At 71.9% G+C, this 54,905-nt stretch carries 54 protein-coding genes, 1 tRNA gene and 4 pseudogenes (1 of these 59 running past the window's edge); 26 read left to right on the top strand and 33 right to left on the bottom strand.

Annotated elements, in window-relative coordinates:
* On the top strand, positions 1 to 1,017 hold the final stretch of the coding sequence (locus ACFWMZ_RS12590; protein ID WP_383201283.1) for a bifunctional FO biosynthesis protein CofGH. It extends 1,563 nt beyond the left edge of the window; the window shows 1,017 of its 2,580 coding nt (coding positions 1,564-2,580); its start codon lies beyond the left edge, outside the window; its stop codon occupies positions 1,015 to 1,017.
* A 72-nt stretch (positions 1,018 to 1,089) separates the two neighbouring features.
* Here ACFWMZ_RS12590 and ACFWMZ_RS12585 read toward each other — a convergent pair whose 3' ends face one another.
* A complete protein-coding gene (locus ACFWMZ_RS12585; protein WP_383201280.1) occupies positions 1,090 to 1,431 on the bottom strand; it encodes a hypothetical protein in 342 nt (113 codons plus the stop codon).
* Between the two features lie 212 nt (positions 1,432 to 1,643).
* Between ACFWMZ_RS12585 and ACFWMZ_RS12580 the strand changes: the two genes are divergently transcribed.
* Entirely contained in the window at positions 1,644 to 2,687 is a 1,044-nt protein-coding gene (locus ACFWMZ_RS12580; RefSeq protein ID WP_383174500.1) for a sodium:calcium antiporter, read from the top strand.
* An 88-nt stretch (positions 2,688 to 2,775) separates the two neighbouring features.
* On the opposite strand, the gene ACFWMZ_RS12575 is transcribed toward ACFWMZ_RS12580, so the two are convergent.
* From ACFWMZ_RS12575 to ACFWMZ_RS12565, 3 genes are read right to left on the bottom strand one after another with little or no spacing between them, the layout of a single operon-like run.
* Entirely contained in the window at positions 2,776 to 2,958 is a 183-nt protein-coding gene (locus ACFWMZ_RS12575) for a hypothetical protein (RefSeq protein ID WP_383174435.1), read from the bottom strand.
* A gap of 26 nt (positions 2,959 to 2,984) precedes the next feature.
* A complete protein-coding gene (locus ACFWMZ_RS12570; protein ID WP_383201277.1) occupies positions 2,985 to 3,191 on the bottom strand; it encodes a hypothetical protein in 207 nt (68 codons plus the stop codon).
* The gene (locus ACFWMZ_RS12565) at positions 3,188 to 3,796 is read right to left on the bottom strand and encodes a Scr1 family TA system antitoxin-like transcriptional regulator (RefSeq protein WP_383201275.1); all 609 of its coding nucleotides are present in this window, start codon (positions 3,794 to 3,796) and stop codon (positions 3,188 to 3,190) included. Before ACFWMZ_RS12565 ends, ACFWMZ_RS12570 begins: the two co-directional genes overlap by 4 nt.
* A gap of 423 nt (positions 3,797 to 4,219) precedes the next feature.
* Between ACFWMZ_RS12565 and ACFWMZ_RS12560 the strand changes: the two genes are divergently transcribed.
* Complete coding sequence (locus ACFWMZ_RS12560; protein WP_383201273.1) at positions 4,220 to 5,191, top strand: helix-turn-helix domain-containing protein; 972 nt, start codon at positions 4,220 to 4,222, stop codon at positions 5,189 to 5,191.
* Entirely contained in the window at positions 5,148 to 5,279 is a 132-nt protein-coding gene (locus ACFWMZ_RS12555) for a DUF397 domain-containing protein (protein ID WP_383174503.1), read from the top strand. The genes ACFWMZ_RS12560 and ACFWMZ_RS12555 overlap by 44 nt, the downstream gene beginning before the upstream one ends.
* A gap of 23 nt (positions 5,280 to 5,302) precedes the next feature.
* Here the strand turns inward: ACFWMZ_RS12555 and ACFWMZ_RS12550 are convergent, their stop codons facing one another.
* Entirely contained in the window at positions 5,303 to 6,049 is a 747-nt protein-coding gene (locus ACFWMZ_RS12550) for an N-acetyltransferase (RefSeq protein ID WP_383174446.1), read from the bottom strand.
* Positions 6,050 to 6,267: 218 nt separating this feature from the next.
* Between ACFWMZ_RS12550 and ACFWMZ_RS12545 the strand changes: the two genes are divergently transcribed.
* The 3 genes from ACFWMZ_RS12545 to ACFWMZ_RS12535 are packed head-to-tail and all read left to right on the top strand — an operon-like array spanning position 6,268 to position 8,783.
* Positions 6,268 to 6,549, top strand: coding sequence for a polyprenyl synthetase (locus ACFWMZ_RS12545; protein WP_383174506.1), 282 nt, complete (start codon positions 6,268 to 6,270; stop codon positions 6,547 to 6,549).
* On the top strand, positions 6,542 to 7,594 hold the full coding sequence (locus ACFWMZ_RS12540; RefSeq protein WP_383201270.1) for a polyprenyl synthetase family protein: 1,053 nt from the start codon (positions 6,542 to 6,544) through the stop codon (positions 7,592 to 7,594). The genes ACFWMZ_RS12545 and ACFWMZ_RS12540 overlap by 8 nt, the downstream gene beginning before the upstream one ends.
* Positions 7,595 to 7,616: 22 nt before the next feature.
* Positions 7,617 to 8,783, top strand: a complete 1,167-nt coding sequence (locus ACFWMZ_RS12535; protein ID WP_383201267.1) for an oxygenase MpaB family protein — start codon at positions 7,617 to 7,619, stop codon at positions 8,781 to 8,783.
* A 17-nt stretch (positions 8,784 to 8,800) separates the two neighbouring features.
* Here the strand turns inward: ACFWMZ_RS12535 and ACFWMZ_RS12530 are convergent, their stop codons facing one another.
* Both ACFWMZ_RS12530 and ACFWMZ_RS12525 read right to left on the bottom strand, forming a co-directional pair.
* The gene (locus tag ACFWMZ_RS12530) at positions 8,801 to 10,135 is read right to left on the bottom strand and encodes a PP2C family protein-serine/threonine phosphatase (protein WP_383174455.1); all 1,335 of its coding nucleotides are present in this window, start codon (positions 10,133 to 10,135) and stop codon (positions 8,801 to 8,803) included.
* Between the two features lie 197 nt (positions 10,136 to 10,332).
* Positions 10,333 to 10,572: a hypothetical protein gene (locus ACFWMZ_RS12525; protein ID WP_383201264.1), complete on the bottom strand. Its 240-nt coding sequence runs from the start codon at positions 10,570 to 10,572 to the stop codon at positions 10,333 to 10,335.
* A 366-nt stretch (positions 10,573 to 10,938) separates the two neighbouring features.
* On the opposite strand from ACFWMZ_RS12525, the gene ACFWMZ_RS12520 reads away from it, so the two are divergent.
* Positions 10,939 to 12,054 carry an ADP-ribosylglycohydrolase family protein gene (locus tag ACFWMZ_RS12520; protein ID WP_383201263.1) on the top strand — a complete coding sequence of 372 codons (1,116 nt, stop codon included), beginning with the start codon at positions 10,939 to 10,941 and terminating at the stop codon, positions 12,052 to 12,054.
* A gap of 148 nt (positions 12,055 to 12,202) precedes the next feature.
* Here the strand turns inward: ACFWMZ_RS12520 and ACFWMZ_RS12515 are convergent, their stop codons facing one another.
* The 3 genes from ACFWMZ_RS12515 to ACFWMZ_RS12505 form a co-directional block, all read right to left on the bottom strand.
* On the bottom strand, positions 12,203 to 12,412 hold the full coding sequence (locus tag ACFWMZ_RS12515; protein ID WP_383174464.1) for a DUF397 domain-containing protein: 210 nt from the start codon (positions 12,410 to 12,412) through the stop codon (positions 12,203 to 12,205).
* A 567-nt stretch (positions 12,413 to 12,979) separates the two neighbouring features.
* A complete protein-coding gene (locus ACFWMZ_RS12510; protein WP_383174467.1) occupies positions 12,980 to 13,837 on the bottom strand; it encodes a helix-turn-helix domain-containing protein in 858 nt (285 codons plus the stop codon).
* Between the two features lie 448 nt (positions 13,838 to 14,285).
* On the bottom strand, positions 14,286 to 15,047 hold the full coding sequence (locus ACFWMZ_RS12505; protein WP_383201260.1) for a GPP34 family phosphoprotein: 762 nt from the start codon (positions 15,045 to 15,047) through the stop codon (positions 14,286 to 14,288).
* Positions 15,048 to 15,246: 199 nt separating this feature from the next.
* Between ACFWMZ_RS12505 and ACFWMZ_RS12500 the strand changes: the two genes are divergently transcribed.
* Positions 15,247 to 17,895, top strand: a complete 2,649-nt coding sequence (locus tag ACFWMZ_RS12500; protein ID WP_383201257.1) for a serine hydrolase — start codon at positions 15,247 to 15,249, stop codon at positions 17,893 to 17,895.
* Between the two features lie 151 nt (positions 17,896 to 18,046).
* The gene (locus tag ACFWMZ_RS12495; RefSeq protein WP_383201254.1) at positions 18,047 to 19,894 is read left to right on the top strand and encodes an MFS transporter; all 1,848 of its coding nucleotides are present in this window, start codon (positions 18,047 to 18,049) and stop codon (positions 19,892 to 19,894) included.
* 44 nt (positions 19,895 to 19,938) lie between these two features.
* Here the strand turns inward: ACFWMZ_RS12495 and map are convergent, their stop codons facing one another.
* Positions 19,939 to 20,706: a type I methionyl aminopeptidase gene (gene map / locus ACFWMZ_RS12490; RefSeq protein ID WP_383174478.1), complete on the bottom strand. Its 768-nt coding sequence runs from the start codon at positions 20,704 to 20,706 to the stop codon at positions 19,939 to 19,941.
* Between the two features lie 103 nt (positions 20,707 to 20,809).
* On the opposite strand from map, the gene ACFWMZ_RS12485 reads away from it, so the two are divergent.
* Positions 20,810 to 21,091: a helix-turn-helix domain-containing protein gene (locus ACFWMZ_RS12485; RefSeq protein WP_383174481.1), complete on the top strand. Its 282-nt coding sequence runs from the start codon at positions 20,810 to 20,812 to the stop codon at positions 21,089 to 21,091.
* Positions 21,092 to 21,171: 80 nt separating this feature from the next.
* Here ACFWMZ_RS12485 and ACFWMZ_RS12480 read toward each other — a convergent pair whose 3' ends face one another.
* Both ACFWMZ_RS12480 and ACFWMZ_RS12475 read right to left on the bottom strand, forming a co-directional pair.
* Complete coding sequence (locus tag ACFWMZ_RS12480) at positions 21,172 to 21,801, bottom strand: hypothetical protein (RefSeq protein WP_383174483.1); 630 nt, start codon at positions 21,799 to 21,801, stop codon at positions 21,172 to 21,174.
* A gap of 74 nt (positions 21,802 to 21,875) precedes the next feature.
* Positions 21,876 to 22,745 carry a hypothetical protein gene (locus tag ACFWMZ_RS12475; protein ID WP_383174509.1) on the bottom strand — a complete coding sequence of 290 codons (870 nt, stop codon included), beginning with the start codon at positions 22,743 to 22,745 and terminating at the stop codon, positions 21,876 to 21,878.
* Between the two features lie 268 nt (positions 22,746 to 23,013).
* Between ACFWMZ_RS12475 and ACFWMZ_RS12470 the strand changes: the two genes are divergently transcribed.
* Complete coding sequence (locus ACFWMZ_RS12470) at positions 23,014 to 23,499, top strand: cold-shock protein (RefSeq protein WP_383174486.1); 486 nt, start codon at positions 23,014 to 23,016, stop codon at positions 23,497 to 23,499.
* 104 nt (positions 23,500 to 23,603) lie between these two features.
* Here ACFWMZ_RS12470 and ACFWMZ_RS12465 read toward each other — a convergent pair whose 3' ends face one another.
* Positions 23,604 to 23,732: a hypothetical protein gene (locus ACFWMZ_RS12465; protein WP_383201252.1), complete on the bottom strand. Its 129-nt coding sequence runs from the start codon at positions 23,730 to 23,732 to the stop codon at positions 23,604 to 23,606.
* 577 nt (positions 23,733 to 24,309) lie between these two features.
* Here ACFWMZ_RS12465 and ACFWMZ_RS12460 point away from each other — a divergent pair.
* Both ACFWMZ_RS12460 and ACFWMZ_RS12455 read left to right on the top strand, forming a co-directional pair.
* A complete protein-coding gene (locus tag ACFWMZ_RS12460; RefSeq protein WP_383201249.1) occupies positions 24,310 to 24,984 on the top strand; it encodes a DUF6338 family protein in 675 nt (224 codons plus the stop codon).
* A complete protein-coding gene (locus tag ACFWMZ_RS12455; protein WP_383201246.1) occupies positions 24,968 to 25,156 on the top strand; it encodes a hypothetical protein in 189 nt (62 codons plus the stop codon). The genes ACFWMZ_RS12460 and ACFWMZ_RS12455 overlap by 17 nt, the downstream gene beginning before the upstream one ends.
* Before the next feature lie 7 nt (positions 25,157 to 25,163).
* On the opposite strand, the gene ACFWMZ_RS12450 is transcribed toward ACFWMZ_RS12455, so the two are convergent.
* Complete coding sequence (locus tag ACFWMZ_RS12450; protein ID WP_383201243.1) at positions 25,164 to 25,721, bottom strand: hypothetical protein; 558 nt, start codon at positions 25,719 to 25,721, stop codon at positions 25,164 to 25,166.
* A gap of 106 nt (positions 25,722 to 25,827) precedes the next feature.
* Between ACFWMZ_RS12450 and ACFWMZ_RS12445 the strand changes: the two genes are divergently transcribed.
* The gene (locus ACFWMZ_RS12445) at positions 25,828 to 29,103 is read left to right on the top strand and encodes a CHAT domain-containing protein (RefSeq protein ID WP_383201241.1); all 3,276 of its coding nucleotides are present in this window, start codon (positions 25,828 to 25,830) and stop codon (positions 29,101 to 29,103) included.
* A gap of 134 nt (positions 29,104 to 29,237) precedes the next feature.
* On the top strand, positions 29,238 to 32,057 hold the full coding sequence (locus ACFWMZ_RS12440; protein WP_383201238.1) for a P-loop NTPase fold protein: 2,820 nt from the start codon (positions 29,238 to 29,240) through the stop codon (positions 32,055 to 32,057).
* A gap of 263 nt (positions 32,058 to 32,320) precedes the next feature.
* Here the strand turns inward: ACFWMZ_RS12440 and ACFWMZ_RS12435 are convergent.
* A pseudogene (locus tag ACFWMZ_RS12435) lies at positions 32,321 to 32,862 on the bottom strand (GNAT family N-acetyltransferase).
* Positions 32,859 to 33,466: pseudogene (locus ACFWMZ_RS12430) on the bottom strand (XRE family transcriptional regulator); the annotation flags it as partial. The pseudogenes ACFWMZ_RS12430 and ACFWMZ_RS12435, both read right to left, overlap by 4 nt.
* Here ACFWMZ_RS12430 and ACFWMZ_RS12425 point away from each other — a divergent pair.
* The 3 genes and pseudogenes from ACFWMZ_RS12425 to ACFWMZ_RS12415 form a co-directional block, all read left to right on the top strand.
* Positions 33,450 to 33,732 (top strand): annotated as a pseudogene (locus tag ACFWMZ_RS12425) (transcriptional regulator); the annotation flags it as partial. The pseudogenes ACFWMZ_RS12430 and ACFWMZ_RS12425 overlap by 17 nt on opposite strands.
* A 260-nt stretch (positions 33,733 to 33,992) precedes the next feature.
* Positions 33,993 to 34,331, top strand: a pseudogene (locus tag ACFWMZ_RS12420) (IS110 family transposase); the annotation flags it as partial.
* 17 nt (positions 34,332 to 34,348) lie between these two features.
* The gene (locus ACFWMZ_RS12415) at positions 34,349 to 34,858 is read left to right on the top strand and encodes a tyrosine-type recombinase/integrase (RefSeq protein WP_383201375.1); all 510 of its coding nucleotides are present in this window, start codon (positions 34,349 to 34,351) and stop codon (positions 34,856 to 34,858) included.
* On the opposite strand, the gene ACFWMZ_RS12410 is transcribed toward ACFWMZ_RS12415, so the two are convergent.
* A tRNA-Arg gene (locus tag ACFWMZ_RS12410) sits at positions 34,820 to 34,892 on the bottom strand. The genes ACFWMZ_RS12415 and ACFWMZ_RS12410 overlap by 39 nt on opposite strands.
* A gap of 488 nt (positions 34,893 to 35,380) precedes the next feature.
* On the opposite strand from ACFWMZ_RS12410, the gene ACFWMZ_RS12405 reads away from it, so the two are divergent.
* The 4 genes from ACFWMZ_RS12405 to ACFWMZ_RS12390 all read left to right on the top strand — a co-directional run bounded on the left by ACFWMZ_RS12405 (position 35,381) and on the right by ACFWMZ_RS12390 (position 38,555).
* Entirely contained in the window at positions 35,381 to 35,845 is a 465-nt protein-coding gene (locus ACFWMZ_RS12405; RefSeq protein ID WP_383201235.1) for a hypothetical protein, read from the top strand.
* A gap of 7 nt (positions 35,846 to 35,852) precedes the next feature.
* On the top strand, positions 35,853 to 36,086 hold the full coding sequence (locus tag ACFWMZ_RS12400; RefSeq protein ID WP_383201233.1) for a hypothetical protein: 234 nt from the start codon (positions 35,853 to 35,855) through the stop codon (positions 36,084 to 36,086).
* 533 nt (positions 36,087 to 36,619) lie between these two features.
* The gene (locus ACFWMZ_RS12395; RefSeq protein ID WP_383201230.1) at positions 36,620 to 37,945 is read left to right on the top strand and encodes an SLC13 family permease; all 1,326 of its coding nucleotides are present in this window, start codon (positions 36,620 to 36,622) and stop codon (positions 37,943 to 37,945) included.
* Between the two features lie 109 nt (positions 37,946 to 38,054).
* Entirely contained in the window at positions 38,055 to 38,555 is a 501-nt protein-coding gene (locus ACFWMZ_RS12390; protein ID WP_383181822.1) for a DUF5949 family protein, read from the top strand.
* Positions 38,556 to 39,023: 468 nt separating this feature from the next.
* Here ACFWMZ_RS12390 and ACFWMZ_RS12385 read toward each other — a convergent pair whose 3' ends face one another.
* Entirely contained in the window at positions 39,024 to 39,434 is a 411-nt protein-coding gene (locus ACFWMZ_RS12385; RefSeq protein ID WP_383181820.1) for a rodlin, read from the bottom strand.
* Positions 39,435 to 39,717: 283 nt separating this feature from the next.
* Here ACFWMZ_RS12385 and ACFWMZ_RS12380 point away from each other — a divergent pair, with 283 nt between their 5' ends.
* Complete coding sequence (locus ACFWMZ_RS12380; protein ID WP_383181819.1) at positions 39,718 to 40,128, top strand: rodlin; 411 nt, start codon at positions 39,718 to 39,720, stop codon at positions 40,126 to 40,128.
* Between the two features lie 191 nt (positions 40,129 to 40,319).
* Here the strand turns inward: ACFWMZ_RS12380 and paaE are convergent, their stop codons facing one another.
* The 9 genes from paaE to paaN all read right to left on the bottom strand — a co-directional run bounded on the left by paaE (position 40,320) and on the right by paaN (position 49,039).
* The gene (gene paaE, locus ACFWMZ_RS12375; RefSeq protein WP_383201227.1) at positions 40,320 to 41,441 is read right to left on the bottom strand and encodes a 1,2-phenylacetyl-CoA epoxidase subunit PaaE; all 1,122 of its coding nucleotides are present in this window, start codon (positions 41,439 to 41,441) and stop codon (positions 40,320 to 40,322) included.
* Positions 41,441 to 42,100: a 1,2-phenylacetyl-CoA epoxidase subunit PaaD gene (paaD, locus tag ACFWMZ_RS12370; RefSeq protein WP_383201372.1), complete on the bottom strand. Its 660-nt coding sequence runs from the start codon at positions 42,098 to 42,100 to the stop codon at positions 41,441 to 41,443. The genes paaE and paaD overlap by 1 nt, the downstream gene beginning before the upstream one ends.
* Positions 42,097 to 42,957: a 1,2-phenylacetyl-CoA epoxidase subunit PaaC gene (gene paaC / locus ACFWMZ_RS12365; RefSeq protein WP_383201224.1), complete on the bottom strand. Its 861-nt coding sequence runs from the start codon at positions 42,955 to 42,957 to the stop codon at positions 42,097 to 42,099. Before paaC ends, paaD begins: the two co-directional genes overlap by 4 nt.
* A gap of 59 nt (positions 42,958 to 43,016) precedes the next feature.
* Positions 43,017 to 43,337: a 1,2-phenylacetyl-CoA epoxidase subunit PaaB gene (gene paaB / locus ACFWMZ_RS12360; protein ID WP_383181812.1), complete on the bottom strand. Its 321-nt coding sequence runs from the start codon at positions 43,335 to 43,337 to the stop codon at positions 43,017 to 43,019.
* Positions 43,334 to 44,314, bottom strand: a complete 981-nt coding sequence (paaA, locus tag ACFWMZ_RS12355) for a 1,2-phenylacetyl-CoA epoxidase subunit PaaA (RefSeq protein ID WP_383181809.1) — start codon at positions 44,312 to 44,314, stop codon at positions 43,334 to 43,336. Before paaA ends, paaB begins: the two co-directional genes overlap by 4 nt.
* 67 nt (positions 44,315 to 44,381) lie before the next feature.
* Positions 44,382 to 45,263, bottom strand: a complete 882-nt coding sequence (locus ACFWMZ_RS12350) for a 3-hydroxyacyl-CoA dehydrogenase family protein (protein WP_383181806.1) — start codon at positions 45,261 to 45,263, stop codon at positions 44,382 to 44,384.
* Complete coding sequence (locus tag ACFWMZ_RS12345) at positions 45,260 to 46,066, bottom strand: enoyl-CoA hydratase/isomerase family protein (RefSeq protein ID WP_383201369.1); 807 nt, start codon at positions 46,064 to 46,066, stop codon at positions 45,260 to 45,262. Before ACFWMZ_RS12345 ends, ACFWMZ_RS12350 begins: the two co-directional genes overlap by 4 nt.
* 41 nt (positions 46,067 to 46,107) lie before the next feature.
* Entirely contained in the window at positions 46,108 to 47,319 is a 1,212-nt protein-coding gene (locus tag ACFWMZ_RS12340; protein WP_383181803.1) for a thiolase family protein, read from the bottom strand.
* 1 nt (position 47,320) lies between these two features.
* Positions 47,321 to 49,039 (bottom strand): phenylacetic acid degradation protein PaaN, encoded by a 1,719-nt coding sequence (gene paaN, locus ACFWMZ_RS12335; RefSeq protein ID WP_383201221.1) that lies wholly within the window; start codon positions 49,037 to 49,039, stop codon positions 47,321 to 47,323.
* A 456-nt stretch (positions 49,040 to 49,495) separates the two neighbouring features.
* On the opposite strand from paaN, the gene paaI reads away from it, so the two are divergent.
* On the top strand, positions 49,496 to 49,873 hold the full coding sequence (paaI, locus tag ACFWMZ_RS12330; RefSeq protein WP_383181869.1) for a hydroxyphenylacetyl-CoA thioesterase PaaI: 378 nt from the start codon (positions 49,496 to 49,498) through the stop codon (positions 49,871 to 49,873).
* Positions 49,870 to 51,225, top strand: a complete 1,356-nt coding sequence (gene paaK / locus ACFWMZ_RS12325; RefSeq protein ID WP_383201219.1) for a phenylacetate--CoA ligase PaaK — start codon at positions 49,870 to 49,872, stop codon at positions 51,223 to 51,225. The genes paaI and paaK overlap by 4 nt, the downstream gene beginning before the upstream one ends.
* A gap of 212 nt (positions 51,226 to 51,437) precedes the next feature.
* On the opposite strand, the gene ACFWMZ_RS12320 is transcribed toward paaK, so the two are convergent.
* The 5 genes from ACFWMZ_RS12320 to ACFWMZ_RS12300 all read right to left on the bottom strand — a co-directional run bounded on the left by ACFWMZ_RS12320 (position 51,438) and on the right by ACFWMZ_RS12300 (position 54,793).
* A complete protein-coding gene (locus ACFWMZ_RS12320) occupies positions 51,438 to 51,662 on the bottom strand; it encodes a hypothetical protein (protein ID WP_383181794.1) in 225 nt (74 codons plus the stop codon).
* 176 nt (positions 51,663 to 51,838) lie between these two features.
* Positions 51,839 to 52,165, bottom strand: coding sequence for a hypothetical protein (locus tag ACFWMZ_RS12315; protein ID WP_383181791.1), 327 nt, complete (start codon positions 52,163 to 52,165; stop codon positions 51,839 to 51,841).
* Positions 52,166 to 52,688: 523 nt separating this feature from the next.
* Entirely contained in the window at positions 52,689 to 53,444 is a 756-nt protein-coding gene (locus tag ACFWMZ_RS12310) for a chaplin (protein WP_383181867.1), read from the bottom strand.
* A gap of 160 nt (positions 53,445 to 53,604) precedes the next feature.
* Positions 53,605 to 53,838 carry a chaplin gene (locus tag ACFWMZ_RS12305; RefSeq protein WP_383181776.1) on the bottom strand — a complete coding sequence of 78 codons (234 nt, stop codon included), beginning with the start codon at positions 53,836 to 53,838 and terminating at the stop codon, positions 53,605 to 53,607.
* Positions 53,839 to 54,256: 418 nt separating this feature from the next.
* Complete coding sequence (locus ACFWMZ_RS12300; protein WP_383201216.1) at positions 54,257 to 54,793, bottom strand: helix-turn-helix domain-containing protein; 537 nt, start codon at positions 54,791 to 54,793, stop codon at positions 54,257 to 54,259.
* Positions 54,794 to 54,905 lie beyond the last annotated feature (112 nt).

Below are 54,905 nucleotides of genomic sequence, written 5' to 3'. Positions count from 1 at the left end.
GTCGGCGACGACGTCACGTACATCGTCACGCGGAACATCAACTTCACCAACGTCTGCTACACCGGCTGCCGCTTCTGCGCCTTCGCCCAGCGCCGCACCGACGCCGACGCCTACACGCTCTCCCTCGACCAGGTCGCCGACCGCGCCGCCCAGGCGTGGGAGGTCGGCGCCACCGAGGTCTGCATGCAGGGCGGCATCCACCCCGACCTGCCCGGCACGGCCTACTTCGACATCGCGCGGGCGGTCAAGGAACGCGTCCCCGGCATGCACGTGCACGCCTTCTCGCCGATGGAGGTCGTCAACGGCGCCAGCCGCACCGGCCTGTCGATCCGCGACTGGCTCGCCGCCGCCAAGGAGGCCGGGCTCGACTCCATCCCCGGCACCGCCGCCGAGATCCTCGACGACGAGGTCCGCTGGATCCTCACCAAGGGCAAGCTGCCCGCGGCCGACTGGATCGAGGTCGTCAAGACCGCCCACGAGCTGGGCCTGCGCTCCTCCTCCACGATGATGTACGGCCACGTGGACCAGCCCCGCCACTGGCTCGGCCACTTCCGCACGCTGGCCGCCATCCAGCAGGAGACGGGCGGCTTCACGGAGTTCGTCACGCTCCCCTTCATCCACACCAACGCCCCGGTCTACCTCGCGGGCATCGCCCGCCCCGGCCCCACCACCCGCGACAACCGGGCCGTCACCGCGATGGCCCGCGTCCTGCTCCACCCGCACATCACCAACATCCAGACCAGCTGGGTCAAGCTCGGCGCGGAGGGCGCCGCCGAGATGCTCCGCTCCGGCGCCAACGACCTCGGCGGCACCCTGATGGAGGAGACCATCTCCCGCATGGCGGGCTCGCGTTACGGCTCGTACCGCTCCATCGAGGACCTGCGCGCCATCGCCACCCTCGCGGGCCGCCCGTCCAAGCCGCGCACGACGCTCTACGGCGAGGTCCCGGCCGAGCGGGTCGCGGCGGCCGAGGCGTCCGACGGGCACCTGCCGGAGCTGCTGCCGCTGGCGGAGTGAAAAAGGCGGGGGGCGCCGCGACGCCCCCCGCCCCCTCCGGGGCACCAGGGCGGTGCCGGCGCCGCGGCGGACTCACTGGGTGACGGGTGCCCCGTCGGCCGGCTCGGCCTCGGTGGTCTCGGTGAACTCCGGGTCGAGCGCGCACTCCGCCGGGATCTCGGCGGCGGAGGTCGCGCACCCCTCCGGGCTGGTCACGACCTCCTGTCCGTCCATCTCGGGAGCGCCCGCTTCGCGCTTGCCCGTCTCGGCGCGCTCCGGCGCGTCCTCGGCCGGAGTGGGCGCCGCCGGGGAGGCGGGAGCGGCGGGCCGGGAGGCGTCCCCGGCCCCGGCCTCCGGCGCGGACGAGCAGGCCGCCGCGGACACCGTGGCGCACAGGACGAGGGCGGCGGAGGCCGCGACGGTACGGATACGCATGACGTTCCCCCAGGCTCAGGGGCTCGGACATCCGAGCCGCTCAGGCGGCCCACCCTGCCACGCCGCGCACGGCACCAGGGCGGGAAGGGCGTGAAGAACGCCGCCCCGCCCGCCCGGCCTACGGCCGCCCCACGGGGGCAGACGGCTTCCCATGACACCGGCAGAGACACCGTCGAGGGAATGGGGGCCAGGTGGCTGAGTGGGCGGGAGCGGTGCTCTCAGGGGAGTGGTCGCTCGGGTGGAGCGTCGCCGTACTGATCCTCGCGGGGGCCGTGACGGTCGTGTGCAGCGTGCGGCTGGCCGGGGTGGGCGACACCCTGGCCGACCGGACCGGCTGGGGCGAGGCGCTCTTCGGGGCCGTCCTCTTCGGCCTGGTCACCTCGCTCTCCGGGATCGTGATGACCACCGTCGCCGCCGTCGACGGCGAACCCCGGCTCGCCTACGGCAACGCGGTCGGCGGCATCGCCGCGCAGACCCTCGCCGTGGTCGCCGCCGACGCCTTCCACCGCCGCGTCAACCTCGAACACGCCGCCGCTTCCCTCCAGAACCTCCTCTTCGGCGTCCTGCTCGCCGGGCTCCTCGGCCTCTCCCTCATGGCCACCTTCAGTCCCGAGGTGACGGTGGCCGGGGTCCACCCCGCCTCGATCGTCCTCGTCCTCTTCTACATCGGCGGCCTGCACCTGGTCCGCCGCACCGACGACCCCCTGTGGCAGGCGTGGGAGGCGGTCCAGACACGCGAGACCGTCGAGGACGTGCCCGATCCCGAACCCGACGGCGCGTACGCGAAGCGCCGCACCGGCGCCCTCTGGGCGGAGTTCGCCGCCATCGCGGGCATCGTGATCGTCGCGGGCTGGGCCGTCACCCAGGCCGCACAGGTCGTCCTCTCCTCCACCGGCCTGCGCGCGGGCCTGGTCGGCGCCGGGATCATGGGCATCATCAACGCCCTCCCGGAAGCCGTCACCTCCATCGCCGCCGTCCGCCGCGGCGCCCTCACCCTCGCCTTCGCCGCCATCATCGGCGGCAACTGCCTCGACGTCCTCAACCTCGCCATCGGCGACCTCGCCTACTCCGGCGGCTCCCTCTTCCACGCCGCCGGCCGCGACGAACTCTTCCTGACCGGCGCGGCCCTGCTCATGACCACGGTGGTCCTGGCCGGCCTCCTGGTCCGCCAGAAGAGCGGCTGGTTCCGGCTGGGCTTCGACGGCTGGCTGCTCGTGGTGGTGTACGCGGGGACGATGGTGACGCTGGCCGTGTGAGGGCGCCCGCCCCGGGCCCGCGCCCGCGCGACGCCGTCCGCTACGCGTTCTCACACACGAGCCCGGCGCCCCGCCGGGTGCGCCCGTTCTACCCGCCCCAGACGGGCTGATCCGCCGTCTCCCCCTGCCCCTGCCGCAGCCGGGCCGCGCGTTCGTCCGGGCACTCCCGGTGGAACTCCACGGTCCGGCCGGCGGCGGAGGCCGAGTCGATGACGTACAGGACGGTGTCCTCGTCGGCGGTGAAGGGGAGGGAGCAGCGGGCACAGAGCATGGCGGGTTCCTGGGGAGAGAGGCCGGTCAGCCCGTAGGGCGGGGCGACCGTGGAGGCGGGTGGGCGGAGGGAGGCAGGTGCGGGCAGGCGGGCGGTGGCTCGGGGTCGCCGAGGTCCGCCTTGGCGGGGAGGAGGCGGTTGAGGAGGACGGCGAACAGGGCCGTACCGCCGGTGGACAGGGCGGCCGCCGCGAGCAGGGCGGCCGGGACGTGGCGCAGGGGACGCCGCTTCACGGGCGGGGCAGGCGCGTACGCCGGTCGGCGAGGAGGCGGGCGGCGACCAGGGGTTCGTACGCGTGGTGCCGGGCGCGTTCCAGGCGGGCGCGCGCCGTCTCCAGCGACGAGGCCGCGACCACCCCGACGCTGCCGCCCCGGTCCACCGTGAAGAGCGCCTCGGCGGGCGCGGGCCGGTGGTACAGGGTGAGCCCCAGCGCGTCGACCGGCAGCGGACCCGCCTCCGGCCGCAGCAGCCGGATCCGGAGCGTGCCCTCGGTCAGGCAGTGGAGGCAGTGGTCGAGCTGGTCGCGCACCGCCTGCCGCTCTCCGGCCGACGCGACCCGGCCGGGGAAGGCCTCCAGCAGAGCGGAGACCGGCGCGTACCAGGTGAGGGACGTACGCCGTCGCTGGCGGCGGTCGGGACCGGCGCACTGGGGTGAGAGGCGCCGGGCCACGTACGCGGCGTACGCCGGGAGGCGCAGGGTCGGCGGCACGGCACCTCGGTACAGGGTCTCGATCGCCGTCGCGGAGCCGTCCAACTCCCTTACGGAGGCCCAGATCAACGGGCGGGCGACGGTTATGGCGCGGGGCGCGCCGGTGGTGGCGGGGGGTGAGGGCGGCACGGGGTTCCTCTGGCTGCGGGTCCGGTCGGCGGGCGCGGGCTCAGCGGTCGGCGCGGGGGCGCCGTACCGGCGGTTCCTCCGCGCCGGTCGCGAGAGCCCGTGTGATCTCCCGAACGAGCGAACGCGCCTCGGGTACCGAAAGCCACAGTCCGGCGTCCCCGCCGACGACCCGCCCCCGCAGGTACACGGTCATCGGCAGGTGCATCCGGTCGTGCCCGTCCGCACACCGGAACCTCCGGATACGCCGCGTCACGGCACGGTCGATCCGCCAGCCGGAGGCGGGGTGGAACGTGGGGGTTTGGGATGACATGGGTCTGCCTCTCGTGACGGAACTCGCGGTATCCGATCACAGCGTGCATCGGCAGGCCCTAGAGTCGCCAGGGCAGAGCTGTCTCCTGGTGGATAGGCGACGAGGGAGGGGACGTGGCCGAACGGACGTCCAAGAAGAACGGTGGCGCGCCCGCGGGCGACGGGCGCTATGTTTTCGGCGAACGGCAGGGTATGGCCCGGCTCGTGGAGGAGTTGGAGCGGCGCCGCAAGGAGGCCAAGTACACGTTCGATCAGCTTGCCGAGATGACCCGCTTCCACAGGGGCTACCTGCACCGAGTCCACAGGGGGCAGTCCATGGGCTCGTACGAGGTCATGGCGGCCCTGGACAAGGTCTACGGGACGACGCACTTGGCGAGGGTCTGGGAGCTTTCGTCGCAAGGCCGATTCGAGCATTACTTTCAGCGCTTCTCGGAGCTTGAGGTGGAGGCCATCTTTCGCATCGACTACAACGCGTCAGTGATCCCAGGGCTGTACCAAGTGGAGGGATATACGCGAGAACTGATGCAGACAGCGGAGTGGAGGAGTGACGAAGAAGTCGATGAGCTGGTGAGCCACCGCATGCGTCGTGCGCGACTCTTCGATCGAGAGCCGCCAGTCCTCTGCCGCGTAATCCTCGATGAAGTCGCTCTGCTCCGGGCGCAAGGAGATCAGCCCTCCTGGGGTGAGCAGTTGGATCACCTCGTCGAGTGCGCTGAGCGTCCTAACGTGACGATGCAGATTCTGCCGCTGAGGAGCAGGTTCAACTTCTTCGTCGGCGGTGGGTTCGCACTGCTCGAACTGCCGGGTGGTGAGGCTGTCGTCAACAAGGAGGGAGCTGGACTGGGCAATTTGATCGAGGAGCCGGAGGAGGTGGCAAAGGAGCGAGTGGCCTACGATTACCTGCGCGATACGGCCTTGAGCCCTGTCGAATCCCTCGAATTGCTGCGAAAGTTGAAGAAGGAGTACAGCGATGGCCTCACTGCGGACGGGCTCGTACGTGTGGCGAAAGTCAAGCCGCTCCGACACCGCGTCAGCCAATTGCCTGGAAGTCTCCGACGGGCACGCGGACGTCGTCCCCGTACGTGACTCCAAGCTCGCGAGCTCCAGCCCCGTCCTCCACATCGCTCGCCCCGCCTGGGCCGCGTTCGTCGGGATGGCCAAGGCCGGGGCGTAGAGGAGGCGGGTCCGCCGCGTGGATCAGAGCTTGTGGCGGACCCAGACGTTCGGTTCGGCATAGACCGCGTAGCCGTGGGCGGCCGAGCAGTGGACGGGGACCAGCGCGCCCGGGACCTCGACGGGGCCCTCGGTGTCGAAGGGGAGGCCGGTCCAGGCGCGCCACTGCTCCAGAGTGCCGCTGACCGTCATCGACACCGGCGCGACCGAGTCGATGACGCCCCCGGCGCGGACGTGGACGCGTAGCCACGGGTCCTCGGGGAGGCCGTCCTCGGCGCGGGTCAGCCGGGCGTACTCCTCCATGGGGAGGGCCGGCTGCCGGTGCTTGGCGCTGGGGCGTACGGGGGCGACGAGTTCGCCGTGGCCGAGGGCGCGGGCGTTGGCGCGCATCGCCTCGACCATGCGGCCCGAGATCCCCTTGCCCAGGTGTCCGCTGGCCACGGTGATCTCGACGGCGCCGACCGTGTCGGGCGTACGGCCGTGCCGCAGGTCCGAGAAGGCCCACAGCAGCTCCTGGTCCCAGCCGCCCGCCGGGAGCTTTCCGCGGCCGGGGGCGTGCAGGGTGAAGGGCACGCTGTAGCCGCGGGCGACCACCGCGCCCTCGGCGTCCGTCGCGGCGAGGACGTACTCGGGGAACTCCACGGCTATCCGCGGGAAGTTGGCCCAGCCGACCAGGTCCTCCAGGACGAACTCGGGCCAGGTGTCGGGCATCTGGTCCAGCGCGTCGGCCAGCTCGGGGCGGGCGGCGAGGGTGGTGATCTCAAGATCCATGCGCGCGAGCCTACGTAGGCCCTCACCTGCCGTTCCACCGGTTTCCGGAGCCGGGGCGGGCGGCCGTCCGTAGCACCGTCGGTGCGGTGGCCGGGGCCCGCGTCCGGTAATTCGCCCGATCGTGGATTCCGGCCTTGGTGGTGGCCGGCCGGGGGCACTCTCTGATCACGGTCGCCGCTGTGTGCGGCGCCGATGAACTCACCCGGGGGGTGGTCGCGTTGGTGCGGGAAGCGGCGGACAAAGGGACTCTGGAGCAGCGGGCCGTGCTGGTCGCGGCGGGGCTGGCGGACGTGGCGGTGAGCGGGGTCGGGGCGCTGTTCGGTGCCGCGCGGGGGCTGCTGGGCCGGTCGGACCTCGCCGAGCTGGCCGGGGAGGCGGAGGCCGACCTGGCGGCCCGGGGAAAGCTGGCGCTGGACCGGCGTACGGGTGCGGCCCCCGCCCATCTCGAAGTGCTCGCCCGGCGCGTGGTGGCGCGACAAGCGGCGGCCGGGGATGACTGAACCGCACGTGGATGAGGCGCTGAAGGCGCGCGTGGACCGGGAGCTGGGACGGTTCGTCGCGGACGAGGCCGACCGGTTCGCCGACCTCGACGCCGAGCTGGAGCCGGTCGCGGCGCAGCTGCGGGCAGCCGTGGCGCACGGCAAGCGGCTGCGCGCCGCCTTCTGCTACTGGGGGTGGCGGGCGGCCGGGCAGCCCGACAGTGACGCGCTGGTGCGGGCGTCCGCCGCGATGGAACTGGTGCACGCGGCGGCCGTCGTCCACGACGACCTGATCGACGACAGCCCGCTCCGGCACGGCCGCCCCACCGCCCACCTCGCCCTGCGCGCCGTCCCGCACGGCCGGCCGCGCCCGAAGGCGGCCGGGCGGTCGCTGGCGATGCTCGTGGGCGACCTGCTGATGTCGATGGCCGGGCAGCTCTTCACCGGCAGCGGCCTGCCCGCCGCCTACCTCTCCCGGGCCCGGCCGCTCTGGGGCGAGCTGGCCCGCGACCTGATCGCGGGCGAGTGCCTGGAGATCCTGCGCACCGGCGCCGCCCCGGACACCACGGACTCCCTCCAGGTCGTCCGGTACAAGACCGCCAAGTACACGGTCGAGCAGCCGCTGCTCATCGGGGCGGCGCTCGCGGGCGGCGGTCCCCGGCTGCGGGAGGCGTTCCGCGCGTACGGGGTGCCGCTCGGCGAGGCGTTCCAGCTCCGGGACGACCTGCTCGGCCTCTTCGGCGACCCGGCCCGCACGGGCAAGGCCAGCCTGGACGACCTGCGGGGCCGCCGACCGACCGTCCTCCTCGCCGAGACCTGGCGGGCGGCGGACGGCGCCGAGCGCGCCGCACTCCGCCGGGCGCTCGCGGCCAGGAACCCGGGCCATGCCGAACTGAACGCCGTACGGGGGCTGATGACCCGGCTGGGGGCGCCCGAGCGCGTCGAGCGGATGATCGCCGCCCGCGTCGAGGAGGCCGCCAGGTCACTCGAAGAGGTGGAGCTTCCGGGCGAGGCGGCCCGGGCACTGACCGGCCTCGCCCATGCCGTGACCGCACGCGGGCACTGACCCGCCACCCCGAGGAGCACCCATGACCTACACCCCGGCCTCCCTGGACGCCCTGCGCCTGGCCGGCGACGAGCTGGCGGACGCGACCGTGGCGACCCTCTTCGAGCGCGGGGAGGTCGGCAAGTTCAACACCCTGATGCGGCACGTCTCCACCGCCGGGTCGCCGCTGCCGGACGGGCTGCCCGAGGTCGCCCGCGAGTACCTGCACCTGACCAGCACCCCGCCCGACTGGGTCGACTGGGGCGAGATGGAGAAGGCCCGGCTCTTCTTCATCGACAACAACGTGCACATCTCCACCGCCCTCTCCTTCGCCTCGATGCCCACCTGCTACGTGGTCCCGCACGTCGCCAAGCTGCTGTCGGCCTCGCACGCGCTCAAGTACCCGTCGAAGCGGATGGCGGAGACCGGGCAGTTCACCGTCTACCTGATGCAGCCCGGCGCCTTCGAGGCCGGCAGCCGCTTCATCCCGGCCGCCCAGAAGGTCCGCCTGCTGCACGCCGCCATCCGCCACCACCTGGCGCGCGAGGGCGAGTGGGAGGCAGAGGGGCTCGGCACGCCGATCTGCCAGGAGGACATGATCGGCGGGCAGATGCTCTTCTCGCTGCTCGTCCTGGACTCGCTGCACCGGCTCAACATCCACATGAGCGTCGACGGCGCCGAGGCGTACTTCTACGCGTGGCGGGTCGTCGGCGCCATGCTCGGCGTCGACCAGGCCCACGCGCCCGCCGACCTCGACTCGGCCCGCCAGTTCCTCGACCTCTACCTGACCCGCCACATGGGCCCGTCCCCGGAAGGCGCCCACCTCACCCGCCAACTCATCGACCTCTACGAGGAAGTCGTCCCCGGCACCTTCTTCGACCCGATCGTCTCCGCCCTCATCCGCCACCTCGTCGGCGACACCTGCGGAGACTGGCTGGAGGTGCCGCGCACCGGCTGGGACACCGTCGTCAAGGCCGTCCCCGCGCTGCTCGGCGCCCTGGAGACCATCGAGGACAGGTCACCCTTCGGCGCCTGGGCCCTCGACCGCCTCGGCCACCTCACCACCGTCTTCGAACTCTCCTCGCTCACCCGGGGCCGGGTCATGCACTACACGATCCCCGAGCACCTGAAGAAGGAGTACGGCGTCGCGACCAGCACGGTCCCGCGTACGCGCCGCTGGACGCCTCCGGCGTCGGCGGACGCGGGCTGACCGGGGCCGGCGCCGGGTCAGTCGTGCGGCGGCACGCGCAGGGCGAGCAGGGCCGTGTCGTCGCTGGCCCAGCCGCCGTGGTAGGTGGCGAGGGTGGCGCCGAGGGCGGCCACGGTCTGCGACGCGTCCGCGCCGTGGGTGGCGGCCAGCGCCTCGGCCAGGGCGTCCTCGTCGAAGAGCGGGCGGGCCGCACCGGGGGGCGTACCGGGGCGGGGGCGGGCCTCGCAGGCGCCGTCCGTGTAGAGGAGGAGCAGGTCGCCGGGGGCCAGGCGGTAGCGGACGTCGGTGAGGCGGACCTGCGGGAGGACGCCGAGCAGGGTGCCGGGCTCGCCGAGCCGACGGACCCGGCCGTCGGCCCGGCGGACCAGGGCGGGCGGGTGTCCGGCCAGCGCGATCCGGCCGGAGAGGCCGCCGGGGGTGACGCGGAACGCCGTGTAGACGGCGGTGATGAAGCGGGGCGCGCGCTGCGCCAGCATCGCCGTGTTCAGGCGGTCCAGGAGCGTGGCGGGGGCGAGGTTGGCCCCGGCGTCGGCACGGATCGTGTAACGCGCCAGGGTGGTGACCTTGGCCGCCTCCACGCCCTTGCCGCAGACGTCACCGAGGACGGCGGCGAAGGAGGAACCCCGGGTGGGGAAGAGGTCGTAGAAGTCCCCGACCACCTGCACCTCGGTCGGGCCGCTCGTCGACGCCGGCAGGTACGAGGCGGCGGTCTCCAGGCCCGGCACCTGGTGCAGGGCCGGCGGCAGCAGCCCCTGCTGGAGCGAACGGGCCAGCTCCGTCGAGACCTCGTGGGCGCGCTGCGCCGACGCCAGGGTCTGGCGCAGCCGGATCTCCGCCGACACCGACCGGGCCAGCGTCTCCAACGTCATCAGGTCGGCGGCCGACCAGGCCCGCGGCTCGTCGTCGATGACGCAGAAACTGCCCAGCACCTCGCCCCCCGGCCCGAGCAAGGGGTAACCGGCCCAGGCGCCTATGCCCATCGGGGCGACGGAAGGATGGTGCCGGGTGCGGGGGTCGGTCGCGGCGTCGTCCACGATGAAGGGGCCGCCACCTAGGCCGACCAGGAAGTAGCAGAAGCTCTCGCTCACCTGGTTCTGCCGGTCGGCCACCGCGGTGGCGTCCACCCCCACGCACGACTTCCAGAACGACCGCGTGTCGTCCACCAACGTCACGAAGGCCCGCCCGGCCCCCGTCACCCGCGCCGCGAGCGAGGCCAGATCCTCGAAGACCTCCTCCGGCCCGGTGTCCAGCAGCCCCGTCTCGACCACCGCGGCGAGCCGCGCCGGGTCGAACAGTGCCGCCGGGAGCCCGTCTGGCCGAGGTCTCGCCGTTCTTACCGTACGCGATGCCACCGGCACTGGTGCTCCTGTCTCGTTCCCCGACTTCCTAGGGAAACACAGGCACGGACGCCGCGGCGCGCCGTCTCTCCGGGGCGGGTGGCCCAGCGTTGCTGGCCGACCGGGCACGGTACGAGGTGGCGCGGCGCGGGTGGAGGGGGCGCGTACGCGCGGAGGCACGGGCCTTCAGCGGAACGGGCCGCCCCGGCGGATCACGTCCGAGGCGAGCGGAGGACGGCGAAGGCCAGCACGGACGCCCCGACGAGCGCCACCGCCCCCAGCGCCACGCTGACCCAGTCCACCGGCCCGCTCAGCCACACCCCGTCGACCACGGCGTAACAGCCGATCAGCACGCTGACGGCCAGGAACGCCAGGAGACGCCCCGGTGCTGTTCCGGCTCCGGCTGCGGGACCGGTTGCGGGGCCGGTGCCGAACGTGGGGCTCTGGCTCATGGGTGACTCCTCCGTGGAACGGCGCCCGCTCCCGGCGGCCGACGAGGCGCGGGGAGCGGGGGAGCGGGGGTGCGGCCCGGGCGGCCGTACGGCCTCCGTCTGCCCCCGACGGGGGAGTTGACGCACCCGTCCGTCCTGGCCGGGCGCCGGCTGCTCGGTCAGACCCCCGCCCCCCCGGTGGCCCGCCCGCCTTCGCAGGCGTCCGGCGCCGGCCCACCGCCCGCCTCAGGGCAGACCCGCCCCCACCCGCTCAAACACCGCCACCAGGACGACCGTTCACATACCGCTGTCGCCCCCGTCCGCTTAGCTTCGGTCAATTACAGTGCGGGACGAGGCGTAAGCGGACGGCAGGGACGGAGGGGTGCTGTGGTCACGGCCGCCGGGGCCGTCTGGGGGCGGACCGAGCAGCAGGACTTCCGGAGCCGGGTGCGCGGGACGCTGCTCGGGGCGGCCCTCGGGGACGCGCTCGGGGCGCCGCTCGCGGGGCTCGACGCCCGGGCCGTACGGGAGCTGTGCGGGGAGTCGGGGCCCGACGGGCCGGGGGAGGCGTACGGGCGGCGCGGGGCCGTCACCGCGGTCACGCAGCTCAGCCTCTTCACCGTCGACGGACTGATCCGCGCCCAGGTGCGCCGCGACACCGGAGCCTGGCACCCGCCGACCGACATCCACCTGGCGTACCGGCGCTGGGCCGCCACCCAGTCCGACTGGGGCCCCGACGAGCGGCGTACGGGGGACGGTTGGCTGGCGCGGCAGGAGTGGCTGTACAGCAGGCGCCGGCCGGAGCGGAGCTGCCTCTCCGGCTTCGGTGACCCGGGGATGGGCACCCTGGAGGCCGTGCGGAACCCGAAGGAGCGCGGGCCGGGGGCGCTGACCCGGTCGGCGCCGTTCGGACTGCTGGTCGGCTGGGAGCCGGGGCTCGTCCTCCAACTGGCCCTCGAATGCGCCGCCCAGAGCCACGGGCACCCGGCGGCGCGGCTGGCGGCCGGGGCGTACGCGCTGCTGGTGCACGGCGCGGCCCGCGGCGAACCGCTGGAGGCGGCCGTCGGCCGGGTGCTCGCCCTCACCGCGGAGCAGCCGGGCCACCAGGCCGTCGGCGAGGCGCTGGGCGCGGCCGTCGAGGGGGTGCGGCGGGGCCCGCCGGACGCCGCCCTGGTCGAGGAACTGGCCGGTGACGGCGGGGCCGATGGCGTCCTGGGCGCCGCCCTCTACGCCGCCCTGGTCTGCGAGGACGTCCCGCACGGGCTGCGGCTGGCGGTGCGGCACGGCGGGCCCTCGCCCGCGGTCGGCGCGGTCTGCGGCGGGCTGCTCGGCGCGCTGCACGGGGAGACGGCGCTGCCGCCCGCCTGGCTCGCGGAGTTGGAGGGCCGGTCGACGGTGCTGGAGCTGGCCGACGACTTCGCGCTGGAGATGACCCACGGCCCCGCCCTGCACGGGCCCGAGGGGGCGTCGCCCGGCTGGCTCGCCCGGTATCCGCGTGCGTGAGGCTCCGCCGGGCGCCGGGGCCGGGTCAGGGGAAAGCCCCCTCGGCCGGGACGGCGATCCAGTCGAGAGGGCTTGTCGGCGCCGCGCGGGACGCGCCGTGCGCGCGTCCGGGCACCGGCCCGCACCTCGCGGCGCGGGAGCGGTCGGGTCACACCAGGTCGAGGTTCCCCCGGCCGACCCCGGCGACGAAGGCGTTCCAGGAGTGCGCGGCGAAGCCGATCGCCGGCCCCTGGGTGACCTTCGAGTCGCGCACGGCGATGGCCGCCACGACGGGGGACTTCACCTCGACGCAGGCGCCGTTTCCGGTGGAGTAGGAGGACTTGGTCCAGTCGGTGGTCGCACCCTGGTGAATAGCCATGATTGCTCCGGTTCAGGCGGTGGATGTGCAGTTCCGCCGGCCGCGAGGGCCGGGGAGTGTCACCGGTCCCGATGACGTTGTTGACGCTACTCGCCAACATCGTCCGGAGCGGAAGCCAGTCACTCGACTGAAGGCAAATTCCCTGGTTCACCTCCGTGCTGGGCGAAGGAACGTGTATCGTCCGTGCGCACACCCGGCGGGTACGCGCATTTGAGCGATACCTCGGAATAAACCCGGGTTTCTGCGGACAGGGTAATTCCGGCCAGCGCGCGCACGCCCTTCGACCGCGGTCCGCGCTTCGTGCGGCCCGTGTCCCCGCCCCGGCTCACGCCGGTACTCCCGTGCTTCTTCCCGGCGCCGCTTCTTCGGCCGCCAGGGCGCCGCCCACCGGCCGGGGGCGACCGTTCCGCGCGCGCCCACGGCCTCGGGCCTGCGGCGACTGCGTGCACGCGCCGACGCCGTCCGGCGGGACGAACCCGCCGGACGGCGTCTGTGCACGGAAATGGGATGTGGGAATCGGGCGCGGAATCCGGAGAGGCGAACGGTGAAAGAAGGAGAGGGCGGCGGTCAGCCGCCGTGCTCTCCGGCGATCTTCGCGATGAATTCGCGCGACTGTTCAGGGTTCAGCGCCTGTGCCCGCAGATGTTCGTACATGACGCTGTACTTCTGGACGTCGTTCGACTTCTCCAGATACAGATCGCTGGTGACGCCTTCGATGTAGACCACGCTGGAATCGGTGGCGTCGGGGAACTCCAGAATGGCGTACTGCCCGTTGAGACCCGGGTGGGCGCCCATCGTGAAGGGAATGACCTGGACGGTCACGTGCGGCAGCTCCGACATCTGCACGAGATGCTCCAACTGTTCCTTCATGAGCTGCGGCGTTCCGACCACCCGGTGCAGCGCCGCCTCGTCCATCACGGTCCACAGCCGCAGCGGGTTCTCCGGCGAGGAGACCCGCTCCTGGCGGCGCATCCGCACCTGGACGCGCTTGTCCGCGTCGGTCTGGCTGATCTCCGGGATGGCGCCCTGGATCAGCGCCTCGGCGTACGGGCGGGTCTGGAGCAGACCCGGCACCACCTGCGGGTCGTAGGCGCGCAGCGAGGCCGCGTCGGTCTCCAGCCCGATGTAGACGCTGTACGGGATGTCGCCGAAGCTGTGCCACCACCCCTGCTGGCGCGAGTCCTTGGCCATCTGCATCAGCGAGTCGACGATGCGGTGGTCCTCGACCTCGTAGACACCGCACAGGTCACGCACGTCGCGCTGGCTGATCGAGCGGCGGCCGTTCTCCAGGCGGCTGATCTTCGACTGCGAGACCAGGAGGCGCTCGGCGACCTGCTCGGCGGTCATGCCCTTGAGTTCGCGGAGCCTGCGCAGCTCCTGGCCCAGACGGCGCCGCCTGACGGTGGGGTTGACACTGGACGCCACGGATACGTGCACCTCCGGCTGCGGGCCCTGCGGGCAGGGCCTGGCGGGTTCTGCTTATCTGCTGTTCAGCAGAGTGCCACCAACGGACGTGCGGGCGCTGGGAAATGGCCGATGCCGTATCCGTACGGTGGCCGAGTGTGTCCGGACCGCGTCCGGCCGCTACCCTCCGCGCGCCTGCGCGCACGGCCACGCGGGGTGGCGGGAGGAGGCGTCGTCCGGACGTCCGTCCCGTCACCCCGCGCGGCCACCTTGCGGCTCCCGGACCGGTTCAGAGGCCGTGACGCGAAGGGGCGTGACGGCGCGGCGGTACGGCGCTGGGGGGGGCTGCTCTTCGGTTGTCGGTCTTCGGTTGTCGGTGCCGGCGGCGGGCGGCGGGCGCGGATGCTCCCGGCCGCGCCGCCGCCGGACCGTCGTGCCGGTGCTGCGGTACAGCGGTGCGTGGTCGCTCTCAGTGGGCCGCGGCGCGGGCCATCGTCGAGCGGTGCGGCTGGCCCGGGGCGTGGTGCCCTGGTCCGGCCGCCGGTTCCGGGGTGCGTGGCCCGTGGGCCGGGCGCACCGCCGGGGCACTGCCCCGCCGCGGCTGGGTCGCCGCGCCGTTCTGGACGTCCATCACGGCGTGCGCCACGAGTCCGCCCATCGGGTCGTGCCTGATGAGGTCCCGGAGGCGGGAGCGCGAGGAGCGCCCTTCGTTCCCCGGGTACAGGTGCTTGCCGAGACCGACCGCGTGGGCCAGTGCGGCGAGCGCCGCGGTCCGCGGGTCCGGCGGGACGCCGGTGCGGATCGCGTTGTCCAGCCGGGCTCTGATCTCCCGGCTGATGGTCGTCTCCGTCGCCTGGTAGCGCGTCGTCGGCAGCACCCCGCACATCTGGCCCGCCACGGCATGCACCATGCCGCACCGCTCCAGATGTGAGAGATAGGTCTGGCGGAGCCCCAGCCGGGGCCCGCCGATCCAGTGCACGGCCCGCACCGGCGCGCCGCGTCTGCGCAGCAGCTCCAGTGCGGAGTCCAGCGTCGGATCTCCGGTCGGCCGTGGTACGACCACGGCGATACGATCCCCGTCCGGGGCTATACGTCCGGCCAGCGCCAGCTCCACTAGCTGTGCTCCGGCCAGACCGAGGTCGAGCGACTGCGGCTGCGCTGTGGTACCCGTGGCCGGGTCCAGAGCGAGCAGCAGAAGCTCCTCCGGAATCGTTCTGCGGCTCCTGCCCATCCATGCCTCCCCGCGTGGATGAGTGACAGGGTGACCCCTCTCACATTGGTCTGTCGAGAGCACGTGGGCGCTATGTACGGGAACCAGTAGGTATGTCGTTCTCGTCTGGCAAGAGGGTCCGTGGGTCACACAGGACACTGGTACATGGTTCGGACACGACGTCGTCCGGCACGACGGACGGCTTATCGAGGAGGCATCGGTGGCGGGCGAGTTCCCCGACAGGTCGGAGCAGAAGAAGGCGGCGGGGGATTCCGGCACCCCGGCCACCGACGCTCCGGCCCCGGCCACGGACGACCGTGACCCCCGGATCGCGGTCGCCCGCGAGACACCGGACCGCACCGATCAGGCCACGGCCGTCTTCAGGACGGACGGCGCGCGCGACGAGGGCGCAAAGGAGGCCGCCGGGGAGGCGGGCGGCTCCGCGAAGGGTGAGGACGCCGAGGGCGAGGCCGACGGTTCCGCCGAGGGGGGCGGCGGGCGGGACGAGGCCGACGCGGTCACGGCTGACGCCGAGGGTTCCGACGCCGACGCCGACGCCGACGCCGACGCCGCCGACGTCGGCCCGGCTGACGCCCAGGCCGGTACGGACGGCCGGCTGCGGGATGCCGTGGCCGCCTGGGTGGCTACGGATGAAAGCGTCGAAACGGGCAAGTCGGGCGGAGATGGGGCGGGCTCCGCTGACGCCGACTCCGTCGACGACGCCACCGAGGGCGAGAAGGGCCCTGGGGGCGCCTCAGGCGCCTCCGGCGAGTCCGCGCGAGGAGCCGGTGGCCCCAAGGTGCCCGGAGCTCGCGAGGCGGGCGACAGTGAGCGTGGCCCCGCCGAGGTGAAGGGGGCGGGCGACGCCGCGGAGGCGGACGACGCCGACGACACCGACGCCGAGGCCGACGAGGACGCCTCCGAGCCGGGCGGCGGTGCCAAGGGCGACTCGGCCGACGAGTCCGCGGCCGAGGGTCAGGAGACCGAGGCGGCGGGGTCCGGGGAGCCGGAGGATGCTGCCGAGTCCGTCGTAAAGAAGGATGGCGGGCGGGCGGCCGTGCCCGGGCAGGGTGGGAAGCCGGACGCCGAGGCGGAGCCGGAGAAGGCCGCCGAGGCCGCCGAGGCCGTGGAGGCCGGCAAGGGCGAGGCGGAGGGGGCCGAGGAGGGCGCCGCCGCTGTCGTGTCCACCGGGGTGAAGCTCCGGAAGGTCCAGAAGGGCAAGGGCAAGGGCGAGGGCGAGGGGGTCGATCAGCCGACCGCCGTGTTCCGGGCGCCGAAGTCCGCCCCCGAGGTCGACCAGCCGACGACGATGCTGAAGGTCGGCGACGGCAAGGCGAAGGAGGCCGAGCCCGAGAAGGGCGCCGGGTCCCCGAGCGAGTCGGAGGCCGAGCGGACCAGCAAGTTCGTGCCGTTGCGCGGGCTGGAGGGTCCGGCGGCGATCAAGCCGAAGGCCAGGCCTGCCGCGCCCCAGCCGGAGGAGGAGGCCGAGGCCGACGCGGAGCCGCGGGCCAAGGCCGTGCCGCCGCCCGCCCCGGCCGCCGACGAGACCGCCGCGCTGCCCGCCGCCGAGCGCACCACCCAGCAGCCGCTGCCGCCGCTGGACCTGCTCGCCGAGCTGACCAACACCCCGCCGCCGCCGGAGACCCCGATGCGCACCGCCGTGCGCCGGGTGAAGATCTGGACGCCGCTGGCGATCCTGCTGCTCATCGTCTTCGCCGTGGTCCAGGCGGTGCGCCCGCTGCCCGCGGGCACGCTGGCGCTGACCGCCGAGGAGACGTACACCTTCAAGGGCGACAAGCCCTCCATGCCGTGGCCGACCGAGGGCCAGGCCATGGTCACCGTCGACGGCATCGGCTCGCTCGGCTCCTACGGCGAGCAGAAGCCGATCCCGATCGGCAGCGTCGCCAAGGTCATGACGGCCTACACGATCCTGCGCGAGCACCCGGTCAAGAAGGGCACCGAGGGTGAGAAGCTCACCATCGACGCCAAGGCGCAGCAGGACTACGAGAACGCCGGGCAGGAGTCGACCGTCAAGGTCACCGAGGGCCAGAAGATCTCCGTCAAGGAGGCCATCGAGGCGATCATGCTGCCGTCGGCCAACAACATCGCCCGCCAGCTGGCCCGTTGGGACAGCGACGGCGACGAGTCGGCCTTCGTCGAGAAGATGAACAAGTACGCCGCCGAGCTGGGCATGGAGAACACCACCTACACCGACCCCAGCGGCCTCAAGGAGACCACCGTCTCCTCCGCCGCCGACCAGGTGAAGCTGGGCAAGGCGGTCATGGAGTTCGAGGCGTTCAGCTCCGTCGTGCGGCTGCCGTCCTACGAGTCGACCACCTCGGGCCGGCCCGAGAAGAACTACAACTTCCTCGTTCCGATGTACGGCGTCGTCGGCATCAAGACCGGCTCCACCACCAAGGCCGGCGGCAATCTCCTCTTCGCCGCCGAGAAGGTGGTCGACGGCGAGAAGCAGCTCATCATCGGCGCCGTCTTCGGGCAGCACGCGACGCCCATCCTGGACACCGCCACCGCCCGCTCCAAGGATCTGATCCTGCGCACCCAGGAGCTGCTGACGTCCGAGCCGGTGGTCAAGAAGGGCGACGTCGTCGGCCACGTCGACGACGGGCTCGGCTCCACCACGCCGGTCGTCGCCACCAAGGACGTGCCGGCCGTCGGCTGGCCGGGCCTGACCGTCAAGCTCGCCCTCGACGACGGCGGCAAGGCCCTGCCGCACGAGGCCAAGGCCGGAACCGAGGTCGGCGTGCTCAGCGTCGGCGACGGCACCGGGGACGCCGTCGAGGTGCCCATCGCCCTCCAGAGCGACCTGGCCGAGCCGTCCTTCGGCGCCAGGCTGCAGCGCATCGGCTGACGCCGCACCACCCCGCTCCGGCGGCGTGCCCCCACCCGGGGGTGCGCCGCCGGAGCCGTGTTAGCGTCCCGGGCATCGGGACCAAAACGGACGCGGCGGCGCTGCACGGCGCCCGCGCCGGACCGGCCGGGGACGAACGGGGAGAGCCGCAGTGACCACCGCCGAGACCGGACGCGCCGAGCACGGCGAGGCCGCGCCGCCCGCGGGGATACCCGGCGCCGGGGCGCCCCAGCCGGAGCCCGCCGCCCCCTCCCGGGCGCGCCGCCTGCTGCTCCACCCGGTGACGCTCACCACGGCCCTCGCCGCCACCCTCCACGTCCTCTGGTTCTTCACCTTCGCGAACAGCGGCGGCGACCTCGCGGCGCAGGACGCCTGGGCGGAGTTCGTCGGCCGCAACCCCGACTCGGCGTACAACCTCGCCTGGTACGGCGGGATGCACCCCGTCTCGTACAGCGTCGTCTCCCCGTACCTCATGCACGTCCTGGGCGTGCGCACCACGATGATGCTGGTCGGCACCGTCTCGGCGGCGCTGCTCGCGCTGCTGCTGATCCGCAGCGGCGCCGTCCCGCGGCCCGGCTCCGGACCGGGGTCGCTGCGGCGCGCCCTGCTTCCCGCGTTCGCGGGTGTGTACGGCCTCGTCTGCAACGCCGTCTCCGGCCGGGTCACCTTCGGCCTCGGCATGATGTTCGGCCTCGCCGCCGTCGCCGCGTTCTTCTGCTGGCCGCACCGCTGGCGCCGGCGCCGCTGGGCCAAGGGCGCCGTCGCGGCCGTCCTCGCCGGACTCGCCACCGCCGGGTCACCCGTCGCCGGGCTCTTCGTCGGCTTCGTCGCCGTCGCCCTCTTCGTCAGCCGCCGACGCCCCGCCGCCTACGCGCTGGGGCTCGCCCCGGCCGCCGTCGTCGCCGTCTCGACCTGGCTGTTCCCCTTCTCCGGCACCCAGCCGATGTCGCTGGGCTCGGCCGCGCTCCCCTTCGCCTTCGGCGTGCTGGTCTGCGTCCTGGTCCCCCGGCACTGGGTGACCGTGCGGATCACCAGCGGCGTCTACGCCCTGGCGGTGCTGGTGGTGTGGGCGGTCCACTCGCAGATCGGCTCCAACGTCACCAGGTTGCCGATGCTCTTCGCGGGCGCCGTGCTGATGGCGGCGATGCCCTTCACCGTCCGGGCCAGCCGCAAGTGGTACGCCCTCGTCGGCTCCCTCGTGCTGTTCGCCGGGTGGATCGGCGTCAAGTCGGTGGACGACGTCGTCAACACCACGCCCATCGCCTCCTGGAACCGCGAACTGGCCCCCCTCGTCAGCCACCTCGACCAGGCCGGGGCCGACCAGGGCCGCGTCGAGGTCGTCCCCTCCCGCAGCCACCGCGAGGCCTCCGCCCTCGCCCCGTACGTCAACCTGGCCCGCGGCTGGAACCGCCAGGCCGACGTCGGCCGCAACCCCCTCTTCTACGACGGCTCCCTCAACGCCGCCACCTACCGCGCCTGGCTCGACCGCTGGGCCGTCCACTACGTCGTCCTGCCCGGCGGAGACCTCGACGGCGACGGCGGCGAACGCGAACGCGCCCTCATCGAACGCGGCCAGCCCTACCTCGACCTCATCTGGAGCGACGCCAACTGGCAGCTCTACGCCGTCGAGGACCCCACCCCGCTGGCCGACCCCCCGGCCCTGGTCCGCCGCGCCGAACAGGGCGCCATGACCCTGGACGTGCTGCGCCCCGGCCGCGTCCTGGTCCGTCTCCCGTACTCCCCGTGGCTCAGCGTGGTCGACGCCGACGGCAACTCCCTGCCCGCGCCCGAGGAGACCGCCCGCTCCCGCGCCCGCACCGAGGCCGACCCCGACCTCCCCAAGCAGTACACCAACCGCCACGGCTGCCTCGCCCCCACCGACCCCGACACCCTCGGCACCACCTGGACCGAACTGGTCGCCCCGAAGGCGGGCACGTACCGCATCGCGGCGCCGTACGACTTCCCCCGCGGGACGGCTTGCCCGGAGGAGATCCGCTAGGGCGGGCGGGACGGGGCAGGGCCAGGGGGCGGTGGCGGTCAGCCTCACAGCAGGGTGAGCACGCGGGGGCCCGATTCGGTCACCGCGATGGTGTGCTCGATGTGGGCCGCGCGGCTGCCGTCCGCGGTGTACATGGTCCAGCCGTCCTCGCCGGTCCAGCAGGCGTCCGAGCCGCCCGCGAGGAACATCGGCTCGATGGCCAGGGCCAGGCCGGGGCGGAGCGGGAAGCCGCGGCGGGGGCGGCCCCGGTTGGGAATGTGCGGGTCCTCGTGCATGCGGCGGCCGATGCCGTGGCCGCCGAAGTCGGCGGGGACGCCGTAGCCCCCGCGCCGGGCGGCCGTGCCCACCGCGTGCGAGATGTCGCCGATCCGGTGGCCGACGGTGGCGGCGGCTATGCCCGCCTCCAGGGCGGCGCGGGTGTCGGCGACCAGGCGTGTGTCCGCGGGGCGCGGCGTCCCCACGGAGAAGGTGGTGGCTGCGTCGCCGGTCCAGCCGTCGAGCTGGGCGCCGCAGTCGACGCTGAGCAGGTCGCCGTCCCGGAGCCGGTAGTCGGTCGGGATGCCGTGCTGCACCGCGTCGTTGACGGAGGCGCAGATCACCGCGGGGAAGGGGATGGGCGCGAAGCCCGGCTGGTAGCCGAGGAAGGGGGAGGTGGCGCGGGCGGCGGCCAGTACGGCGCGAGCCGCCTCGTCCAGTTCGCGCAGCGAGACGCCGGGGACGGCCGCCTCCTCGACGGCGGCCAGCGCCTGGGCGACGACCCGGCCCGCCTCCCGCATCGCGTCCAGCTCGCCGTCGGTCTTGATCTCCACCATGCCGCCTGCCTCGCTCCTGGGCCCGGGCATGCAGGCGCGCCGGAGGACGGCATGCCGCCACCCCGGCGCATCCAATTTCTATACCGGTATTAGTATCACGGTCATGGTGCGTACAGCTCTGACCCCCTGGGAACGGTCCCGCGGCGAACACTTCGGCGCCCTCATCCGCCGCGCGCGCGGCGACCGCAGCATGGTGGAGGTCGCGGCCGCCGCCGGCGTCTCGGCCGAGACCCTCCGCAAGATCGAGACGGGCCGCGCCCCCACCCCCGCCTTCTTCACCGTCGCCGCCCTCGCCGCCACGCTCGGACTGTCGCTGGACGAGCTGGCGGAAGCGGCCGCCCTGGCGGCGGGGGCGGAGTCGGACACGGAGGCGCAGTCGGCCTGAGCCAGCGGACGAGGGACCGCGCTCCCGTCGAACGGGGAACGCCACTCGCGCACCGGGACGTCCGGCCCGGCGTACCGACGTCACTGCGGCCCGGTGCCGTACGGCGGTGGGGCCGGGTGGCCGAAGGCCTCGGCGGCGAGGCGGTTGCGGTGGCGGGAGCGCTTGACCCCGAGGGCGATGCCGACGCCGGCCAGGGCCAGTCCCGCCGCCCCGGGGATGCCGGACCGCAGCAGCAACTCCTCGGCGAGCACGCCCAGTCCGGCGCCGTCGCCCGGCGCGAAGGTGAGGGCTCCGGCCTGGTCGACGCAGCGAAGCGTGTACGTGCCCGGGGTGTCGGCCTCGATCCTGAGGAGGCGTACCCAGGTGGTCTGGTTGAGCTTGACGGTGTACGAGCTCCCGTAGCGGCTGACCGTTGCCTCGCCCGGCCCGTCCATCGTGCAGTCGACCTGGCCCGACACCGGCGCCTGCGCGAACACCGCGGGCTCACCGCCGGACTCCACCTCCACCCGGGCGCTGCCGCCGCTGCGGAACGCCTGGTCGCGGTCGACCGCGTCGACCGCCGAGACCACCGTCAGCACGAACCCGGCGAGGGCTGCGAGCAGCAGCAGCCCCGCGGCCACCCACACCCCGACGAGCACCCCCCGTCCGGGGCGTATACGGGACGGATCGACATGAGGGTGGCCGCCTGCGGGGCCCAAGTGCTTGCTCATACGGCGATGCTGGCAGGCTCCGCGTGGCGGGGCCAGAGGCGTCGGCCAGGGCCGAATGCCCCCGGCCGCCGCCCCTACTTCTGCGGCGGCTGCCCGTACGGACCGGGCTGCTGCGGCGCCTGCTGCGGCCACTGGCCCTGCTGCGGCTGGCCCTGCTGGGGGTAGCCGTACGGGCCCGGCTGCTGGGGCGCGGGCTGCTGGGGGTAGCCGTAGGGAGCGGGCTGCTGCGGAGGCTGGCCGTAGGGGGCGGCGGGCGGCTGGCCCTGCTGCGGGTAGCCGTACGGCGCGGGCTGCGGCGCCTGGGCGTACGGGGCGGGCTGCTGCACCGGCGGCGCACCCCAGCCGCTCTGCGAGCCCGAGCCCGGGGGCAGGTACCGGGCGCGGCCCTCCTGGTCGGTGACCCGCTGGAAGCCGAGCCTCTCCAGATACGCCGCGAACTTCACGTTCCGCTTGCGCTGCACCATGACGCTGACACCGAGCACCACCATCGCCAGCACCCAGAAGATCATCACCCCGGGCATCGGCACGTCCCGCAACGCCAGGACGCCGGAGGCGATCGTCACCCCCAGCCCCGCCATGACGAGCCGGTTGGTCTCCGTCATCCTGCCGGTCAGGTCGAAGTTGATCCGGGCCTTGAGCAGTTCGAACATGTCCGACGGGTAAGGCGGCAGCGGGCCGTCGTGGCCCGCCTGCGGGTACTGCTGCCAGTTGGCCGCCGCGCGCTGCCGCGCCGCGGGGCTCGGGTCGGGCGCGAGGTGCATGTGGAGCGCGCTGTTCCGCCCGCCGCCCTGCCGCACGTCGACGTACTCGTAGCCGAACTGCTGCGCGATGCAGGCCAGTCCGGCCAGCTTCTTCACCGACGCCATCGGACTCGTCAACACGACCGGCTGCCCGTGCCCCATCAGCTCGAACAGCTCGCGGACCTGCTTCTTGCTCACCCACACCACCCCGTTCCGGTCCCGGTACTTCGGCCGAAGGCCGCCCGCGACTGTACCGCCCCCGGCTGCGGGCCGTCCCGGCCCACCGGTACGGGAAGCCCGCGGCCGCTCCCCCCCGGCAGCCCGGGACGCGTATCATCCGCCCGAGTGAAGCCGCGCCCGCCGAGGCGGACGACGGCGCAGACGGGTACGGCCGCGCCCAGGGGACGGCCGCGCACCGCACGCCGGCAACGGGTTTCCGGCTGCGTGCGAGATACAGCGGAGGTGTGGTGTTGTGCTGAAGACCGGGAAGATCCTGCGCTTCGACGAGGTGCGCGGCTACGGGTTCATCGTGCCCAACGAAGGCGGCGAAGACGTCTTCATGCACGCCAACGACCTCGTCGACGAGAAGTACCTGTACCAGAGCGGCCGCGAGGTCGAGTTCTTCGAGGAGATGGGCGAGAAGGGGCCGAAGGCCTCGCAGATCCGCCTCGTCTACCGCTCCACCCCGCGCCGCTCCACCCCCGCCGTCGGCTTCTCCTCCGGCGGCCCCGACGCCCCGCGCATCACCAACCCGGGCGTCGACGAGCCCGACGCGGACACCGACCTCGACGAGTACGACGACACGGACGAGGCCGACACCCTCACCGTCGCCGAACTCCGCGCCGAACTCACCGACCTCCTCCTCGACACCGACGACACCCTCACCGCCGACCAGATCAAGCGCATCCGCACCCGGGTGACGGAACTGGCCCGGGTGCACGGGTGGGTGGCCTCGTAGGGACACCCTCTCCAGGGACACACACCGCCTCCCGCCCCGTCGCCGCCCGCAGTGGGCCGGTGGCGGGGCGGGAGGGTTCACGGGCGCGTTCCTTCCGGTACCCATCACCCCGCAGCGGCCAGCTCGGCACGGACCTTGACCTCCGTGAAGGTGGCCTTGTCCAGCCACACCCAGGTCGCAAGGTTCACCGTCGACCGGGCGGCCGGCTTCAGCTCGACCGAGGTCTCCGGCACCTTGATCTTGTCGTAGGCGTACGCGGCGAGGACACCGGGCGTCGGCGCGTGATCGTCGTCGGGGAGGGTGTCGGCTCCTGCCAGACCAAGGAGCGCTCGCAGAGAGCGGACTCAGGGGAGTTCTCCCTCTCTTCGTTGATCACCCCGCGCCAGAACTTGCCGTCCTTGCCCAGGTTGTAGTTCTCGTAGCTCTCGCCGCTGGCGAGCTCGGCGCTGCCCTTCTCGTAGTGGCCCACCCTCAGCCGCTCGCCCCACAGCAGCGCGCGGGCTGTCTACTCGAGCCTGCACATGATGCTTCGTGCCGGACAGTCCGCTCACGCATCGCGCACGCACGAAGCCCGCGTCCTCGAAGGCGAAGGTGCAGCTGGCGGCCGGTCGGCTGACTCCGGCGGGCGATGACGCGGACGCCTCGGTACCGAGAGCCAATGCCAACATCCTTTCCAAATATTGGTCTGGGGGGGGGGAATCGCTGTGGTCGCCACGATCCGCGTGGCCCCGGCGGGGTGACGATGACGACGGAAGACCGGCACTGGAATCTTTGTGGGAGACTTTGAGGGCTCGATGAGCAGGGGGAGGTATGCAACCACCGTCCACGACGAGTCAGCTGCTGGCCCTCGTGTTGCTCGTTCTGCCTGGGCTGACTTATCAGTTTCTGCGTGAGCGCTGGCGGGGTCCGGTCGCCACGGAGGCGCAGCTCGGCGAGCGGATGCTGCGCGCCATCACAGCTAGCGTCGTTCTAAACGGGGTGTATGCGGTCATCGCCGGGCCGGCCCTGGTCCGGGCATGGCGCAAGGCCGAGCGGTCCGGCTTGAGCGCGCTGGCCGCGGAGAGCCCACGGGCGGTCGGCATGTGGGCTCTGGTGCTCTTCCTCGGTGTACCGGCTGCCGCCGCCGCGGCGGTCTCGTACCGGGAGCGGCGCCGTGCCCGTTCCGTGTACAGGCCCGTGCCGACGGCGTGGGACTACGCTGTCGGTATGAGTGCCGACAGCGGACCGCGTTTCGTACGGGCGCGGCTGAAGGACGGCACGTGGGTGGGCGGTTGGTTCGGTACGCGGTCGTACGCTTCGAGCCATCCCCAGGAGGCCGACCTGTATCTGCAGGCGTCGTACCGGATGGCCGCGGACGGCTCCTTTGTCTCCAGGGTGGAACACACCGGCGGGATCTACCTGCGAATGGCCGACGTTGACGTGGTGGAAATGGTGAAGGTCCCGGAACACCGTTCCGGAGGGGGGCGAGATGACAGCAGCGGATGAGGAGCTGACCCCGTGGGAGCGGGCGTTCCTGGCTGATCCCGGTGACCCGCGTGGGTATCAGCCGCAGGGCGGTGCCGACGTCCCCGAGGAGCCGCCGGAGCCGCCGCCGGGGCCCGCGGGCGCGTCGCCGTCCAGTTCTGAGGAGCAGCAGCAGCGCACCGACAACGCCTAGCACGGCCTCAGCGCGTGACCATATCGAATTCGTACCCAGCCTCCTGGAGCTTGATCGCCGTCTCCTGGATGTCCTCGTGCCGGAACTCCCGCCACACCTCCAGGAGTTCCGCGACCGGTGCCAGCAGCTGCACCTTCTCGTAGCGGGCGGGGGTGCCCCAATGCGGGATGACCGTGGGTATGCCGTGCGGGCTGGTGCCGCCGACCTCGACGTCGAAGGGGTGCCAGTTCAGCGTGTGCTGATCGAGGCCAGCGTCGAGAATGACCATGCCGGTCGCGAAGGAGTCTCCCGGTAGCTCCAACGCCGTACGCAAGTCGCAGTCCTCCCACACGACGAGGAGTCGCGTCGCCATGAGGACCGAGGGGAACAGCCCCAGGCCCGCGAGTGCGGACGCCGCATCCGCGCCACGGTAGAAGAGCCGACACGTGACGAAGCCGACGTAAGGCTGGTCCATGTCCTCGGCCAGGATGTGAACCTGGGGTCGAGGACATGCACCGTGCGCTCGGAGCACTGCCTCGCTGGACTCCAGAATGACGTTGGACAGGGTCTCGACCAGATCTGCCATGTGGTCACGTTATTTGCTGGGTCATATGGTTCACGCGAGAATGCGATGTTGAAGAACGCGCACCGTCAAGCCAGGGGTGTGCGACGGTCGTTGGGGGGTGGGGCGCGTGCGGAAGCAGTGGACGGCGGCGGTCCGGTCCAGGCTCGATGGTGCGGCCGGTCCGTATGGCCTGCTCGACCAGGCTGCCCTGACCGAGGCGGTAGAGCTATTCGCTTGCACGACCCGAACGCAGGACATCGTGGAGACCTGCCACCTCCTCGGGATGCTGCACTGGCAGCGGGGGCAGGCTCTCGCCGACGCACGCGCCCTGCCAGAGGTACGGACGGCCACAGCACTGCTCGTCATCGTGAGCTTGCTGAAACCCGATCTGCCCTTGCCTGATCCGGTGCCACGACCGCCCGAGGCACCCTTAAGACCGGACGGCGAGGCGACGTGGGAGGACCTCCTCCAGGTGTTGGCCCTGCACCTCAACGATGGCGCTGATGCGCACACCGCGCGGCTGACGATCCATGCCGCGCGCAACGCCGTGGCCCACGCCGCTGCAGATTCTGCCCTGCTCGTCGGCCGGCTGAGAGTCTTGGGGATGGCCTGGCAGCGGCTGTACGAGCACACGGGGGAACTCGCCGACAACCAGCAGGCTGTCGCGGTCGCCCAGCGCGCGACGAAGGAGTCCGCCATCGGAAGCGCGGACCGGACGATGTCCTTGCACAACCTGGCTGAGTCCCTCCGCGCGCTGTTCAATCGCACAGGTGATGTCCGACACCTCCGGGAAGCGGTCGACATCGGCCGTGCGGCGGTGCGCGAGGTGCCGCAGACGGACGACAAGCGGTACATGCCCTTGGGCGGGCTGGCCGACTCCCTGCGGATGCTGTACGAGCGCACAGACGACGCCACCGTGCTGGAGGAGGCCCTAATGCTGAGCGCCTCTGCGCTGGAGGCCCTACCGGAATCCGACCGGGCTCAGCCGGCAGCGCTCATGAACGCCGCCATCCTGCTGCGCTACCAGTTCGAGCGCACCGGGGACCAGTCTGTCATGCACGAGGCCATCGCCATGTCGCGGAGCGCGGTCAAGACGGCGCCGCAGGGTACGCCAACCCAGCAGATTTCACTCCACAACCTCGGCAACCTGCTTCACATACTCTCTGAGCGAACCGGGGACTTGGCCGCGCTTGACGAGGCGATCGAGGCCGCGAGCGCTGCGGTCGACGCCTCGCCCGCCGAGCACCCCGACGGCGCGCGCTATCGGTCGACCCTCGTGGGGATGCTGAACCACAGGTTCAACCAGGCTGGAGACGCTCACGCCCTGGACCGCGCGATCGCGCTGGGCACTGAAGCGGTGGCCGCGACGCCCGAGGACCACCCGAACCGATGGATGTATTTGGCGAACCTCGCCGTTGTGCTGAAGGCCAGGGCCCACCACACCAAGGACCTCGACAGTCTGCCGCACGCCATCGTGTTCGAGCGCGAGATGACGGAACTCGCCTCCGATGCGGGCGGCCGTCACCAAGCCGCCGCACTGACGAATCTCGGCAATTCCCTACGGCTGTACTTCGATCACTCGGGGGACATGCCCTCGTTGGAGGAGGCGATCTCGGCGGGCCGCGCCGCCGTTGACGGGACTACCGAGGACCATCCCTTCCGGGCACAGTGCGAAGTGAATCTGGCGCTGTCGCTGAGCATCCACGGTGTGACCGCGAAGGACGCACGGCACGTCCAGGAGGCGCTCGGCCTCCTGAAGACAGCGGCGTCTAGGGCCAGCGCCCCGACTGCGGTCCGGCTGTCCGCCGCCCGAGAATGGGGCGAGCTCGCGATGGCGATCGGTCGGCCCAAGCAGGCGGCGCGTGGATTCGCGCTCGGCGTGGAGTTGTTGCCCCGCCTGGCGGCTCGTGGTCTCGTGCGGTCCGACTCGACGCGATGGATGGCCGAGTACTCACGCCTGGCGAGCGACGCGGCGGCATGCGCGCTTGCCGCCGGGCAGCCGGACCGGGCAGTCGAGGTACTTGAAATGGGACGGGGCGTGCTCCTGGCGCAGGCCCTGGAGTCCCGAACGGATCTCACCGAGCTGCGGGAACGCGCGCCAGACCTGGCGGACCGGTTTGATCACCTGTGCGCCCGGCTGGACGACTCCACCACCGACGGCCGCGACCTGATAACCGGTGGCGAGGACGATCCGGATCTCCGCCGGAAGCTGGCTCGGGAGCTGGACGATCTGGTCGCACGGATCCGGACACTGTCCGGGCTGGAGCGCTTCCTGCTGCCCCCGCACGCCGACCAGTTGGCCGCCGAAGCGCACAGCGGGCCCATCGCCATGGTCAACGTCAGCCGGTACCGGTGCGATGCCCTCGTTCTTACCCCCGCCGGCGTCCAAGTGTGCGAACTGCCAGAGATCGACTACGACGATGTCCACGACCGCCTCAGTGACATGCAGTACCTCATGGCGCAGAGTGGCAGCTCCCGTGAAGCACGCCTCAAGGCCGAACGTGTCATGGCGGAAGACACGCTGCCCTGGCTCTGGGACGAGGTGACGGAACCGGTCCTCGACATGCTCGGCCTCACCCAGCCCTTGGGCGAATCCAGCACGCGTCGCATGTGGTGGATCCCCTGCGGCCCGCTGGCGCACTTTCCGCTGCATGCCGCCGGCCACCACCTTGAGGCGCCCCCCGAGGGCGAGACCCGTCGCACGGTCATGGACAGAGTCGTGTCCTCGTACACGCCCACCGTACGTGCCCTGTCCTACACCCGAGCCCAGCACGCCCAGCGGAAGACGCCGTCCGAGGAATCTGGCCCACCGAGCATGCTGGCGGTCGCGATGCCGCACACACCGGGCGCACGAGACCTGCCGGGTGCCCGGACCGAATACCAGCACCTGGCTCAGCTGTTTCCCACGGTGAAGGGCCTGGTCGGGGAGAGGGCAACCTGCCAGGCCGTGCTCTCCAGCCTCGCTACCCACCCCTGGGCGCATTTCGCCTGCCACGCAGGTGCGGATCCCGATGACCCCTATCGGAGCCACTTGCTGGTCCACGACCATGCCGTCAATCCCCTCAGCGTGCTGGAGATCTCCCGGTTGCGCCTGGACAGATGCGAGTTCGCCTATCTCTCCGCTTGCAGCACCGCCGTGACCAGGGGCGACCTGGCCGACGAATCCCTCCACGTCGTCACTGCGTTCCAACTCGCCGGATTTCCGCAGGTTGTCGGGACGCTGTGGCAGATCAACGACACCATCGCCGTCGAGATCGCCGAACGCGTCTACACACAACTCGCCGCAGACGGCTTCGATCCCACCCGCACCAGCGCCTCCGTACACGCTGCGATTCGACTGATCCGAGACCGCTACCCCAGGTTTCCGACTCTCTGGGCCGCGCACGTCCACATGGGCCCGTGACCCGGCCGGGGGCAGATGCCGTCGCGGCTGGGGTGGCCGTTGCAACTGGCAGCATTACACGACGAGGACCCCAACCGCGCACCCTCTGGGCGCGTGAGCGACGAGGTTGATGTTCCAGTGTCCTGATTCCGCTCGTGCCACTCCTCAGTTGGCTGCTGGGATTGCGTGGTTTGGTCAGGTGGCAACGAAAGTATCGGGGGCTGCTGCGGATGATCTGGCGGTCTGATGAAGAGAAGAAGATTTACCGTCAGGCAGTCCGGGTGTGCCTGCTCGATCCACGCATTGAGAGGCGGCTCGATGCACGGCCGGAGGTCACCGCAGGCACCGTGATGGTGGCCATGAGCACGGACGAGAACATCGACCGGGCGCTATTGCCATGCATGCGCACGCATTTCGCGTACCGCAGGGTTTTCGACAAGTTGGAATCGTCCCGTGACTTGGTCGCAACGGTGGAAGCAAAGTGGGATGGACGGGTAGCCCTCCTCTTCGCCACGGTAGCCCTCACACTGTTGTCCTGGATCCGCGGATCGTCTTTCCTTTACGCGATCCTGGCGCTGCTCGTCCTCAACCTTGGCGCCCTGCTGTTCGCGCTCCGCTCCGCTGACGCCCGCAGTCAGCTGTGGCGCTGGATGGTGGCGCTGTTGCTCTCAATGCCTCAGATCGTACTGAGGCCCTGGTTGTACTTCCGCACCCGCCGGTGGTCCCACGAGTTGATCCGCAAGGGGCTCGCTCCCTGCATCGCCCAGGTTGTTGACGAGCTGCTCGGCGAAGACCGTGACTCACTGCTTCTGCCAGACAGTTACGAAGGACTGCGCCTGGTACACGGGCACGAATATTTCGTCAGTAATGGAGCTTCCGGGCAGCTCAAACGAAAGATCAAACAGATTGACGGCGGAACCATTGCCGTCAGCGGCCCGCGTGGAGTCGGGAAGACAACCCTGCTAGAAAGCTGCGTTGAGGCCGGGGATTTCGCTGTCTTCGCGCATGCACCGGCAACATATGCTCCGCATGAATTCTTGACGTCTTTGTTCGTGCGGGTCTGCGAGGAATACATCGGCAGAGAAGGCCATGCTGTTCCGGAGTTCAATCGACTGCCTCAGCTGCGTCGATCGCTGAGGCGTCTTGTGGCGCCCGCGGAGCGGTTACTTCGCTGGCTCGTTTACGCTGTGCCTGCAGGTGGACTCGTCACTCTAGGTCTGTTCGCCACCGTGCGCTCCTTTCAAGCGGAGCACGGCCAAGAGGTGAGGTCATACGTCCTTGATCCCGCTAGTGCGGCCCGCGCCCACGCAATGGACGTGTGGTCCGGTAGAGCTGTCGGGACTGGATTGGCTGTAACTTTCGTTGGTATTCTCATCTGGAGGTTGCGCCGTTCTGAGGTGACCGCGAGAGTCCTGGGTAGATTACGGCGACTTGCATTCATCCTGGTGGTCTATGCGCTAATGCTTGGCCCCATTGCCTCTCTTGGTTTTGACCCTGAAATTCGACATCATTTGCGTTCCTTCTTTCGGGACGGTGGCAGCACGGCTTGGTGCCTGGCCCTTGTCGTTTTCTGGCTGCTCTGCTCCCAGCAGTATTCTGAAGCCTGGAAAGGGCCGATCTCTATTTGGCGGTGGAGGGTGGCGAGGAGACGCTTTTTCGGCCCTCTCCGTAATGTGATTTCTCTTGTTTTCCTTGTGCTGGTGGCTGGCGCAGAAGCGGGCTGGGCGACATTGAACGACGCAGAAAACCCTCTGCGGATATGTATCTGGCTCCTGGGGGTACTGCTCAAGAAGTTCACGCTACGGCCATGGGTCCTGATTCGGCCAGAGCCGTCTCTTGTCACGGAGTGCCGCAACTACCTCTACCGACTAAAGACCGTCCAAAGCTCCTCGGCTGCAGTGAACACCGGAGCAGCCCAGCTCCTCAACTTGGGCACCTCGCACACTGCATCGCTCTCGACCATTCCTCCCAACTACCCCGAACTCGTCGCAGACTTTCGTGACCTCCTCACCTGGATGGCCAGGCAGCTTCATATCCGTCAGCAGCGACTTATCATTGCGATCGACGAGGTGGACCGCCTGGGTACAGGCGAGCAGGCGCTCGCATTCCTGAGTGAGATCAAGGCAATCCTGGGAATCCCGTACGTGCACTACCTGATATCCGTTGCCGATGACGTCGGTGCGTCGTTCGTTCGGCGCGGTTTGCCGCACCGTGATGCGACTGACAGCTCCCTCGATGACGTAGTTCACGTGCAGCCAGGCGTCCTCGCTGAATCAGCTGCAATCCTAAACAGTCGCGCGCCGGGAATATCGGGCCCTTATATAATTCTCGCCCATGCCTTGTCTGGAGGTATTCCCCGCGATCTGATTCGCTATGGGCGGCGCCTCATGGAGATCCAGGAAACGACGTCGCACCTAGAACTCACAGATATCTCGCGAGTCATGATCCTAGAGGAACTGTCCGAGACGCTCGCTGGTTTCCGAACCCTTCTTGCTAAGCAACAGTGGTCGCCAAACAACAGCTTGATTCTCGGCTCTTTCCGCAGCTTGATGGGCCACTTGCGGACCGCATGTCCGTGCAGCGACCGCGAAGAACAGCTCCAGCAGGCGATGGAGCACTTTGCGATTCATGCCGCACAGGGGCAGGCATCGTCCGATCAGCGTGATCTTCCAGGTGACGCACGTCAGCTCATCGATGAAGCCTCGGCTTATGCATACTTCTCATTTACACTCCTCGGCATTTTCGGTCCTGAGGAGTTTAATCGTCGCAGAAAAGAAGCGGCGCGTCGAGGGTTGGACGGTGATCCTGAAGCATTGGCTGAAGCTCGGCTTGAGTTGTCGATCTCTCCCTACAGCGCGCGGCCGCTCATCGATGCAATCCGGGTGGCGTGGAACCTGACTGAGTCGGGGACCGCGGCTGCTGCCATTCCTCCACCGAGGAGGATGACGTGTCCTGTGCATGCTGGGAATCGGTAAAGATCGATGCTCCTCTGGGTTTCCTTGCAGCATGGCAGGTCAACTGCGGAGGGATGTTTCCCGCGCTGCTCATCTTCAGAATCACCTGCTGGCGGTTTCGCTGCGACTCCCCATTCGGCGACGGGGGCGTCGGCTGGCGGCGAGGGTGAGCGCGGCATCCTTCCCGAGGAGCCGGTGAGAGTGCCGGTCATGGCGGTCACGCACTCGACCGGGACGTTATCGGGCAGGAGGTCCCCGCTTTGAAGCGTGCAGGATGGTGTTGTTCAGCGGACAGCGCGGATCATCACAGTGAGGACCGGCGAGGCCGGTGACGGCTGGCTCTGCCCGATGTCCTCGTACCCCCCCACGACTTGTAGAGCGCGTGGACCTTTCCATCCCCAGCGGCCGGGTTGACCATGAGCGTGACGTACGGCTCGTCGCGTGTGGCGAGGAGGGCGTCGTGGATGCGCCGGGCAGTGCCGGTCTTCCTCCAGGCCGGCCGGACACCGATCTCCTTCAGGGCCACGGCCGGTCGCTCGGTGTACTTGTTCGGCGGCTGGGGACTGGTGCGCTGCCAGTAACGGTCACCGTGCTCGATGGTGTTGCCGTAGGCGTAGCCGACCGGATGCCCGTCTGCATACGCGAGGACGGCCGTGAACCCTGGCTCGCCGCCGTGTCGGTCCAGGCGCTCGCCGAATGCGGTGACAGCGTAGTTCGGTAGGTGGAGGAGCGGGGCGCGCACATCGGCGTACACGTCGAGGAGATCGCCGCGGACGGTGTCGAGGGTGGTGAACGTGCGCAGTTCGATGGCGGGTGCCGTGGTCATGCGGCGGTCCTCCAGGCGGCGGTGTGCTCGGTCCAAGTCTGCACGGTAGAGCTACCTGGCGCGGTGGCGCGTAGCGCAGCCCCGAACTCCTGCAGCATGCGCGATACGCGGGCGTGCTGGGTAGCGGCTCGGCGGGGACCTTCATCGCGGTGGCCGTGGCGGCGTCGGCGGCGCCCTGCGCGAGTTGGGCGTGTGCGAGCCGGGTCGTGGTGATGGCCCGGGAACGGGCCATGTGGGGTCGCAGGGCGGACAGGCAGCGGTGGGCGTGGAACTCGGCGGCCGGGTAGTCGCCCAGCGCCAAGTAGGCGGACAGGGCCAAGGAGTCCAACTCTGCCTGATCGTAGAACGCGAGCATCCACACCGGCCGGTACTCGTCCGGGTCGGCACGCAGCATGGCGTCCTGTCCCTGATCGAACGCGCGACGGGTGCCGGTGCGATCCTGCGCCACACCGTGAATCGCTGCCTGGCGGGCCAGGCCGAGGGACGCGAACAGCGGGTCACGGCGCGTGATGTGCAGAGTGCGGGCGACACCGTTGGCGGCGAGCGCATCGGCGGGGCGGCCCATGTGCCTGTACATGGCTCCCGCGTGGCTACGCCACTTCACCGGTGAAGAGGAGGTGCCCGGCTACGACACCGGACTCGTCCCCGACTTCGAGCACCACGCCAGCCTCGTACAAACCGCCCTCGCCGCCCTCGACGAGGAAGAACAGGGCCCGGTTCGCAGCCAAGACCACCACCAGCCGCGCCCAGCAGGAAGAGGCCGAGCGCAAGCGGACCCAGTACGCTGACCAGGCCATCTCCGCCAAGTACAACCTCCGCCACCTCCGCCGCCGACTCCGTGAAGACGGCGCCACTCCACCCGACCTGCCCCGTTATCTTTTTCATGGTCCTGTAAGAGGACCGCTGGCGTCCGGGCCCGGCATGACTGTTGCCTCCTGTCGAACGGATGACCTGGGGGGTGGTGTCACCGGGTCCGAGGGGTGCCGTCGGAGACGCTGATCAGATGTCCGACCACCGCCCGGCCGGGCGCAATGCCAGGCCACTTGCGGGCGGCAGGTCTGCATAACGTGGATGCGCGAGAACGGCTCCCGACCTTGAGGCCGGCACGCATCGACACATGTGGGGGCACGGTGATCAGCATCGACGGGGTGGGGGTCTTCCTGGGCCTGGACGCCGGTAAGCAGACGCACCACGGCCACGGCCTGACCCCGGCCGGGAAGAAGGTGTTTGACAAGCAGCTGCCGAACAGCGAAACGAAGTTGCGGGCTGTCTTCGACAAGCTCACGGCCAAGTTCGGCACGGTCCTGGTGGTCGTGGACCAGCCCGCCTCCATCGGAGCCCTCCCACTGACCGTCGCCCGGGACGCCGGCTGCCAGGTCGCCTACCTGCCCGGACTCGCCATGCGGCGGATCGCCGACCTCTACCCCGGCGAGGCCAAGACCGACGCGAAAGACGCCGTGGTCATTGCACCAAGGAGAACGGCGAGTTGCTGCATCCCGCCAACGTCACACGGCGGTTCATCGAGCTGTACGAGGAGATCGGTCTCCCACCGCTCCGGCTCCATGACCTCCGCCACGGCGCCGCGACCCTCGCCCACGCGGCCGGGGCCGACCTCAAGGACATCCAGGAGATGCTCGGCCACTCCTCGATCACCATTACGGCCGACACGTACACGAGCCTGCTCCCCGAAGCGGACCTTGCGATCGCCGAGGCTGCTGCCAGACTCGTCCCGCGCGCCCGCGACACCTCCGAGAACACCGCCCCCGAAGCGGAGCCCGGGCCCGATGACGCGGAGTATCCCGGCCCGGAGTCCGTGCCGGATGATGCTGATCCGTTGGGAGGAATTCGGAGATCAACTCTCCGTCCGCTCACGCCAAACGGCCCCGGACGAGGAGTCCGAGGCCGAGTAGGAACCCTCCCTGGGGGAGAAATGCCAGGTCAGAGCGGTAACGCGTTGTGCCCCCGGCAGGATTCGAACCTGCGACACCCGCTTTAGGAGAGCGGTGCTCTATCCCCTGAGCTACGGAGGCGGGGCTTGCCGGGCCCCTGCTGGAGATCCCAGTGGGGGAGGCCAGGAGAGGTGAGGTAAGCGCCCTGGTCAGGCGTCCGCCAGGGGGAGGTTGGGTAGGCCCGAAGGGGCCACTTCCCAGGTTGTGCCCTGAAGGTCGACTGACCGCTGACAGCCTAGCGGATAGGGGTTGCGGAGGTCGCCCCCCGTTCCTGTCACGTGCCGCCGAGCGTTCGTGCCATGCCGCCTGACCTGGGGAGGGAATCTTTGGCCGTGATCAGCGCCTCCGAGGGGCCCAGCTCGTCGGACACCGCTGGCGGGTCAGGAGGCCGTGGCGGGCATCCGCGACGGTGCGCCTTGTGCTCCAGGCCCTTGAGGCGTGCGAAGTAGCTGGTCAGCGTGCCGAGTCTTGATCACTCGGCAGGGGGGAACCGTCCCATCGCCCAGAACCATGATCGCGCCGATGGGGTTTTCCGACCATCAGGGCACTCCGTCGGAAGGGGCCAGACCGTGGCCACGCAGTACACATCCAGGCTTGTCGCCGCTCTCGCCATTGCCGGCGCGCTCGTGCTGACCAGTCCGTCGCAGGCGCAGGCCGGGGCTGTGGGATCGACACCTGTCCAGACCTTCGAGTACAGCGTGGGCAGTGCGACGATGAAGATCCCGACCGGCTGCATGTTCTCGCACATCATCAGGGGCAAAGGGAAGAAGATCACGTACCAGAACGCCGGCGTCGACTGTGGGTTCGTCGGGGCTCTCGGTAGCGGGTTCTGCAACTGGCGCATCGATTTCACGTACGCCGACACCGATAACAGGACGTACAGGACATCTCGTGGCGCGACGCACTCCGAGTGCAAGATCGATCCGATGCGGAACAACTCTCCGCAGACTCTGCCTCGTTATGGCAAGGCGTGCGCCCATCTCCACGTCAACGGTGTGCGGCGCGTGAGCCAGTGCCACCACATCACGAAGTGAGCCACTCATGAGCCACCAGCAGCAACAGGGGCGGGACGAGGCCTGGAAGGCGCGGCGGCGTCAGGCCGGGATCCTGGCGTTCGTCGCGGGCCTCGTCGGCACGCTCATCTTCTTCGGCTTTTTTCCCGGGCTCCCGCACGTCATCGACTCCGGGGCCATCATCGTCTCCCTCGCCGTCGGGACGCTTGCGCGTTGGGCCTGCCAGTCGCGGATGACGAAGAAACGCAACGAGCCCATGTGAGCGCAGTAGCGGGGCGGAGTCTGGCCGGTTACGTCCCGCCTTCACGAACCCGCCCCTCTTGATGCCTGTGTCGAGTGGTGATGGGGAGCCAGTTCGAGCGAGGGGTGGGCGCAGGGGGCTGGGGATGGGCGTAGCGGGTGGGGAAGACCGGGATGGTGTCTGGTGCCAGGGGTGTGCGTTCGGCGCCCGTCCGGCGGGTGGGCGTAGCTCAGGTCGCTCGTCAGTCGGCCGTGCGCGCAGGTCGCCGAGTGGTGCCCCGGAGGCACACTCCTCTCCCCGCGCTCCCGGCGTACGTGTCCCCTCCTCCGGCGCCCGGCGCCCATGGGGCCCACCCCGCATCCCCGCGCTCAGGGTTGGGGGTGGCATGGGGCGGGATATGGGTGGTGACACCCATGGTGCCGGTCGTGGGGTGCGGGTGAGTGTGGGGGCACTCGACATGGACACGTCCCGTTCCACCGCGTCGGGCGTGTGTGGGCAGGTCCTGTTCCGTTTTCGTCGGGGTGGGGGAGCGGGAGGAACAGGGGGGTGTTGTCGTGGGGGTCACGAGCTGGCTGGCCGTGACGGTGTTCGTCGGTGCGTACGTACTCATAGCCACCGAGAAGGTGCACCGGGTGACGGTCGCCCTCGGTGGCGCCGTCATCATGCTGGTGATCGGGGCGACGCGGCCCGAGCACGCCTTCTTCTCGGAGCACGAGGGCATCGACTGGAACGTGCTCATCCTGCTGCTCGGGATGATGCTGATCGTCGCCGTGCTGAAACACACCGGCGTGTTCGAGTACGTCGCGGTGTGGGCCGTCAAACGCGCCAAGGGCGAGCCGTACCGGCTGATGGTGCTGCTGATCCTGGCGACGGCCGTGCCGTCCCCCTGGTTCGACAACGTGACCACGGTGCTCCTGATGGCGCCCGTGACCATCTCGGTCTGCGTGCGGCTCGGCCTCCCCGTCATCCCCTACCTCATCGCCGAGGTGATGGCCTGCAACATCGGCGGCGCCGCCACCCTCATCGGCGACCCGCCCAACATCATCATCGGCGCCCGCGCCGGTCTGTCGTTCAACGACTTCCTGCTGCACATGACGCCGATCGTGGTCGTGCTCATCGCGATGCTCTGCGTGCTGTGCCGGTTCTTGTTCCGCTCGGCCTTCCACTACGACCCCGACCGGGCGCGCGCGGCGCTGGAGCTGGACGAGCGGGAGATGATCCGCAACCCGCGGTTGCTGTGGGTCTGCGGCGTGGTGATCACCATCGTGATGGCCTGCTTCGTCCTGCACACCTGGCTCCACCTGGAGCCGTCGGTGGTCGCCATCACGGGCGGTCTGGTGCTGCTGGGGCTCTCCCGGCTCCGGATCGTCGCCAAGGTCGACACCGGCGAGGTCGTCAAGGACGTCGAGTGGGAGACGTTGGCGTTCTTCGCGGGTCTGTTCGTCATGGTCGGCGCGATGGTGCAGACCGGGATCATCGCCGACATCGGCAGGGCCGCCGCCGACGCCGCCGGCGGCGAGCTGCTCAGCACATCCATGGTGCTGCTCGTCGGCTCGGTGGTGCCCTCCGCGGTCATCGACAACATCCCGTTCGTCGCCTCGGTCAGCCCGATCGTCGAGGAGATCGTCAGCGCCTCCGGCGGCAGTTCCGAGGCCAACGTGCTGTGGTGGGCGTTCGCGCTCGGCGCCGACCTCGGCGGCAACGCCACGATCATCGCCTCCTCCGCCAACGTCGTGGTGGTCGGCATCGCCGCCCGCCACGGACACCACATCTCCTTCTGGAAGTTCAGCAAGTACGGGCTCGTGGTGACCGCCATGTCGATCGCGGTGGCCGCGCTCTACGTCTGGCTCCGCTACTTCGTCCTGGGCTGGCCCGCCTGACACCGGACCGGCCGATGTCCCCGTACGGGCTACAACGACGCCCGGGCGTTGGGCCGTACGGGTGACGCGGGGTGCCCGGCGGGTCCGGGCGCCCCTAGGGTCCGGGGCTATGACCTCTGCTACCTCAGCCACCGGTACCCAGCTCGACCCGAGCCACCTCGGCACCATCACGGTGATCGCCTGGGCCGGGGAGAACGTCAACGACGGTCAGGACATGCCCTTCCTGCTGGCCTACTCCCTCGGCGACGGCGCGGCCGGGCCCGAGGCCGGCGAGGCGGCCGTACGGCTCCTGCTGGAGCGCTCGGCGCTGCCGGTCGGCGGCGGGATCGTCGACGGGTCTTCCTCCCACGTGCCCGTGTCGGTGCTCGTCACCGGGAACAGCGCCACCCTGACGGTGCAGCACCTCAACGCCCAGTGCGTGGTGCCGGACGAATGGACGGCCGCCGCGCATGCCCGCGGGCAGGTGTACTTCATGTTCACCACCAAGCCGTGGCCGCAGGCCGCGCCGGGGGTACCGCTGGAGGAAGAGGCGCTCAAGGCGTTCGTCGGCGACGAAGAGGTGATCACCGCCTCGGCCCACTGCCTGGTGCCGGTCAGCAGCCTGCGCTGAGCTGTGAGTGCCTGAGCCCCGGGTCCGGGGGCGCCCCCTCAGCGCGCCCCCGTACTCCTTTTCGCGCCGGGTGGTGAGCCCGTCGCCCGCCCGACTGTCGGCGCACCGGATGTTTCCGGTGCGCCGATCTCGTTCCCGGGGGCGGACTCACCCACGAATGCGAGGGCGTGGGGGAAGGGAAAACCGCTCGGCGGATCCTGAGGGATTTCCACGCGCCGCTCCGGTGACGGGCGCTCGCTTTTTCCCCCGCTGCTCTGCCTCCGCGGAATTCGTGCCACAGAAAACGCGGGGAAGAACGAAGAGGGGGGCGGAGGGGGGGAGGGAGAGGAGAGAGGAGGGGAAGGTGTGCATTCTGCCGTACGGGAAATTAGCCCCTCCTCGCGATCGGCGCCGGAACGAACGCAGCGCAGACCCCGCCGCACGGCGGGGTCTGCGCTGGGATCGCTGCCCGGCGAGCCGGGGGGCGGGTCAGCCGTTGCCGGCACCGTTGCCCGAGAGCACCGGGATGTTGCTCAGGATGTGCGAGAGCGGCTCGTCACCCTTGGACTGGGTGGAGTTCTCGACGCACTGCTGCTTCTGCGGCGACGACAGGACGTCGATGTCCTGGACGGTGACCGGCACGACGCCGACGAGCGAGCCGACGTTCGCATCGACGGGCACACCGACGCAGGGCTTGTTCAGGGAGCCCTGCACCAGGCCGAGCTGGGGGCTCTGGTCGCCGGCGATCGAGGTGTTGCCGTAGGTCTGCTCGGCACCGTTGCCGCTCAGCGACGTGTGGCCGCCGTCGTCGCCGATGGCCATCGCCGGAGCGGCCGCGGCAGCGCCCGCACCCAGGATGGAGACGGCGACGGCAGCGGTAGCCATGACCTTCTTGATCACAGTGATTCCTCTTTCCGATGGAGTGCCCCGGGGGTGAGGCGCCCTGAACAACTCGTCGCCCTCGGGGAGGTTATGCCTGTTCGGGCGGTGTCACTCCAATGGCGGGTGAGGGGGTGTGGAGTTCTCCGATTATCGGAGCCGACGAAGGAATGGGATGCGTGAGGAGGGAGAGGCGGAACCGCTTTCCGTTCGAGTGAACCGGCGTCACCAAATACGGAGTGGCGAGTTGTCCAGAGAGCGCGGGGAGCACGACCCGTGCACATCGGAAGAAGAGGAAAAGCAGATGCTGAAGAAGATGATGGTCTCCGCGGCCGTGGCCGCCTCCGCGATCGGTATGGGGGCCGCCACCGCTGCTCCGGCGATGGCCATCGGCGACGACAACGGCCACACGTCGCTGAGCGGCAACGGCGCCGAGCAGTACTACGGCAACTCCTCCACCTCCGGTGACATGAGCCCGCAGATCGGCCTCATCCAGGGCTCGTTCAACAAGCCGTGCATCGGCCTGCCCGCCGACGCCAACATCGGCTCGCTCGTCGGCATCGTGCCGGTCTCGGTCCAGGACCTCAACGTCCTCTCGTCGCCGCAGCAGCAGCAGTGCGTCGAGAACTCCACCCAGACCAAGGGTGACGAGCCGCTCTCGCACCTCCTGAGCAACCTTCCGATCCTCTCGGGCAACGGCGCCGGCAACAGCTGACGCACCCCGCCCGGCTCCCGGGCCCGTGCCGCGCCGGAATCCCCGTCGGCAGCGGACGCGCGCGCCCACCGAGCCACCGAGGGCGACCCCCGCCGGTGACCGGCCGACCGGCTACGAAGCCCCTGACCGCACGTCAGGGGCTTTGTGCTGCGTACGGTACGTACGCCTGACGGGCGGGCGAACGCCCCGGCTCACCCGTCGAAGTCGACCGTGACCTTCTCCGACACCGGCCGGGTCTGGCAGGTCAGGACGTACCCCTGCTCGACCTCCGCCTCCTCCAGCGCGAAGTTGCGCCGCATTTCCGCCTCGCCCGCCGTGACCTTGGCCCGGCAGGTGCCGCAGACGCCGCCCTTGCAGGCGAACGGCATGTCGGGGCGGACGCGCTGGGCGCCGTCGAGGACGGTCTCGGCGCGGCTCGCCGGGAAGGTGCTGGAGCGCCCGTCGAGGACCAGGGTCACCTCGGAGACCGGGCCCTTCGGCAGCGCGTCCTCGTCGCGGCGGACCGGGGCGGGCTCCTCCTGGTCGTCGGCGAAGAAGAGCTCCTGGTGGACCCGGTCGCCCGGCACCCCCAGCCGCTCCAGCAGCGCCTGCGCGTCGCGGACCATGCCGTGCGGGCCGCAGAGCCACCAGTGGTCGGTGTCGGCCACCTCCAGCAGGGCCGGGACCAGGGCGGCGAGGCGGTCGGCGTCGAGGCGGCCGGAGAGGATCTCGGCCTCGCGGGGTTCCCGGGAGAGGATGTGGGCGACCTGGAAGCGGTCGGCGTAGCGGTCCTTCAGGTCGGCGATCTCGTCGGCGAACATCACCGTGCCCGAGCGGCGGTTGCCGTACAGCAGGGTGACGCGGGCCTCGGGGTGCCCGGCGAGGACCGAGGCGGCGATGGAGAGCATCGGGGTGATGCCGGAGCCGGCGGCGACCAGGACATGGTGCTCCGGCTCGCCGAGGGCCGGGGTGAACAGGCCGGTCGGCTCCATCACGTCGAGCACGTCGCCGGGCCGCACGCCGCGCACCAGCCACGTCGAGAAGAGGCCGTCCGGCACCACCCGCACGCCGATCCGGGGCGCCGCCCCCGCCGGGGCGCACAGCGAGTACGAGCGGCGCTCGTCGCGGCCGTCGACGGTGCGGCGGACCGTCAGGGACTGGCCCGGCGCGAAGGCGAAGGCGTCCGCGAGGGCGTCGGGCACCTCGAAGGTGATGGCGGCGGCGTCCTCGCACAGCGGCTCCACGGACGCCACCCGCAGCGCGTGGAACCGGGGCCTGCGGCGGGCGGGGGCCGGGGCGGGCGCGGCGGGGGCGGGCGAGGTGGGCGCGGACATCAGATCTCCTTGACGTGCTCGAAGGGTTCCCGGCAGGCGAGGCAGCGCCGCAGCGCCCGGCAGGAGGTGGCGGAGAACCGGGAGATCTCCTCCGTCCGCCCCGACCCGCAGAGCGGGCACGCCACCTCGGGAGCGGCGGAGCGGGTCGGCGACAGCGTGAGCGGCACCGGGCCCGACGGGCGCGGCGCCGGTCCGGGCGGCGCGATGTGGTGCTCGGCGAGGGCGCGGCGCCCGGCCTCGCTGATCCAGGCGGTGGACCACGGCGGGTCCAGCACGGTCCGCACCCGCACCTCGGGGAACCCGGCGCCGTGCAGCGCCCGTACGGTCTCCGCGCGCATCTCGGCCAGCGCCGGGCAGCCCGAGTAGGTGGGCGTCAGCGCCACCTCGACCGCGCCGTCCGTCGCGTAGGCGACGGAGCGCAGAACACCGAGGTCGGCGAGGGTCAGCATGGGCAGCTCGGGGTCGCGGACGGCGGCGGCCGCGGCGCGGGCCCGGGCCAGCCCGTCGTCGTCGCCGTCGACGGGCACGGCGGGCTCCGCGACCGGCACCGCACGCGGGGCGGGCCCGCCGGTGTCGCGGGCGGCCTCGGCGAGGACTGCGTCGAGCCCCGCGTCGAAGAGCGCGGCCGGGACGGTGACCGCCGCGCCGGGCCGGGTCACCACGCCGCCCCGGGGTGGGCGCGGGCCACCGACTGGAGCTCGTCGAGGAGCGGCGCGAGGTGCTCGGTGCGCTCCCCGGCCCGGCCCGAGCCGGAGTGCGCCCGGTACGCGCCGGCCGTCAGCCCGGCCGCGCGCGCCGTCTCCTCCCACACCTGCCGCAGCGCGGCGGCGGCCTCCGCCGCGTCGGCGCCGAGTGCGTCGGCAGAGGTGTCGGCGGCCAGCTCGCCCAGCCACGGCCCGACCTCGTCGTACCCGGCCTGCATGCGCCGGGCCGACTCCTCGGTGCCGTCGCCGAGCCGCACGATCCAGTCGGCGGCGAACTGCCGGTGGTACGCCAGCTCCTTGACGCCCTTGGCGGCGATGGCGGCCAGCACGGGGTCGGGTGTCGAGGCGAGCCGCTGGAAGAGGGCGAGCCGCCAGGCGGAGAGGGCCAGCAGCCGGGCCATGGCGAAGGCGAAGTCACCGCGCGGGAGTTCGGCGAGGCGGACGTTGCGGAAGGCGTCGGCGTCGCGCCAGTACGCGTAGTCGTCCTCGCCGCGCCCGGTGCCGTCGACCTGGCCGGCGCGGGCGTAGAGCAGGCGGGCCTGGCCGAGGAGGTCGAGGCCGATGTTGGCGAGGGCCAACTCGATCTCCAGCTCGGGCGCGTCCGTGGTCCACTGGGCCAGGCGCTGCGCGCCGACCAGGGCGTCGTCGCCGAGGGCCAGGCACAGCGCGGCGAGGGCGGCGGCGTCGACCCCGTCGGGCACCGCCGTGTCCACGCCGTGCAGCGGGTCCTCGAAGCCCGTGCCGAACGCCCAGCGGCCCTCGCCGTCCTCGCTTCCGGCGGCCAGGGACGCCGAGAGGTGGTCGTCACTCATCCGGGTGCTCCTTGTTCCGTGTTGCTCTGCTGCTCGGGGCGGTGGGGGCGGGACCCGCGTCAGATGTGCGGGACGTCCTCGGGGATGTCGTAGAAGGTCGGGTGCCGGTAGACCTTGTCGCCGCTCGGCGCGAAGAACGGGTCCTTCTCGTCGGGGGCGGAGGCGGCGATGTCGGTGGAGCGGACGGCCCAGACGGAGACGCCCTCGTTGCGGCGGGTGTAGAGGTCCCGGGCGTTGAGCAGGGCCATCCGGTCGTCGGCGGCCCGCAGCGAACCGACGTGGACGTGGTTGAGGCCGCGCTTGCCGCGCACGAAGATCTCGTAGAGCGGCCAGGAGCCGCGCGGGCTCTCGGTGGGGGCGGGGGTAGGGGTCTCGCTCACGCGGCGGCCTCCGTCCGGTCGGGCCCGGTGTGGCGGGCGGTGTGCTTGGCGGCGTGGGCGGCGGCGGCCTCGCGGACCCAGGCGCCCTCCTCGTGTGCGGCGCGACGGCGGGCGACGCGCTCGGCGTTGCACGGGCCGTCGCCGGAGATGACCCGCATCAGCTCGGCGTAGTCGGGGGTGCCGAAGTCGTACCGGCCGCGCTCCTCGTTCCACCGCAGTCCGGGATCGGGGAGGGTGACGCCGAGGTGCTCGGCCTGGGGCACGGTCATGTCGACGAAGCGCTGGCGCAGCTCGTCGTTGGAGTGCCGCTTGATCTTCCAGGCCATCGAGCGCTCGGAGTTGGGCGAGTTGTCGTCCGGCGGGCCGAACATCATCAGCGACGGCCACCACCAGCGGTCCACCGCGTCCTGCACCATCGCCCGCTGGCCCTCGGTACCGGACATCATCGTCATCAGCAGCTCGTAACCCTGCCGCTGGTGGAACGACTCCTCCTTGCAGACCCGGACCATGGCGCGGGCGTAGGGGCCGTACGAACTGCGGCAGAGCGGGACCTGGTTGCAGATGGCGGCGCCGTCCACGAACCAGCCGATGACGCCGACGTCGGCGAAGGTGGGCGTCGGGTAGTTGAAGATCGACGAGTACTTCTGGCGGCCGGTGATCAGCCGCTCGGTGAGGTCGTCGCGGTCGGCGCCGAGCGTCTCCGCGGCGCTGTACAGGTACAGGCCGTGCCCCGCCTCGTCCTGCACCTTGGCGAAGAGGATCGACTTGCGGCGCAGCGAAGGCGCGCGGGTGATCCAGTCGCCCTCCGGCTGCATGCCGATGATCTCGGAGTGCGCGTGCTGGGCGATCTGCCGGATCAGCGTCTTGCGGTACCCCTCGGGCATCCAGTCGCGCGGCTCCACTCGCTGGTCGCGGGCGATCGTCCCGTCGAAGTACTCCTGGAGCCCGCTCTCGCCGGGCGCCTCGGTCGTGGTCATCTGCCTCACTGCCTCTCGCTGCGGATCGGACTCGGGTACGCACGCCGGTACGCGGCGCCCGCCTCGGTCACTGCCACGTGTGGAACCCCTGGCCGGTGGAGCGGCCCAGCTCGCCGCGGGCCACCTTGTCGCGGAGCAGCTGCGGCGGGGCGAAGCGGTCGCCGAGGGTGGCGTGCAGGTACTCGGCGATGGCCAGGCGGACGTCGAGGCCGACCAGGTCGGTCAGGCGCAGCGGGCCCATCGGGTGCTTGTAGCCGAGCCGCATGGCGTCGTCGATGGCCTCGGCGGAGGCGACGCCCTCCTCGACCATGCGGATGGCCTCCAGGCCGAGCGCCACGCCGAGGCGGCTGGAGGCGAAGCCCGGGGAGTCCTTGACGACGACGTCCTTCTTGCCGAGCGCCGCCGTCCAGGCCAGCGCCCGGTCGATCACGGCCTGCTCGGTGGACTCGGCGACGACCAGCTCGATCAGGGCGGAGGCCGGGACCGGGTTGAAGAAGTGCATGCCGAGGAAGCGGGCCGGGCGGTTCAGCACGGCGGCCAGCTCGGTCACCGAGAGCGAGCTGGTGTTGGTCGCCAGCACCGTGGCCTCGCCCACCACCTGCTCGGCGGCGGCCAGCAGCTTCGCCTTCAGCCCGGCGTCCTCCGGTACGGCCTCCACGACCAGCTCGGTCGCCGGGTCGAGCCCGGTCACCGCGTCGGCGAAGGCCATCCGGTCCAGCACCTCGGCGGGGCCGACGTCGATCAGCCCGCGCCCAGCGGCCCGCTCCAGCGAACCGGCGACCCGGGTACGGACCGTCTCGGCGGCCTCGCGGCTCTGCTCGACCACGGTGACGGGCGCCCCGGCGGTGGCGAAGGACTGGGCGATGCCCGCGCCCATCCGGCCGCCGCCGATCACGGCGACGCTCTTCGGAAGGGCGGGGGCCGGCGCCTGGCTCGGTCCGGTGATCATGAGCGGGCCTCCGTCGGGGCGGGGGTGGTGGAGCGTTCCAGGAAGGCGGTCATCCGCTCGCGCTTGTCGGCGGACTCGAAGAGCACCGCCTGCGCGAGGTCGTCGGCGACCGGGTGGGCGCCGGGGGCGTCCATGACGAGCTTGGTCAGGCGCAGGGCGGTGGCCGACTGGCGGGCCATCCGGTCCAGCATCCGGTGGGCGGCGGCCGTCAGTTCATCGGCGGGGACCACGTCCGCGACCAGGCCGCAGGCGAGCGCCGCCCGCGCGTCCAGCCGTCGGCCGGCCAGCAGCACCTGTTTGGCGACCGACTCGCCGACCAGCTCGGGCAGCCGCCAGCAGGCGCCGGCGGCGGCGAGGATGCCGAGGCCGGGCTCCGGGTTGCCGAAGACCGCGTCGGGCCCGGCGATCCTGAGGTCGCAGGCGTAGGCCAGTTCGGCGCCGCCCCCCAGCGCCCAGCCGTCGACGGCGGCCAGCGTCGGCAGGGGGAGGCGCCGCACCCGCTCGAAGAGGCGGCTGTTGACGCCCTGGAGCGCCTGGTCGCGGCCGCGCTCGCGCAGCTCGGCGATGTCGGCACCGCCCGCGAAGACCCGGCCCGCGCCGGTCAGCAGCAGGAAGCGCGGCTCGTCCTCCAGCGCCTCGCAGACGGTGTGCAGCTCGCGGATCATGCGGGCGCTGATGGCGTTGCGCGCCTCGGGCCGGTCCAGGGTGACGACGACCCGGTCCGGGCGCTCCTCGACGGTGAGCGTGGTGAACTTGGCCGACGCCAGGGGCGACGGCCCGGTGTGCTCGGATGCGGTGTCCATGGCGGTACCGGCGTCCTGCTCGGGGGTCCCCGTACCCGTACTCATACCCGCTCCACCAGCATCGCGACGCCTTGGCCGACGCCGACGCAGAGCGTGGCCAGGCCGCGCCGTGCCTCCTCGCGCTCCAGGCGGCCCAGCAGGGTCAGCAGGATGCGGGAGCCGGAGGAGCCCAGCGGGTGGCCGAGTGCGATGGCGCCGCCGTCCGCGTTGACCCGCTCCGGGTCCAGCTTCAGGCGGCCGATCACGGCGAGCGCCTGCGCGGCGAACGCCTCGTTCAGCTCGGCCGCTTCCACGTCGGCGGTCGTCCACCCGGCCCGCTCCAGCGCCTTCTGGGTCGCCGGGACCGGGCCGAGGCCCATCAGGTGCGGCTCGACCCCGGCCGAGGCGGCGGCGGTGATCCGGGCGCGCGGGGTCAGTCCGTACCGCTCTACGGCCGCGCCGCTCGCCACGACGAGCGCCGAGGCGCCGTCGGAGAGCGGTGAGGAGGCGCCGGCGGTGACGATGCCGTCGGCCCGGAAGACGGTCCGCAGCGTGGCCAGCTTCTCCAGGGTGGTGGAGGGGCGCGGCCCCTCGTCGGCGGTGACCTCGCCGTCCTTGACCGGGACCGGGACGATCTCCCGGTCGAAGCGCCCGGCGCGCTGGGCGGCGACGGCCCGCTGGTGCGAGCGGAGCGCGAAGGCGTCGGAGTTCTCGCGGGTGATCCCGTCGAGCGCGGCGACCTCCTCGGCCGTCTCGCCCATCGACAGCGTCACCGGCCCCTCGCCCGGCGCCGGGGCCCGGTCGGCCGCCGAGAACCGGGGGTTGGTGAACCGCCACCCCAGCGAGGTGTCGAAGACCTCGCCGGGCTTGGCCCAGGGCGTACCCGGCTTCGCCATCACCCAGGGGGCGCGGGTCATCGACTCGACGCCGCCCGCCACCACCACCTCGGCCTCGCCGGAGCGGACGGCCTGCGCGGCGGAGGCGACGGCGGTCAGGCCCGAGGCGCAGAGCCGGTTGACGGTGTAGCCGGGCACGGTGTGCGGCAGCCCCGCCAGCAGCACCGCCATCCGCGCCACGTCGCGGTTGTCCTCGCCCGCCTGGTTGGCGGCGCCGAGGATCACCTCGTCGATCGCGTCGGCGGGCACCTGGGAGCGCCGCACGGCCTCGCCGACGACGAGCGCGGCCAGGTCGTCGGGGCGGACCTGGGCGAGGGCGCCGCCGTACTTGCCCTGCGGGGTGCGGGCCCCGTCGATCAGGTAGACCTCCTCCGGCACCTCAGGCCCCCTGGACGGCGCGCGCCGGGCGGCGGGACTGGAGGGTGTGGAAGCGGCCGGTGACGAAGGCCGGGTCGGTGAGGGTGGCGGAGGCGGCCGGGTTGGCGGCCGAGCCGTGGAAGTCGCTGAAGGCCGCCGACTGGTTGACGAAGACGGAGCCGGTGAAGTTCTCCGCCAGGTGCACGCCCGCGTCGAGCGCCGCCTCGCGGGTCCGCTCCAGCACGGCCTCGTCGGTGGAGTGGACGGTGGCGGTCAGCGCGCCGTGCTCGCCGACGGTCTCCCGGAAGAGCGCCAGGGAGTGGTCGGTGGAGTCGGTGGCGACCACGAAGGAGACCGGCCCGAACCACTCGCTGCGGTACGTCTCGGCGTCCGCGTCGGCGTCCACCAGCGTGACCAGCGGCGAGCGCTGCACGGCCGCCTCCGAGGAGGGGTGGACCAGGGCCTGCCCGCCCCAGCTCGTCCCGCCGAGCTTCGCGGCCCGCTCGACCCGCTCCACGACCGGGGCGCCGACCAGCGCGCCGAGCGTGCCGGCCGCCCGCTCCGGGGCGCCGAGCAGCTTGTCGAGGGCCGCGCCCAGGTCGGCGCCGAACTCGACCGGGGTCTTCACGCCCTGGTCGGTGGCGAAACCCTCGCGCGGTACGTAGAGGTTCTGCGGGGTGGTGCACATCTGGCCGCTGTAGAGGGAGAGCGAGAACGAGAGGTTCCGCAGCAGGCCCTTGTAGTCGTCGGTGGAGTCCAGGACGACGGTGTTGAGACCGGCCTTCTCGGTGTACACGGCGGCCTGGAGGGCGTTGCGCTCCAGCCAGGTGCCGAACTCCGAGGAGCCGGTGAAGTCGACGATCCGCACGTCCGGGTGGACGGCCAGCTCGGCGGCGCTGCGCCCGTCGGCCTCCTCGGCGGCCAGCAGCACCACGTCCGGGTCGAACCCGGCCTCGGCCAGCACCTCGCGGGCGATCGCGACGGTGATCGCCAGCGGCAGGACCGCGCCCGGGTGCGGCTTGACGATCACCGGGTTGCCGGTGACCAGCGAGGCGAACAGGCCCGGGTAGCCGTTCCAGGTCGGGAAGGTGTTGCAGGCGATCAGCAGCGCGACGCCCGCGCCGAGCGGCGTGAAGGTCTTCTCCAGCACCGTCGGCTCCCCCTTGCGGGCGGGCTTCTCCCACCGCGCCGCCGCCGGGTGCCGCTTCTGCTCCGCCCAGGCGTACGCCACCGCCTCCAGACCCCGGTCCTGCGCGTTCGGCCCGCCCGCCTGGAAGGCCATCACGAAGGGCTGGCCGGTGGTGTGGTGGACGGCGTGGCCGATCTCGAAGGAGGCCGCGTTGAGCCGGGCCAGGATCTCCGCCGCGACCCCGGCCCGCTCGTCCGGCGTCGCCCGGCGCCAGCCGCGCCCGGCGGCCTTGGCGGCGGCCACCGCGTCGGCGGGGGCCAGGCGCGGGTACGTCACGCCGAGCACCCGGCCGTACGGGGAGACCTCACCGCCGACGGCACCGGGCTCGCCCGGGTGCCCGGGCAGCTCGAAGGCCTGGCCGAGCCGCGCCTCGAAGGCCGCCTCGCCCGCCTCGGCCGCGCCGTCGCCGTAGACGGAACGGCTCGGCGACTCCGGGTACGCCGACCAGAAGCCGCGGGCGGTGATCTCGGCCGAAGCCCTGCTCAGCAGGGTCTCGTGGCGGGCGAAGAAGTCGGCCGCACCGGTGGTGGCGGTGGCGTCGGGAGAAGGCATGGGCACCCCTTGACAGGCAGATCGGATGCTGAATTACTGAGCTGGTCGCAAGCTAACCGAATGTTCGGTCGGGCAGCAAGGGGTGATGGCCGCATGGGACGTGGCGAGGACACGCGGACCGGCTCGCGGGCCGCTCCCCGCACCGGCCCCCGCACCGGTCTCCCGGCAGCGGCGGAGGCCGTGACTCCGGGCGTGCCGCCGGCCGGCGGGAGCGCCGACGCGCCCGCCCCGGCACCCGGGCGCGGGGCCGCGACACCCGACACGGCCGGTACGGCCGACCGGGTGACGCGGGCAGCGCCACGCGCGCCGGCAGGGGACCAGGGGGCGCCGGCGGGAGGCGTGGGCGCGCGTGCCGTCCGGGAGGCCGCCGCCGGGGAGCTCGCGGCCGGGGACCCCGGCACCCGCACCCCGGCCGCCGGCCCCGTCGGCCTCGTCCCCGACAACCCCGCCGCCCGCATGTTCGCCGCCGACGCCGCCTCGCAGGGGCTCGGGATGACCCTCCAGGCGGTCGGCGAAGGCACCGCGCGGGTCGGGATGACCGTCACCGGCGCCATGGTCAACGGCCACGGCAACGCCCACGGCGGCTTCCTCTTCTCGCTCGCCGACACCGCTTTCGCCTGCGCCTGCAACAGCTACGGTCCGGTCACCGTGGGAGCCGCGGCCGACATCGTCTTCGTCGCCCCCGCCCGCGAGGGCGACGTCCTGACGGCCCACGCCGTCGAACGCACCCGCTTCGGACGCAGCGGCGTCTACGACGTGCGCATCACCCGTGACGACCAGGTCGTCGCCGAGTTCCGCGGCCACAGCCGCGTGATACGAGCCGTGGAAGGATGATCATGAACACCACTGCGGCCGGGACAGGGACGTCCCGGCTGGGCGAGCCGCTGCCCGACGAGCTGAAGGACCCCGCCGAGCGCCTCACCGTGCCCGAGCTGCGCGTCCTCCAGCTGGAGCGGCTGCAGGCGAGTCTGCGCCACGCCTACGACAACGTGCCGCTGTACCGCCACAAGTTCGAGGAGGCCGGGGTCACCTCGGACGACTGCCGCACCCTGGACGACCTCGCGCGGTTCCCCTTCACCGCCAAGGCAGACCTGCGCGCGTCGTACCCCTTCGGCATGTTCGCCGTCCCGCAGGCCGACATCCGCCGCATCCACGCCTCCAGCGGCACCACCGGCCGCCCCACCGTCGTCGGCTACACCGACAACGACCTCTCCGTCTGGGCCGACCTCGTCGCCCGCTCGCTGCGCGCCGCCGGCGCCCGCCCGGGCGACAAGGTCCACGTGGCGTACGGATACGGGCTGTTCACCGGCGGCCTCGGCGCGCACTACGGCGTGGAGCGGGCCGGCTGCACCGTGATCCCCGCCTCCGGCGGCATGACCGCCCGGCAGGTCCAGATCATCCAGGACTTCCGTCCCGAGATCATCATGGTCACCCCTTCTTACCTGCTCACCCTCCTCGACGAGTTCGACCGCCAGGGCATCGACCCGCGCTCCACCTCGCTGCGCGCGGGCGTCTTCGGCGCCGAGCCGTGGACCGAGGAGATGCGCCGGGAGATCGAGCAGCGGATGGACCTGCACGCCGTCGACATCTACGGCCTCTCCGAGGTGATGGGCCCCGGCGTCGCCCAGGAGTGCGTCGACACCAAGGACGGCCTGCACCTCTGGGAGGACCACTTCTACCCGGAGATCGTCGACCCGGTCACCGGCGAGGTGCTGCCCGACGGCGAGCCCGGTGAGCTGGTCCTGACCAGCCTCACCAAGGAGGCCATGCCCGTCGTCCGCTACCGCACCCGCGACCTGACCCGGCTGCTGCCCGGCACCGCCCGGCCCGCCATGCGCCGGATGGAGAAGATCAGCGGACGCTCCGACGACATGATCATCTTGCGCGGGGTCAACCTCTTCCCGAGCCAGATCGAGGAGATCCTGCTCCGCACCGAGGGCGTCGCCCCGCACTTCCAGCTCCGGCTGACCAAGCGCGGCCGGATGGACCACCTCACCGTGCGCGCCGAGGCCCGGCCCACCGCCGGCACCGCGGTGCGCGAGAGCGCCGCCGCGGCGATCGGCAAGGCCATCAAGGACGGCGTCGGCGTCACCGCCGCCGTGGAGATCGTCGACCCCGAGACGCTGGAACGCTCCGTCGGCAAGATCCGCCGCATCGTCGACGAGCGCGCCGCCGCACCGGCCTGAATCCCGCGCCCTGGCCCGTCGGAGGGGTGCGGCGGGCGCCGGGTTCCGCCTGAGCGGTCCACCCACTGCGAGGAGCCGGCTGCCCCGGGTACGCGGAAGGGGCTCCGCGCACCGTGGGGCGCGGAGCCCCTTCCCAAGCGCCCAGGGCTAGCCCCGGGAAGGAAGCGTCAGCGGGCCCGAGGGCTCCAGGCGCCTCCGGTTTCGACCGCCGGTCAGAGGAGGTCGAGGTCGAGCGCGTCGTTCAGCACCTGGTCGAGGTCCAGGAGGTCGTTGTCCTGCTTCTGGTCGGTCGGGTAGTCGTTGTCCGGGTCGCTCCAGAAGGTGCCCTGGTGGCCGGTGGGCGTCGGCTCCACGGCCGAGGCGGTGCCGGCGAGCGGGACGATGGCGGCGGCGGCGAGGGCCGCGGCGGCTGCCGTACGGCCGAGCATCTTGCGCATGCTTACTCCTGTGTGCGGAGAAAAAGGGACGTCAGGAGCCATACCTCCGCAGGCCCCCACCCCTAACGCGCCGCGCCGCCGACCAGCACTCCGGGGGGTCTTCGGGGGCCGGACGGGCGCCCAGCGGGTGCGCCCTGCGCGCGGTCGTGCACGGGCGCCGCCGCCGGTCCCCCGGCTCAGGCCAGCGGCAGGCCCTCCAGCGGCACCCCGCCGAGCAGGGACTGGGCGGCACCGGCGACCTGGCCGACGCCTTCCCCGGCCTTCCCGAGGTCGCTGCCCCGCACCTGGTCCACGGCGCTGTCGGCGCCACGCAGCAACGGGTCGGTGAGCTGGCCGCCGAGGCGGTCGGTCTCTAGCGACCGGGTCAGCGTGTCCACGCCGGCGTTGAGGCTCATCGGCACCGACGTGCTGTCGGCGGCGAGCGCCGGGGTGGCCGCCGCGGCGGCGGCACCGGCGGCCAGCATCGAGACGGCGACGGCGGAGGCGGTCCTGCGGTGCTTCATGTGGGTCCTTCTTCCACGCCGGGAACGGCCCGGCGGTCCGGTCGAATCCGAGTGCTCGTCCGAGTGCTCGCATCTGACTTCTCGCGTCCGCCTGCTCAACGAAAAGCGCCCGTCGGGGAAACCCGGCGGACGGCCGGCTCCGACCGATTCACCCGGACGCGTGGCCGGTGCCGGGCTGATGGTGCGACCGGGTGGAGGAGCGCGCGCCGGGCGCGGAATGGGCGCCGCGTACGGAAAGGGGGCGGCCGGAAATCCGCCGCGCGAGCTGCTCACCTCTCCCGGCCGGGGAATGCGCGCCCGCGGCTGCGGGGCCCCGCAATTGCCGTAGGCCTCCGCTGTGGCCCGAGCGGTGATTTGCCCCAGCAGTAAGGGCCTTCGAGCAATCGCGAATGCGCCGCGGGGGCGCGGAGCCGCTGGGAAACGCCGATCGGGCCGCCTCACGCATTCCGTGAGGCGGCCCGATCGCGGGCCCGCCCGGCGGTGGGGCCGGGCGGGGCGCGGTGGGCCCGAGGGGCCCGGTCGGTCAGCGGCGGGCGGCGTTGCCGCGGCGGACCATCAGCAGGCCACCACCGAGCAGGGCGGCGGAGAGAGCGGCGGCCGCACCGATCTGGTCGGCGCCGGTCCGGGCCAGCTCGTCCTTCGGCTTGTCGCGCCCGGTGGGGGGCTCGTCGGCGGGCGGCTCGTCGGCCGGGGGCTCCTCGGCGGGGGGCTCCTCCGTGGGGGGCTCCTCCGTGGGCGGCTCCTGGGTCGGGGGCTGCTCGGTGGGGGGCTCCTCCGTGGGCGGCTCTTCGGTGGGGGGCTCCTCGGTCGGAGGCTCCTCGGTCGGGGGCTCCTCCGTGGGCGGCTCCTCGGTCGGGGGCTGCTCGGTGGGGGGCTCCTCCGTGGGCGGCTGAGCGCCGCCGTTGACGCACTCGTTGCCGAAGACCGGGTTGAGGAGGCCGACCACGTTGGCGGAGTTGCCGCAGACGTTCACCGGCACGTGGACCGGGGCCTGCACGGCGTTGCCGGAGGCCACGCCGGGGGAGTCGGTCGCGGCGGCCTCCGCCTGGGCGCCACCGTCACCGGTGTTGGCGCACGCGTTGCCGAAGGCCGGGTTGAGGAGCGCGATGACGTTCACGGTGTTGCCGCAGAGGTTCACCGGCACGTGGACCGGGGCCTGGACGGCGTTGCCGGAAGCGACCCCGGGGGAGTTGGTGGCGGCCCCCGCCGCTCCGGCGTCGGCGTAGGCGGCTCCGCCCGTCACCGAGAGGAGGCCGGTCGCCGCCGCGGCGGCGAGCATGCTCCTGCTCATAACCTGTCGCACTTGATCGTTCCCTGTCTTTTCAGGTCGGGAGGGCCCGATGCCCGCCCGTGCTGCTGGGGGAAACGGCCCCCGAACGCATGGCGTGCGCTCGGGGGCCGCTCCGCGGGTCCAGGCGTCGCGCGCCCGGAGGGCGCCGTCAGACGTTGGCGCAGGTGTTGCCGAAGGCCGGGTTCAGCAGGCCGACGACGTTCACGGTGTTGCCGCAGAGGTTCACGGGGATGTGGACCGGGACCTGGACGGCGTTGCCCGAGATGACGCCGGGGGAGTTGGTGGCGGCGGCACCGGCGCCCGCGTCGGCCAGGGCCGGGGTGGCCACGCCCACGGCCATCAGCGAACCGGCGATGAATGCGGCGCTCTTCATGTACTTCACGGTTGTACCTTTCCGGCGGCGACGCCCTACACAGCTACGTCTTTCGCGCTGCACGAGTCGGTGTCACGCCCCGTGTCGTCGCCGTCGTTATCGGTAACGACCGGATGGGTGCGAGGAAACTGAGGAAATGCGGGCGGTTTCCCGCCGCCACCCGAACGCGCCGTGTCGGATGGCGACCGGGGAATTGAGGAACGGTTTCTTCTTCGGGCGCCGGGTCTGGGGAGCTGGATGCCGCCCAGACCCGGCCAGGGAACGAACCGCAGTGCCCAACGTTGTCTGCACCGGCCACGTAACGGAGTGAGTGAATAGTTCTATTTGAGGTCCGGGGCGATACGGGCGCGAGAGGCGGGCGACGCTGTCCCAAGGTGCTCTTCCGGGCCCCGCGATGCGGGCCCGGCCCGCGCGCGTCGACGTCCCGTCAGGCGCGGGCGGGAACGCCGCTCGTGGCCCCGGCCGGTACGCCGCCGGGCGCCACGGCGTACCAGCGCTCGCCGTCCACCCGCGCGAACCCGCGCTCGGCGAGGCCCTCCAGGTGGCGGGTGACCGTGGCCTGCTGGTAGCCCACGGCCGCGCTCACCTCGTCCAGGCCGGCGCCCTCGGCACCGGCGGCGGCCAGGTGGCGCCAGCTCCGCTCGGCGGTCCGCCCGAGCCCGCCCGCGCCGACGGGGGCGAAGAGCTCGGCGGGAGCGTCGGGGAGGGGCGCGGGGGACGCCTGCCGCGGGGGCTCGGGCGGCGCGGCCGCCCGCGTTCCGGCGGACGCCGTTTCGGCCGCCGGCCTCGGGGCCGCGGACGCCGCCGTCCGGGCGGTGGCCGTCGGCGCCGTGGGCCCGGTGCCCTGCCCGGCGCTGCCCGGCGGCCGGCTCCGGGTGACGGGGCGCGGGGTGCGGTTGACGGTGCGGTGGCGGCGGCCCTTCTGTTTGCGGGCCTTCTGCTGGCGGCCTTTCTGCGTCGGCATGTGCTGCTCCGTCCGTGTGGGGGGAGGGTGGGTCGCGTACGGGTCGGCGCGGCGTCCAGGGCGCGGGCGCCGACGGCCACGGCGCGGGGGCGCCGACGCTCCGGTGAGGAAG

The sequence above is a fragment of the Streptomyces sp. NPDC058373 genome (genome assembly GCF_042723275.1).
Classification (GTDB): domain Bacteria; phylum Actinomycetota; class Actinomycetes; order Streptomycetales; family Streptomycetaceae; genus Streptomyces.
This window is presented reverse-complemented; position numbering and strand designations above follow the sequence as displayed.

What these genes read in the sequence shown, in the direction of transcription:
- ACFWMZ_RS12585 (WP_383201280.1), bottom strand. Translation starts at nt 1,431, where the DNA reads ATGCGTATCCGTACCGTCGCGGCCTCCGCCGCCCTCGTCCTGTGCGCC.
- ACFWMZ_RS12575 (WP_383174435.1), bottom strand. Translation starts at nt 2,958, where the DNA reads ATGCTCTGTGCCCGCTGCTCCCTCCCCTTCACCGCCGACGAGGACACC.
- ACFWMZ_RS12550 (WP_383174446.1), bottom strand. Translation starts at nt 6,049, where the DNA reads ATGGATCTTGAGATCACCACCCTCGCCGCCCGCCCCGAGCTGGCCGAC.
- ACFWMZ_RS12540 (WP_383201270.1), top strand. Translation starts at nt 6,542, where the DNA reads ATGACTGAACCGCACGTGGATGAGGCGCTGAAGGCGCGCGTGGACCGG.
- ACFWMZ_RS12535 (WP_383201267.1), top strand. Translation starts at nt 7,617, where the DNA reads ATGACCTACACCCCGGCCTCCCTGGACGCCCTGCGCCTGGCCGGCGAC.
- ACFWMZ_RS12525 (WP_383201264.1), bottom strand. Translation starts at nt 10,572, where the DNA reads ATGAGCCAGAGCCCCACGTTCGGCACCGGCCCCGCAACCGGTCCCGCA.
- ACFWMZ_RS12515 (WP_383174464.1), bottom strand. Translation starts at nt 12,412, where the DNA reads ATGGCTATTCACCAGGGTGCGACCACCGACTGGACCAAGTCCTCCTAC.
- ACFWMZ_RS12505 (WP_383201260.1), bottom strand. Translation starts at nt 15,047, where the DNA reads ATGGGCAGGAGCCGCAGAACGATTCCGGAGGAGCTTCTGCTGCTCGCT.
- map (WP_383174478.1), bottom strand. Translation starts at nt 20,706, where the DNA reads ATGGTGGAGATCAAGACCGACGGCGAGCTGGACGCGATGCGGGAGGCG.
- ACFWMZ_RS12485 (WP_383174481.1), top strand. Translation starts at nt 20,810, where the DNA reads ATGGTGCGTACAGCTCTGACCCCCTGGGAACGGTCCCGCGGCGAACAC.
- ACFWMZ_RS12480 (WP_383174483.1), bottom strand. Translation starts at nt 21,801, where the DNA reads ATGAGCAAGCACTTGGGCCCCGCAGGCGGCCACCCTCATGTCGATCCG.
- ACFWMZ_RS12460 (WP_383201249.1), top strand. Translation starts at nt 24,310, where the DNA reads ATGCAACCACCGTCCACGACGAGTCAGCTGCTGGCCCTCGTGTTGCTC.
- ACFWMZ_RS12455 (WP_383201246.1), top strand. Translation starts at nt 24,968, where the DNA reads ATGACAGCAGCGGATGAGGAGCTGACCCCGTGGGAGCGGGCGTTCCTG.
- ACFWMZ_RS12450 (WP_383201243.1), bottom strand. Translation starts at nt 25,721, where the DNA reads ATGGCAGATCTGGTCGAGACCCTGTCCAACGTCATTCTGGAGTCCAGC.
- ACFWMZ_RS12400 (WP_383201233.1), top strand. Translation starts at nt 35,853, where the DNA reads ATGAGCCACCAGCAGCAACAGGGGCGGGACGAGGCCTGGAAGGCGCGG.
- ACFWMZ_RS12390 (WP_383181822.1), top strand. Translation starts at nt 38,055, where the DNA reads ATGACCTCTGCTACCTCAGCCACCGGTACCCAGCTCGACCCGAGCCAC.
- ACFWMZ_RS12380 (WP_383181819.1), top strand. Translation starts at nt 39,718, where the DNA reads ATGCTGAAGAAGATGATGGTCTCCGCGGCCGTGGCCGCCTCCGCGATC.
- paaE (WP_383201227.1), bottom strand. Translation starts at nt 41,441, where the DNA reads ATGTCCGCGCCCACCTCGCCCGCCCCCGCCGCGCCCGCCCCGGCCCCC.
- paaC (WP_383201224.1), bottom strand. Translation starts at nt 42,957, where the DNA reads ATGAGTGACGACCACCTCTCGGCGTCCCTGGCCGCCGGAAGCGAGGAC.
- paaA (WP_383181809.1), bottom strand. Translation starts at nt 44,314, where the DNA reads ATGACCACGACCGAGGCGCCCGGCGAGAGCGGGCTCCAGGAGTACTTC.
- ACFWMZ_RS12350 (WP_383181806.1), bottom strand. Translation starts at nt 45,263, where the DNA reads ATGATCACCGGACCGAGCCAGGCGCCGGCCCCCGCCCTTCCGAAGAGC.
- ACFWMZ_RS12345 (WP_383201369.1), bottom strand. Translation starts at nt 46,066, where the DNA reads ATGGACACCGCATCCGAGCACACCGGGCCGTCGCCCCTGGCGTCGGCC.
- paaN (WP_383201221.1), bottom strand. Translation starts at nt 49,039, where the DNA reads ATGCCTTCTCCCGACGCCACCGCCACCACCGGTGCGGCCGACTTCTTC.
- paaI (WP_383181869.1), top strand. Translation starts at nt 49,496, where the DNA reads ATGTTCGCCGCCGACGCCGCCTCGCAGGGGCTCGGGATGACCCTCCAG.
- paaK (WP_383201219.1), top strand. Translation starts at nt 49,870, where the DNA reads ATGATCATGAACACCACTGCGGCCGGGACAGGGACGTCCCGGCTGGGC.
- ACFWMZ_RS12320 (WP_383181794.1), bottom strand. Translation starts at nt 51,662, where the DNA reads ATGCGCAAGATGCTCGGCCGTACGGCAGCCGCCGCGGCCCTCGCCGCC.
- ACFWMZ_RS12315 (WP_383181791.1), bottom strand. Translation starts at nt 52,165, where the DNA reads ATGAAGCACCGCAGGACCGCCTCCGCCGTCGCCGTCTCGATGCTGGCC.
- ACFWMZ_RS12310 (WP_383181867.1), bottom strand. Translation starts at nt 53,444, where the DNA reads ATGCTCGCCGCCGCGGCGGCGACCGGCCTCCTCTCGGTGACGGGCGGA.
- ACFWMZ_RS12300 (WP_383201216.1), bottom strand. Translation starts at nt 54,793, where the DNA reads ATGCCGACGCAGAAAGGCCGCCAGCAGAAGGCCCGCAAACAGAAGGGC.